The sequence below is a fragment of the Fusibacter sp. 3D3 genome (assembly GCF_001748365.1).
Classification (GTDB): Bacteria; Bacillota; Clostridia; order Peptostreptococcales; family Acidaminobacteraceae; genus Fusibacter_A.
Map to the genome: position 1 here is coordinate 173,014 of NZ_BDHH01000007.1, position 50,612 is coordinate 223,625.

At 37.1% G+C, this 50,612-nt stretch carries 43 protein-coding genes (1 of these 43 running past the window's edge); 38 read left to right on the forward strand and 5 right to left on the reverse strand.

Going from position 1 to position 50,612, the window contains the following annotated elements:
• The 5 genes from F3D3_RS24995 to F3D3_RS10295 all read left to right on the forward strand — a co-directional run.
• A protein-coding gene (locus F3D3_RS24995; protein WP_069873619.1) for an ATP-binding protein crosses the window boundary here: on the forward strand, positions 1–120 show its 3' end. Its footprint begins 2,793 nt before the window's first position; the window shows 120 of its 2,913 coding nt (coding positions 2,794–2,913); its start codon lies beyond the left edge, outside the window; it ends in the stop codon at positions 118–120.
• The gene (locus tag F3D3_RS10280) at positions 108–482 is read left to right on the forward strand and encodes a response regulator (protein ID WP_069873621.1); all 375 of its coding nucleotides are present in this window, start codon (positions 108–110) and stop codon (positions 480–482) included. Before F3D3_RS24995 ends, F3D3_RS10280 begins: the two co-directional genes overlap by 13 nt.
• A 20-nt stretch (positions 483–502) precedes the next feature.
• Positions 503–2,020, forward strand: coding sequence for an HD-GYP domain-containing protein (locus tag F3D3_RS24095; protein ID WP_069873623.1), 1,518 nt, complete (start codon positions 503–505; stop codon positions 2,018–2,020).
• Between the two features lie 168 nt (positions 2,021–2,188).
• Entirely contained in the window at positions 2,189–3,079 is an 891-nt protein-coding gene (locus F3D3_RS10290; protein WP_069873625.1) for a DUF2156 domain-containing protein, read from the forward strand.
• Positions 3,080–3,094: 15 nt separating this feature from the next.
• Positions 3,095–6,112: an MFS transporter gene (locus F3D3_RS10295; RefSeq protein ID WP_069873627.1), complete on the forward strand. Its 3,018-nt coding sequence runs from the start codon at positions 3,095–3,097 to the stop codon at positions 6,110–6,112.
• A gap of 62 nt (positions 6,113–6,174) precedes the next feature.
• On the opposite strand, the gene F3D3_RS10300 is transcribed toward F3D3_RS10295, so the two are convergent.
• Complete coding sequence (locus F3D3_RS10300) at positions 6,175–7,287, reverse strand: hypothetical protein (protein ID WP_069873629.1); 1,113 nt, start codon at positions 7,285–7,287, stop codon at positions 6,175–6,177.
• 95 nt (positions 7,288–7,382) lie between these two features.
• Here F3D3_RS10300 and F3D3_RS10305 point away from each other — a divergent pair, with 95 nt between their 5' ends.
• The 7 genes from F3D3_RS10305 to F3D3_RS10335 are packed head-to-tail and all read left to right on the forward strand — an operon-like array spanning position 7,383 to position 18,012.
• A complete protein-coding gene (locus F3D3_RS10305; protein WP_069873631.1) occupies positions 7,383–10,130 on the forward strand; it encodes a HAMP domain-containing protein in 2,748 nt (915 codons plus the stop codon).
• Positions 10,131–10,148: 18 nt separating this feature from the next.
• The gene (locus F3D3_RS10310) at positions 10,149–11,681 is read left to right on the forward strand and encodes an MORN repeat-containing protein (protein WP_069873633.1); all 1,533 of its coding nucleotides are present in this window, start codon (positions 10,149–10,151) and stop codon (positions 11,679–11,681) included.
• Between the two features lies 1 nt (position 11,682).
• The gene (locus F3D3_RS10315; RefSeq protein WP_069873635.1) at positions 11,683–13,701 is read left to right on the forward strand and encodes a TolC family protein; all 2,019 of its coding nucleotides are present in this window, start codon (positions 11,683–11,685) and stop codon (positions 13,699–13,701) included.
• Between the two features lie 11 nt (positions 13,702–13,712).
• Positions 13,713–16,271: a stalk domain-containing protein gene (locus tag F3D3_RS10320; RefSeq protein WP_069873636.1), complete on the forward strand. Its 2,559-nt coding sequence runs from the start codon at positions 13,713–13,715 to the stop codon at positions 16,269–16,271.
• Positions 16,272–16,285: 14 nt separating this feature from the next.
• Entirely contained in the window at positions 16,286–16,882 is a 597-nt protein-coding gene (locus F3D3_RS10325) for a DUF4255 domain-containing protein (protein WP_069873637.1), read from the forward strand.
• Entirely contained in the window at positions 16,860–17,615 is a 756-nt protein-coding gene (locus F3D3_RS10330; protein ID WP_069873638.1) for a hypothetical protein, read from the forward strand. The genes F3D3_RS10325 and F3D3_RS10330 overlap by 23 nt, the downstream gene beginning before the upstream one ends.
• Before the next feature lie 10 nt (positions 17,616–17,625).
• Positions 17,626–18,012: a DUF4280 domain-containing protein gene (locus F3D3_RS10335; RefSeq protein WP_069873639.1), complete on the forward strand. Its 387-nt coding sequence runs from the start codon at positions 17,626–17,628 to the stop codon at positions 18,010–18,012.
• Here the strand turns inward: F3D3_RS10335 and F3D3_RS24635 are convergent.
• A complete protein-coding gene (locus F3D3_RS24635) occupies positions 18,009–20,129 on the reverse strand; it encodes an ATP-binding protein (RefSeq protein WP_069873640.1) in 2,121 nt (706 codons plus the stop codon). The two genes, F3D3_RS10335 and F3D3_RS24635, sit on opposite strands and share 4 nt — an antisense overlap.
• 88 nt (positions 20,130–20,217) lie before the next feature.
• On the opposite strand from F3D3_RS24635, the gene F3D3_RS10345 reads away from it, so the two are divergent.
• The 19 genes from F3D3_RS10345 (at position 20,218) to F3D3_RS10440 (ending at position 44,875) form a co-directional block, all read left to right on the forward strand.
• Positions 20,218–21,099 (forward strand): hypothetical protein, encoded by an 882-nt coding sequence (locus tag F3D3_RS10345; protein WP_069873641.1) that lies wholly within the window; start codon positions 20,218–20,220, stop codon positions 21,097–21,099.
• Between the two features lie 34 nt (positions 21,100–21,133).
• Complete coding sequence (locus F3D3_RS10350) at positions 21,134–21,643, forward strand: hypothetical protein (protein ID WP_069873642.1); 510 nt, start codon at positions 21,134–21,136, stop codon at positions 21,641–21,643.
• Between the two features lie 53 nt (positions 21,644–21,696).
• Positions 21,697–23,412, forward strand: coding sequence for a phage tail sheath family protein (locus F3D3_RS10355; protein WP_069873643.1), 1,716 nt, complete (start codon positions 21,697–21,699; stop codon positions 23,410–23,412).
• Between the two features lie 68 nt (positions 23,413–23,480).
• A complete protein-coding gene (locus tag F3D3_RS10360; protein ID WP_069873645.1) occupies positions 23,481–23,912 on the forward strand; it encodes a phage tail protein in 432 nt (143 codons plus the stop codon).
• A 33-nt stretch (positions 23,913–23,945) separates the two neighbouring features.
• Positions 23,946–24,317: a hypothetical protein gene (locus F3D3_RS10365; RefSeq protein ID WP_069873646.1), complete on the forward strand. Its 372-nt coding sequence runs from the start codon at positions 23,946–23,948 to the stop codon at positions 24,315–24,317.
• Positions 24,314–24,496, forward strand: coding sequence for a DUF6760 family protein (locus F3D3_RS25030; protein WP_069873649.1), 183 nt, complete (start codon positions 24,314–24,316; stop codon positions 24,494–24,496). Before F3D3_RS10365 ends, F3D3_RS25030 begins: the two co-directional genes overlap by 4 nt.
• 16 nt (positions 24,497–24,512) lie before the next feature.
• A complete protein-coding gene (locus tag F3D3_RS10375; RefSeq protein ID WP_069873651.1) occupies positions 24,513–24,941 on the forward strand; it encodes a phage tail protein in 429 nt (142 codons plus the stop codon).
• A 270-nt stretch (positions 24,942–25,211) separates the two neighbouring features.
• Positions 25,212–30,158 carry a hypothetical protein gene (locus F3D3_RS10385; protein ID WP_069873655.1) on the forward strand — a complete coding sequence of 1,649 codons (4,947 nt, stop codon included), beginning with the start codon at positions 25,212–25,214 and terminating at the stop codon, positions 30,156–30,158.
• 10 nt (positions 30,159–30,168) lie between these two features.
• Complete coding sequence (locus F3D3_RS10390; RefSeq protein WP_069873657.1) at positions 30,169–30,813, forward strand: hypothetical protein; 645 nt, start codon at positions 30,169–30,171, stop codon at positions 30,811–30,813.
• 18 nt (positions 30,814–30,831) lie between these two features.
• A complete protein-coding gene (locus F3D3_RS10395) occupies positions 30,832–31,926 on the forward strand; it encodes a phage late control D family protein (RefSeq protein ID WP_069873659.1) in 1,095 nt (364 codons plus the stop codon).
• Positions 31,923–32,672, forward strand: a complete 750-nt coding sequence (locus tag F3D3_RS10400; RefSeq protein ID WP_069873667.1) for a phage baseplate assembly protein V — start codon at positions 31,923–31,925, stop codon at positions 32,670–32,672. Before F3D3_RS10395 ends, F3D3_RS10400 begins: the two co-directional genes overlap by 4 nt.
• A 37-nt stretch (positions 32,673–32,709) precedes the next feature.
• Positions 32,710–33,120: a GPW/gp25 family protein gene (locus F3D3_RS10405; RefSeq protein ID WP_069873669.1), complete on the forward strand. Its 411-nt coding sequence runs from the start codon at positions 32,710–32,712 to the stop codon at positions 33,118–33,120.
• A 35-nt stretch (positions 33,121–33,155) separates the two neighbouring features.
• A complete protein-coding gene (locus F3D3_RS10410) occupies positions 33,156–36,092 on the forward strand; it encodes a hypothetical protein (RefSeq protein ID WP_069873671.1) in 2,937 nt (978 codons plus the stop codon).
• Positions 36,093–36,109: 17 nt separating this feature from the next.
• Positions 36,110–37,945 carry a hypothetical protein gene (locus tag F3D3_RS10415; RefSeq protein WP_069873672.1) on the forward strand — a complete coding sequence of 612 codons (1,836 nt, stop codon included), beginning with the start codon at positions 36,110–36,112 and terminating at the stop codon, positions 37,943–37,945.
• 21 nt (positions 37,946–37,966) lie between these two features.
• Positions 37,967–39,061 (forward strand): phage tail protein, encoded by a 1,095-nt coding sequence (locus F3D3_RS10420; RefSeq protein WP_069873673.1) that lies wholly within the window; start codon positions 37,967–37,969, stop codon positions 39,059–39,061.
• Between the two features lie 19 nt (positions 39,062–39,080).
• Positions 39,081–40,829: a hypothetical protein gene (locus F3D3_RS10425; RefSeq protein ID WP_139132063.1), complete on the forward strand. Its 1,749-nt coding sequence runs from the start codon at positions 39,081–39,083 to the stop codon at positions 40,827–40,829.
• 40 nt (positions 40,830–40,869) lie between these two features.
• Positions 40,870–43,743 (forward strand): DUF4157 domain-containing protein, encoded by a 2,874-nt coding sequence (locus F3D3_RS10430; RefSeq protein WP_069873675.1) that lies wholly within the window; start codon positions 40,870–40,872, stop codon positions 43,741–43,743.
• 339 nt (positions 43,744–44,082) lie between these two features.
• Positions 44,083–44,463, forward strand: a complete 381-nt coding sequence (locus F3D3_RS10435; RefSeq protein WP_069873676.1) for a nucleotidyltransferase domain-containing protein — start codon at positions 44,083–44,085, stop codon at positions 44,461–44,463.
• A 52-nt stretch (positions 44,464–44,515) separates the two neighbouring features.
• Entirely contained in the window at positions 44,516–44,875 is a 360-nt protein-coding gene (locus tag F3D3_RS10440; protein ID WP_242877119.1) for a HEPN domain-containing protein, read from the forward strand.
• 134 nt (positions 44,876–45,009) lie between these two features.
• Here F3D3_RS10440 and tnpA read toward each other — a convergent pair whose 3' ends face one another.
• Positions 45,010–45,486 (reverse strand): IS200/IS605 family transposase, encoded by a 477-nt coding sequence (tnpA, locus tag F3D3_RS10445; protein ID WP_069873678.1) that lies wholly within the window; start codon positions 45,484–45,486, stop codon positions 45,010–45,012.
• A gap of 246 nt (positions 45,487–45,732) precedes the next feature.
• Between tnpA and F3D3_RS10450 the strand changes: the two genes are divergently transcribed.
• From F3D3_RS10450 to F3D3_RS10480, 7 genes are all read left to right on the forward strand, one after another.
• Positions 45,733–45,975 (forward strand): hypothetical protein, encoded by a 243-nt coding sequence (locus F3D3_RS10450; protein WP_069873680.1) that lies wholly within the window; start codon positions 45,733–45,735, stop codon positions 45,973–45,975.
• Positions 45,976–46,234: 259 nt separating this feature from the next.
• The gene (locus F3D3_RS10455) at positions 46,235–46,450 is read left to right on the forward strand and encodes a hypothetical protein (RefSeq protein ID WP_069873682.1); all 216 of its coding nucleotides are present in this window, start codon (positions 46,235–46,237) and stop codon (positions 46,448–46,450) included.
• Between the two features lie 807 nt (positions 46,451–47,257).
• On the forward strand, positions 47,258–47,770 hold the full coding sequence (locus F3D3_RS10460; RefSeq protein WP_069873683.1) for a hypothetical protein: 513 nt from the start codon (positions 47,258–47,260) through the stop codon (positions 47,768–47,770).
• Positions 47,754–48,008: a type II toxin-antitoxin system HicA family toxin gene (locus tag F3D3_RS10465; protein ID WP_069873685.1), complete on the forward strand. Its 255-nt coding sequence runs from the start codon at positions 47,754–47,756 to the stop codon at positions 48,006–48,008. Before F3D3_RS10460 ends, F3D3_RS10465 begins: the two co-directional genes overlap by 17 nt.
• A gap of 179 nt (positions 48,009–48,187) precedes the next feature.
• Entirely contained in the window at positions 48,188–48,490 is a 303-nt protein-coding gene (locus tag F3D3_RS24100; protein ID WP_069873687.1) for a hypothetical protein, read from the forward strand.
• Positions 48,491–48,516: 26 nt separating this feature from the next.
• On the forward strand, positions 48,517–48,909 hold the full coding sequence (locus F3D3_RS10475) for a hypothetical protein (RefSeq protein ID WP_069873689.1): 393 nt from the start codon (positions 48,517–48,519) through the stop codon (positions 48,907–48,909).
• A complete protein-coding gene (locus F3D3_RS10480) occupies positions 48,873–49,361 on the forward strand; it encodes a GNAT family N-acetyltransferase (RefSeq protein ID WP_069873691.1) in 489 nt (162 codons plus the stop codon). Before F3D3_RS10475 ends, F3D3_RS10480 begins: the two co-directional genes overlap by 37 nt.
• Before the next feature lie 202 nt (positions 49,362–49,563).
• Here the strand turns inward: F3D3_RS10480 and F3D3_RS10485 are convergent, their stop codons facing one another.
• Together F3D3_RS10485 and F3D3_RS10490 are read right to left on the reverse strand one after the other, a co-directional pair.
• Positions 49,564–49,884 carry a DUF6618 family protein gene (locus F3D3_RS10485; RefSeq protein ID WP_069873694.1) on the reverse strand — a complete coding sequence of 107 codons (321 nt, stop codon included), beginning with the start codon at positions 49,882–49,884 and terminating at the stop codon, positions 49,564–49,566.
• Positions 49,885–49,894: 10 nt separating this feature from the next.
• A partial coding sequence (locus F3D3_RS10490) for an ExeA family protein (RefSeq protein ID WP_084388948.1) occupies positions 49,895–50,612 on the reverse strand: 718 nt, incomplete at its 5' end.

Below are 50,612 nucleotides of genomic sequence, written 5' to 3' on the forward strand. Positions count from 1 at the left end.
AAATATACAAACGCTGAAATATTGACTTTTAATCTTCAATACGAAAAATATGAATGGAGTGTGCATATGATTCAAATCGAAAGTAATTATATAGAGGAGGAATCTCTATGGCAAGAATAATGATTGTAGACGATTCAACCGTTATGAGAATGAATTTAAAAAAAATACTCACGGATGTTGGACATACTATTGTTGCAGAAGCACAAAATGGAAAAGAAGCGTGTGCACAATACGAAAAGTATAGGCCAGATTTAGTGACTATGGATATTTCAATGCCTGTAATGACAGGTGTGGAAGCTACAAAAGCCATCGTAAGTAAATTTCCAGATGCTGTAATTGTAATGATCAGCGCACTTAATCAAAAGAAGATGGTGTACGATGCCTTGAAAAATGGGGCTAAACATTATATTATTAAACCGATTGATCAAGAAAAAGTCATCAGTGTTCTAAATGAAGTTTTGCGAACTGATGTGTCGACTTAAAAAGAGGAGAATTGCTTGAAATGATAAATAATGTGCTTTTGATCTCCAAAAATCAACTGTTATTAGAACAGCTTCAATCAAACATTGACCCCAATGAGTATGCGTTAACGCAAACCAGTGGTAGCGATATCATGCAAAAGTGTTTTTTGTTATCACCGTGTTATATCTTTGTTGATCTTAATGATCTCAGTGAACAAATGATTCAAGTCATTAAGACCATCAACGATCTTGATTATATCCCCATTCTTTATATAGGTGAAGTTTCTTCTGCAAAAAGGATGGAAATTGCACTTGAAGATGAATTGCTACTGCCTTTGGATGCCTTTATTTTACAGTCGAGTTGCCTTTTGAAACAAGGCATTCAATTTAAAAGGCAATATAATAAAGTTTCACAGGCGTATGACACAATGGATGCGTTGACCACAGATACTAAAAGCATTATGGCAAATTACTTAGAACACAATACTCTAGATCCTGTAAAACTCTATAATGACATCATCAATAGTATTTTCATGGACAATCCCCTTTTGAATAATAAACCTCAGTATGTCTGGATCTTGATAAAGGTTGGCGATAATTACAAAGCCAATTTATATCTTCGTGAAAAGCCTGATGATAACTATGTAAATATAAGTATTTCTAAAGTCCCCATGGATCATTCTTTTGGATTTGATGTTTTTGCAGAAAACGGCTTTAAGATTAATTTGTTTGAATCTCACTTATCGGATATAGACTCTACATCTAAAATGTTTCCGGACGAAATGCTGAATGACATGGCCGCTGTTGAAAATTTTGCGGGTTATGGTCTGGATCAAATGGTCGTTATTGGATGTAATTACGAACACTCGGTCAGCAGCTATGAAGCCTCTATTTTAAAATCTGCTACAGTTACACTGGATTTACTGGAAAACATTCAGATGAAGTTATCTGACGTCGAAGGCGCTTTTAATTACACGTTAGATGCGCTTGCAAGAGCGGCAGAGGCCAGCGACGATTCAACAGGCCAGCATATTAAACGCGTTAATGAATATGCAAAGTTCATTGCCATGGCATTAGGTCTTGAGAATTCATTTGTAAAAGAAATTGCGAAAAGCGCCCAAATGCACGATGTGGGTAAAATTTACGTGGACAATAGTATCCTTCAAAAAAAAGGGCCTCTTGATGAAAGGGAATTTTATGAAATGCAACAACACACGCTTTATGGTGAACGGATCGTTGGCGCCTCTGATTATTTAAAAATGGCATCGGAGATTGCACTGAACCATCACGAAAAATTTGATGGCAGTGGTTACCCCAATCAAAAAAAAGGTGAGGCAATACCACTTTCAGCTCGAATCGTTTCACTTGCAGATGTCTATGATGCGCTTAGAAGTTCAAGATCATATAAACCGGGATTTACGCATGAAAAAGCTTGTGATATAATCCTAAACGGAGATGGCAGAGTTATGCCAGAGCATTTTGATCCTCAAGTTTTAGCGGTCTTTAAAAAAGAACATTTAAGCTTCAACTCTATATTTGAAGCGCATAATTATAATTAAATTTTTAATAACGCATGTCCATAAACAATCTATAGAGGGTCGCTCAAATTTTGACTTTTGACACTCTAATTATAATTGTTTTATGGACTTTTTTTATGAATTGAATGGCACTTGTCGGGTATAAAACACTTATGGGGCAATTATGAATAAAAAGGGGGAAGTGATTATGTGGATTGGAAATCAATATCGTTTGAAGACAAAAACATTTTTGAAGAAATGATAAAATTAAAGCCTTATCCGCTGAGCGATTATAATTTTACACATCTGAATATCTGGAAAACGGCTTACAAGCTCTCTTATACAATATTGAATGGGAACCTTGTGGTGAGAGGGAAAGATCCATTTTCAAATGAAGAATATGTCTACATGCCTATGGGGATCGGCAATTTACACGCTTCAATTGAAGCTTTAAAAAATGAGTTTAAGGGGATCCATAAGCCTTTGATCATCAAGGCTTTAACACCCAAAATGATGGCTGAAATCAAATCGGCAAATCCACGCCAATTCAATTTTACAATCAATCGCAATGAATTTGAATATATTTATAAAATTAAGCAAATCGCGTCGTACGACGATAAAAAGTTAAGACGCAAGAGAGAACTTTGCAAGCATTTCGAAACCCATTATCCGGCCGAGTTTATCCAATATGAAACGGTTCACTATCCGCTCGTTTTGGATCTGATCGAGAAATGGCATCATGACCGAGAAGAAGATGATCTGATCGTGCAATCTGAAAAGGAGGGCATTCTCAACATCTTAGATCACTTAGAACACTTAAAATGCGAAGGTTTTATGCTCATGGTATCGGGTGAGGTCATAGGGGTTATCATTGCCGAACCGCTGACTGAAGATATAGTGCTCGTTCACTATGAAAAAGGGATAAGATCATATAAAGGGGTATATGATATCTTAAAACGCAATGTATCACGCTATTATCAAAATGAGTTTAAATATATCAGTTTAGAGGAAGATATGGGTATTGAAGGTCTGCGAATTGCAAAGGAACTCTACAGACCAAATCATTTAATTATTAAGGGGACAATAACATTTATAGACTAGGGGGCAGTTGATTATATGAGACAACACTATTCCAAAAAGACGATTATTGTACTGCTCATGATCTTTTTTATAGCTACAATTGGGATAAGCTTCACTTATACCCATTTTAAAGTTAATCCTTTTGAGAACATTCACCTGACCAATACTTCTGGCGTTGCCTTGGGGGAAGATCATAGCATTTACATTGTAAGCGATTCCAATAGAGCCATTCGTAAAATAGCCAATAATGATCAGCTCATATACACGATTGAAGGTGGCAAAAGAACAGCTGACAGTTTTTACACAGCCAATGAAATCGATACGGATGAAAATGGAAATTTATATGTGATGCACAGTCGATGGGACGATACGGGCTCGTATCTAGAAACAGAAACGATTAGTGTCTTTGATAACACAGGGAAATTTATCAAGCAAGTCTTTAAACTTCCAGATGAATCTCAGTCAAAATTAACCCCTGCTATGAAAGGATTAAAGTACTTTGAGGGACATTTATATTGGTTTGTACTGGTAAACGAAGGGATTAACCTTTATTCTGACAAATCGGAAGAACCCATGGGCTTTTTTGCTTTTGAAATGGCAGATCAAATGATACAAGATGTTGATATGAGGGATGAAACGCATTGGTTTTATGCTTCTAAACAAGGCTTTATCCAATCTGTGGATACAAATAAAATGAAGGTTCAAACGCTCTTTGATGCCCGATTACTCAGTCAAGAAAATCCCTCTAGTATATGGGGCATTCAATATGATGCCCAGTCTAAAACCTTATTTTTTAACGATCTTGGACAATTTGGCCTCTTTAAAATCAATGGAAGTCAAGTTGAAAAAGTCTTTTCAAGTAGTGAATACAGCACGGTAAACGATGAAGTTTATTATAATTTCGATGTATTAAGTGCATCCTATATCGCCGTCAATGATGAGAGCATTACACTTAAATCTGAGGCGGGCGCTTATAAGAGTATCTCAGAGCTAAAACCTTCGTCCTCTATTTTGATCCTTCGAATCATTGCATGGGTTTCAATCTTCTTAATGATTTTAAGTGCCTATTTGTTAATAAATTGGCTCTTGAAAGATGTCTTGAAAAATGGCATACCAAGAGGTTTCAAAAAAACGGCCGCTATTATTTTAGTGGTTTTAATTGCAACGATTCTAACGTCATCACTTGCGATTAATTTCTACAATGAGATTTTGGTGGAACAAGCTACGAATAACTTGAAATTACTCGTTCAAGGTTCTAAATTTGTCATACATGGCGATGCCGTGGATGCCATCAAACAGCCCTCTGATTTTTATACCGAAGAGTATCAAGTGGTTTATGATGATCTCCAACGCATGGTCAACTATAATCAAGAAGTTTGGGACGAAAACCTATATACGGCGCTCTATACGATTACAGATGACCGTTACTATGCACTTATGTACAATGATAATAGTGTGACCCCTTATTATACCTTCAACGCTTGGACTGACGATCCCGATTTTAATTACTTTTACGACGCCTTTCAAGGTAAAATCACACATGGGACGGAAACGGATGCCGATGGTGAATGGCTTTTCGCTATGGGCCCTGTTTACAATTCAAAAGATGAAGTTGTTGCAATCATTGAAGTGGGCATGAACAAGTACATTTTTGATGAATGGAATAAAAATATCGTCAATAAAATCATTACCGACATCATATCCATTACCATCATCATAATCTTATTGATTTCTGAAGTGACATTTTTATCCAATTGGTTGGAGCAAAGAAAAGCACATCGATTGCAGAGTGCATCGTCAAAAGCACATGAAATCAATCCAGAATTTAATGAACTCAATGCCTTAAGAACGCTTGCTTTGCTCACTTATATTGTCATCTTCATGTGTACGGCGTTCATTCCTCTAATGGCAAAATCTATTTACAGTCCTATTGGCAATCTATCCATGTCGATGGCGATTGGACTCCCTATATTTACAGAAGTGTTGTTTGCGGCTATAACCATTGTCATTGCTGGGTTTATTGCAGAAAAGAAAGGTTGGAAACTCATATTTTATATGGGAATCATCATTTTAATTGGAGCTGCCATTGCCACAGCTTTGACGAGATCACTATTGGTTTTTATCATTATCAGAGGGATTGCAGGCATTGGCAATGGGTTTATACAGATGACGATGCACGCTTTTGTGAACACGGGGAAGACGGTGGCACAGAGAAACGAAACCTTCGCAAATATGATGTCCGGTGCCATTGCTGGGGTCAATCTCGGCGTCGTCTTTGGTGCGAATCTTGTGGATAAGATGGGCTATTTTAATGTTTTCTTTATTATGGCTGGAATAGGTGTCATCGCCATATTATTTGAACGCCTATTTTTAAGACAATACGACACCATGGCGTTTCATATTGAAGAGGCAGAACCGCCTATAACGGAGGATACCCTTGATAAAAACAATCAGAAAATGTCATGGCTTTATTATTTTTCAAGAAAGAGTATTGCCGCGTTTCTCACGCTTATACTCGTGCCTGCACTTTTGTGTTACATGTATTTAGAATATTTTTTCCCATTGTTTGCTGAGGCAAAAGGATTGACGACTTCAATGATCGGAATTGTTTTCTCACTTTATGGCCTGTTTATCGTTTATTTTGGTCCATCCATGAGCACTTTTACAGAAAAAACTTTTGGGGTGAAAAATGCTTCTGCCATTGCAAGTATATTAACAGGCATTTCATTGCTTGTGTATGCTGTTACTGGAACACTTTTAGGCGCTGTACTGGCCGTATTGATCTTGGCAATTTCGGATAGCTTTGGCGACAGCGTTTACACCACTTATTTCTTAGCGATTAAAGAATCACAAAAAATCGGCAAATCCATTGCAGCGGGTTATTTAGAATTTTTCTCTCAGATTGGGAAGATGCTTGGCGCGCTTGCCTTTGGTATTGCCATTGGGTTTGGAGATCAACTTGGAATTGGTATAATAGGGGTGATCACTGTTGGATTTGGAGTGTTATTCATTCCAATTGGAACTCAAGTAGTTGTTTCGGATACGGATGAATAAGAGAAGCCCCATCGACAGTTTCGACCCATTAAAGAGATGGACCATGTCGATGGGGCTATTTTTTAGGGTTTGCCAATGAGGTTGTAAAGCATTTCAATTTGCTCAGGTAATGGCAGTTTAAGAGGATAGTTGACCGGCAGATAATTGGGGTCTTCTAAACCATTGAAAACAGAAAGTGTATAGGCATATTTTTCATCGCCGTAAGTTTCAAGTGAAATTTTATACAAGTAATCTCCAGGAGGCACTATAAAGAGTGTATAATCATGACTCATTTTTTCTTGTGGCTCAACGGTACTTGGAGGTGCATTCATTTTGGGGACGTATACAGATACGGTTTCAGTCTCCTCAGCCGTTTCACTATAGGGATCATCATAGCGTACTACGCCGATTAAATCCTTGACATAAGGCTTATTGCTCTCAGCCGTAGAGTTAGAAAACAGGGTCGTGACATAAACGATGACCATGAGCAAGATTGAAAGATAGACCAACGTTCTAAAGTGATTTTTAATCCAAAGGACTACTGCTAAAAGTTTTTCATAAAACCAAGGTTCTTGATGTTCATTTATTGTCCCTAAAAAATACTTATAATCAGCAAGCATACTGATATAATCTTTATAGATTCCAGCCTCGCAATTCATAATAAAAACGTTCAGCTCATCGTGCTCTTCAGTTAAAGCTTCAATTTGGGTGGCTACTTTTTTCTGAACCGATTTGAAATGGTCAAAGGAATCTGGGTTTAGTAAATCCAAAGTAACATTAAAATGCAAAATTTTATTTGAATCAACTCTTAAATTATCAGATTTTATGAGCGTATATTTAATGAAATTGGGTAAAGTACTATCAAGCGAAAGTTTTGCCAGAAGCTTCAGTATAAAATCTTTTTTAGAGGCATCATTGAACTGGCTGTGATGGATTGCAGGTTCATCTGAATAATCCTTAAAAATTAAGTAGAGATCGCCAAAAGCAACAAATGATTCTACAAACGGTAACGTCTGACTAAATCGATCTAAAAATTTTAAATAATACTTGATAAGGGCTCGATCTTTAATTTGATGAATTCTGTAGTGTGTCTCTTGTTTTTTGTGCGGCTCTAAGCATCTATAAATGGTCATACTTGCATTCGTAGAAACCACATCCACAACTACGTATTTATCTGAAATAAGTGCACCTTGCATCAAATCACCTCCAAACTATATGTTACTTATATCACTTTATCAGAAAAATAAACGGTTAAGTTCAAATATCTATTTTTAGAAGGGGAGCGCACAATATGAGAAAAATTTTGGTTTTAGTACTGTTGACTGTATTGTTGAGTGGCATTTTTACATACTGGATTGAAAATCTCGATCTAGAGCATGTTATTGACGTTTTAGCCGCTCCAGATGACGAGATGGTCATCCTTCAAAAAGAAACTTCTGAAAGTATGATAGAATCTTTTATCAACTATCTTAGACCCACCTATAATCTCATACGCATTTCTAAAAAAGGTGAAATTCTAAAATCGTATCCATTGCCTAAGGATGCTAAATCCACTTTTTCTGATTATGATAATCTCAGTATGGATTCAGAGGGCAATCTGTATCTTCACAGATCTTTAAAAAATGCGGATAATTACTATGTCCAATCTGAAGAAATTATTAAAATTTACCCTGATACTTTACAAATTAAAACCCTTTATAAGGTTGATTATCACTCAACAGGTGCTGTGGAGTATGCCTTGATCAACAAAGCTTATCTTGTTGATCATCATCTTTTTGTGATTCAAAAAACGGCTGCAGATCCATCAAATGTAATCATATCTCAAATTAATATTTACAATGAAGAAGTTCAGGTGATCAAAGATTTAAAATTTGACCCCACCTTATACGTCAAGGATATCTTGTATTTAAACAGCGGGAACGTTATATTTTCAACAGTTAAAGGGTTGCTTTATCAATATTACGATGGCAATTTTGAAGTGATCCAATATGAAGCGATGCCAGAACGTATGCAAGTTTCAAAACTCAACTCATACGATCATTCCACATTTGCATTTATGAATGAACTGACAAGTGATGTCGTCACGATTGATACAGATCAAAAGCGCTATGAAGTGATTAGAAGTGGCATGGATGACGTCAGTAAAATCGAGAAACTCAAATATAAAGATGCCAATTTAGTGACCCTGAGAAACTCAAAGAGTATCACTGGAAATGTGCGTTTTAACGCTCAAGGGAATCGGTTTGTATTTATAGATAGAGATGAATCTATAATTGCCATGAGTGACATAGAGTACAGTGGCACTCATCATATGCGGACTTTCTTTAAGCACTTTCTGATCATCGGACTATTGGCTTTAATTGTCGGATTTGTGATGTACGCTTACGAAAAGAGTAGAGGTTCTCTCATTATAAAATTTGGAACTATTTTACTGCCTTTAGTGCTCTTGATTCCAATGATTTCGCTTTCAGTAAGCTTTGGCTATTTTACGAATTTAGCGAAGAATGATTTGCTCGCAGAATTGTTTAGTTTTTCAAAAGAACGTGCTTCTAAAATTACGGTGGCTCATCTAAAAGAAATTGATGGTCTTGAAGATTATGCCAATCCAGGCTATATGGCCTTAACCCAAGAAAGAAAAGTTAACGGTCAGGAATTTAATGATCTTGCGTTAAAGACTTATGATCGTTGGTACTATTCTGTAATTTACAAATATGAGGGCGATAAAATACATGTCGTAACAGGAGATGAAATTGAATTTTGGGCAACAACCCAATACCTTTATGGCGAACGTTCACATCAATCTTATATAAAAGCAGCTACTGAAAATAGAACCGTTTTAGCGGATAATTCAGATATAACAGGCGAATGGGTTTTTGCAGTAACCCCCATCAGAGATGCGCAGAATCAAGTCATCGGTTTGCTTGAGATCGGAACGGGTAAAGAAAGCTACACTTACTATATTCAAGGCTATTATGGTAGTTTGGTCACCTTAAACCTCGTAATCGTCAGTTTTATTTTATTGCTCATGTCAATCGTCATCTACCGTGTTATTTTACCGCTTCGCAATTTGAATGACTCTGTTGACGAAATCAGCAGTGGCAATTGGGGCGTTACGGTCCCCGTTCACACTCATGATGAGATCGGTGAACTCTCGGGCATGTTCAATAAAATGTCGCTGTTTATCAAAGATTATATTACAGAACTTACGAAAATGAATGAAATTTACTATAAATTTATTCCGCTTAAGTTCTTTGAACTGCTCCATAAGAAAAGCATCACAGAAGTGGCGCTTGGCAATTATACAAAGCAGGAAATGACTGTGGTTTATATCAATACTGCCAATTATTTTGATCTCGTAAGGGGCAAAACATCTAAAGAGCAACTGGATATCTTAAATAAACTCTTTGAAGAGTATGCAAGGAGTATACACGCTCAAAATGGACTTGTGGGTGAATTTAGAAACGCTGGCGTGCTAGCTTTATTTACCAAAGAAGAAGAAGCAATGTCTACGGCCTCTATGATCATGCAACATATCAGTGCACTTGACTTACCTGTAAAAACCAATATCAGTATCCATTTAGGAGAGGTCCTATTGGGCATCGTTGGAGATGAAAATAGATTGACAACATCGGTTATAAGCGAGTGTGTCAATGAAGTCACTGAAATGAATAAAATTGCAACTAAGTTTGATACAGGCGTGCTCTTAAGTGATACTTTGAAGGCTAAGATCCATCAGTCAGATGATATGATCCGATATATAGGGCAGTTGGAAGATGAGCAATCCGATAAATCGATAAGTCTTTTTGAGTGGCTAGCAACTTTACAAATTGCAACACAGAAAGATTTTGTGAAATCAAAAGAACGGTTTGAATCCGCATTGCGGTTTTATGAAGCCGCACGTTATGCTGAGGCCAAAAAAGATTTCATAAGCGTTATAAAAGCAAATGGTCGTGACAAAGTTTCTAAAGAATATCTTTTCAAGTGTGAAAAACTCGATCTAGATCCAAATACTTTAGAGAAACCGCTAGGACGATACTAACCTATAGAGGTGAGCTTAATGGGCAATTTGATTAAATATATGTTCAAAACTGCAAAAACTGCATTTTTAAGACCGCTTAAATTGCTCAAAAGAAAATTGCGAAAGAGTATATTTCTTAAAAGCAAAGTTGGGAAAGTCATTAAGACCACGGTAAAAGATACCATTGCGGTTTTAAAGCGTGCGCCAGAACAAAAGTCCGATTATGTACTCATCGGGAATAAATACTATGCTAAAAGATTAGTCATTGTACTATGTGTCTTATTTTTACTGCTCATTGCAATCAGTCAAACCGTGATTGTGCCTTTGGTAAGAGGACGCCTTTACACACCTACATTCATGCTTACGGAACCCTTATTAGAGACGTATACGGGTAAGGTTAAACTCATTAATCGCAGTGGCATTACTGTGTTTGAAGGCAGAATGGTCGAAGGAAAATGCCAAGAAAATGGCATTCAATATGATGATCTCGGACAGTTAGTTTACAGAGGACAGTTTAGAGAAGATGTCTATGCTGGTGAAGGCACGTTATATGCTCAAAATGGAGATGTCATTTATAAAGGCATCTTTGAAAACAACACTTTTAATGGCATTGGTATTTTATATCAAAATAATCGCTCGACTTTGTACGAGGGGACATTTGAAAATGGATTATTTACGGGTTCTGGGAAACTTTATAATGACAAGAATCAGCTCATTTACTCAGGTGCATTTACACAAGGTCTTCAAAACGGTTATGGTGTGTCCTATTTTGACAACGGTATGATTCAGTATACCGGTAGCTTTTTGAATGGCAAGTATCATGGGGAAGGGACTCTGATGACCCTAGAGGGTTTAAAGCTTTATAGTGGTCAATTTTCAAATGGTGTCTTTGAAGGTTCTGGCAAATTATTTTTCGATAATGGTCAATTGGCATATGAAGGCAATTTTGCAAGCGATCAATACAACGGCTTTGGGCAACAGTATTCTGAGGAGGGCAAGTTGATTTATAGAGGTAACTTTGCTTTGGGCTATTACTCGGGCGAAGGCAAACAATACAATGCTTCCACAGATCAGCTCATCTATGATGGCAACTTTGATAAGAGTTTATTCAACGGCATTGGCACTTATTATATTCAAAACGAAAAAGTTTATACAGGGGATTGGCTTGAAGGCGATGCGCTTTTTGAATCTTTACTTGGACTCAGCAGCGGAGATGTTCGGCAGCGCTTTTTAGAATCAGGAGAAGTGATTCAGTCAGAAAATTATTATGTCCTTTCATATTCGAAAGCAAAGTGTGACTTCTACTTTGTGTATCCAACGGATGTGCTTGAGCCCATTCTCTATAAAATCGTGATCAAAGACTTCAATTTAACGCATAAATGGCAAAAGGGCATGAGTCTTGACGAGGTCAAGGCGAAACTCGAAGATTCCACAGCTTCTGCTAAAAGCGTAGAGGGTCATGCGTACTTTGTGCTACAGGTGCCTCAAGCCAGTTCACAAATGAATATGTACTTTGATTTCAATACACTTGAATTGATCTTTTATGAATATGAAACCCCTATAGGAGGCTGATATGCTCATTAAGAAGACATTGCTCCTTTTACTAATCTTAACACTGATTATGCCACAACTCCCCATAGACGATGCCAGTAGAACTATGGATATGAAAGTGGCGATTTCACTTGCACAACAAAATAGCGCTGCGATTAATTTGGTGAAACTTGACCTCATTAAAAAAGGGGTTGAAAGAAGGCAAGCGGTTGAAGGTCTTCAAGATATAAGAGAAAAAGAAACCACAGTGAGATTTGCATTGCTCTTTGACATCTCTTTTCCTGAAAAACACGCCATGCCAAAAGAGATAGAACTCATCATGAAGCTTCCTAAAATTGATAATGATATTCAAAAATTAAAAGAGCAATATAAATTTGAAGTTCATAAATTGGAGTTTGAAGTCAAAAATGCTTTTCTGAGTATTTTAGAAAAAGAAGCCGTCCTAAAATTTGAAACCGATAAAAATAAAGATTTAGCTTCGACTTATGAAAGGTTATATAAAGGGTATTTGGCGGGAGAAACAACTCAAGCAGATTTAGAATTAATCAAAGCTTCATTGGATCAATCAAAAGACACGCTAACCAAAGTGACCCTTGAATTTGAAACATCGAAAGAAAAATTTTCTGAAATTATTGGAATCGATATTACAAGAGGCTATACCTTTAAAAATGAACTCATCGAGGTGAAGTTGACAAGAACGGATTTGGATGCATTAATTCAAATTGGACTTTCAAAGGATTATCAGGTTTATGTGGCGACACAAGACCGAAAACTTTCTGAAAAAGAAGTCACAGAAGTCTATGATATTTACAAAAACTACTATGGTTCAAAAGTGAATATACTCTCTTCAGAGTTAAATAAACCTAAAATTGATTATGCGGCGCTTTTTCAAAATTATGAGCAAATGCTTCAAAATATAGATGCCAAATGGCAAAAAGTGTACGTCATCAATCTCTTATTTTTCAAGATCAAAATACCAATGAGATGGTTTCAAGGCGAATATACGGCACTGAGATATTTTGAAAACGAAAAATACCCTCTGATCGTCGCACTGGGCGAACGGGATAAAAAGAGAGTCGCAGAAGCCGCGATGATCACTTTGACGACTCAAAAGATCAAGGACAGCTATGATGCGGTCAAGCAAATGGATCTCGTGATCAAGCAAAGTATCGAAACGATTGCGCTTGCCACTTCAAGTTACGAACAACTGAAAAAAGATAACCTCGCGGGTATCGTTTCTTTTGCAGAAGTTCAGCAGGCAAAAGAGGTCCTAAAGGAACTCGAACTCGCTCAATTTCTATCGAAAATTTCACTTTCAAAATTCATAGCGGCACTTGATTTTAATACCTCTGGAGGCGTGGCAGCGCTCACAAGCAACGCGGACTTTGCTACGGGGAACTATGACTCTGGTGTGTCTAATGTCAAATCTATGGAGGGGAGTAGTGAACCCTTTTGGTATATTGAAACACCCTATAGCAGCCTCAAGTTCATATTCGGTGTAAATCTTTCTGCTGAACTACAAGTGACACATTACAGATTGTTTGATGCAAATGGGCTCCCCGTTGGGGGGCTGACGCCAATAGCGGAAACACTTGAGCATTTACCGCTTGCCTTTGATAGTTCATCAGAGTTGTCTGTTGTCTTATATACAAAGGATTTACCTAAATATAAGTCTAAAATAGAAGGTGAAGGTTATCAAGGGACTTTAAAATTGGAACCTATAAAAACCAATCCTAAAGATTTAAAATTACCTATTGGCACTTTTAAGTTGGCTCAATCTGATTTATTGAGAAGTAGTCTAGCCATTAGCATAAGTGATCAAATTGGATATGATCACTATAGAATAATCAAGAGCGATGGTTCACCAATAAATGACCTTGTTAAAAAAGGGACTCCCCTTGAAGATTTAACCTTGATTCTTACGGACGTTGAACAATATCAAATAGAACTCTTACTTGGTGAAGATCATGTCATGAAATTAAGTCTTATACCAGAAACTGAACCAGTTCAACAAGGCGTTTTAGTCTCAACAGAAAAATAGAGGGTGATCGAATGAAAAAAAATAGAGCTCTACTGATATTATTAATCTTAATATTGATGTTCCATGTAAGCTTTGCAGAGGCAAGACCTGCTGCGAAAGCTTTTCCGACGCGTTCGATAATTATCGGTTCTTATGTCATCGATTACAAAGCTTTGAATCCTAAAACCATTAGTTTAGCTCAGGATACTGTAGAAAGTTCCGGTCAAAAGAAGATTTATTACAAATCTGATCTGACAAGTCAAAAAATCTGGGTGGACATCACTAATGGTGAGCGCATCAGCGATATCTCCGATAAATCCACAAGTATCATCTCTGATGCCATGATAGATGCACTGCCGCTTACGCACTGGATAAAAGCGGATGCTAGTGTCATCGTTTTTGGAACTGGAGAAGTAAAGTCCATAAATGATATGCATTCACTTTTAGACCCCAAAGCTCATGAACTCCTTCAGAAGCTTTCTATTGACTATGACCTAGCGAAAAATCTTTTCGATGCAGATGATGAAGATGTCGTTTCTGAAATGACACAAAATATTTTAGCACCTGTATTAATGCCTTTAAGCCAAGCGACCATAGAAGGCTATGATCAGCAACTTGCTGCATGGGATGCTTTTTCAGCTTATTTAACCGCAAATGGCGGTTCAGATGCGGCTATTAATCTGGTGTCTGCTGAAAAAGGAACGACTTTTATAAATCGTGAAATCGCTGTTAACACTGCACTTCTAGGACGCCTTAATGATGCGGCAAACAGTGCTGTTAAAAAGGGTTTAAACGCGCTCAATGGAGATATTTGGGAATCTATAGGGAAAGTTGAAGCCCAAATAATAGAGCTTCAAGAGGGTCTTAATATTGATGAGAGTTCATTTTTAGCCCTCTACAGGGCAACACAAGAAAAAAAATTACTGCAAGCAATCGCAAGCAAAGATTACAAAACAGCCGAATCAAGTGTTGAAATAATAACGCATGCAGATCATATTTCAGCGGGATTAATCATTGATAAACCTTCTGAATTAGAGATTCTCACAATTACTTTTGGACAAAGCATCCAAAAAATAAAAGCAATTGCAGCTGAAGGCAATGGGATACCTTATTACACAGCACTCAAAAACGGGGAACCCGCTGCAACACTTAAAGTGCTTATCGAAGCACAAATATCAAACTTAAAAGAAGCCATTTCAGAACTTCAGCGCATCATGGATGATACTATCGCGCGGCTAGATCAATCAGAAGCTCAGCAAGTTTTTTTGGGTCAAGCGGTCGAAGCAATGTCGAAAGCTCTAGATGCGATTCCAAAAGAGAGTGCTGCAATCGCTGGAGCAGAGGGTAATACGGCCTCTAGTGGTACTGATGAGGCCTCCCTCGTGAGTACTCAGTCGCCTGCGGACTTACTTTCTAGCTTAAAAGAAGGGTTTGAAGATCAACTTAATGTGGTAAAGGCATTTAACGATCCTGAAACAATAGAACAACTCGACTATCTGGATGCGCTTAAAGCAAAAAATGATAATCTATACAAAACATTTTTAGGTGCTCTTGAAAATAATGATACGGCACTTGCTGATGAAATAAAAGCCAATATGAGCGTCATTGCAGATAAACAAGATGCACTTTACGATTCATTTGCCAGCTTATATAAACAAGCAAATGACGGTATTGTCGCATTAGAGACAAAAATAGAAAACAATAATAACTTATTGACAGCTCAAGAACCCGCTACGAGTGAACTGAGCTCTGAGAATGATGCTTTAAAAGCGCAAGTCACTAAATTAAAAGAAGATTTGGCTAAGTTTGCATTATTATTGGACCCTACTGATAAACAGCTTCTTGATCTGTATACGGATGCATTAGTGGCAACTCAAGAGCGTATAGCAGAGGGAGATCTAATTGCAATTAACGATGCATTGGAGACCTTATTAACGCTGTTTACGATACTGCCAGATGCACTAAAATCAGAGGGGGATTTTAGTACATTAACCAGCCTTTTGATTGAGGCTTCTAAGGAAGCCTATCTTGCTAATTTAGAAGATCAAGGGGATGCACTCCTAGCCCTTACAGCAAAATTAACGCCTAGCCAGATAGAAGCACTTTTAGCACTTTCGAGTGGTGTTGGCAATAATGCAATCGGCGCTACAGCTGAAACCGCATCTGGCACCGACACAGCAACAGCATTAGGTTCAGGAATGATCTCTGCTGGTGCTACAGTTGAGGATACACCTTCTATGCAGATAATCCAAAGTGATTCTGGACAATATATTTTAGTAAGAGTACCCACAACTAAAATTCAAGGGATCACCTATGTCCCGATCAAGACCTTCTACAATCTCTTTAATATCGAAGTCATTTGGCATCCAGAAAGCGTGAGTGTTGAGGTCAAAGGCATAATGCAAACTGAAATATTTATAGAAGACTCTAAGGTGGTTAAAAAAGAGGATATTCTAACGATTATGGACTATCCAATGAAGATAATAGGGGGTGTCAGCTATGCGCCAATTGCCTATTACACAACCGATAGGTCGAACTTCATCATGCCGAATATTTCTAATTTAACGCTCATTATCATCCCACTAAACTAGAAAGGAGATTAATTATGGCCAAATATACAGTCATTGCTGAAGTTTCTCAGTCCATACTCAACCTACTCCGAAATGAATTGTCGCCAGAGCTCATCAAAAAATATGAGCAGATTAATCTTTGTAATCCTAGTAAGCAAGAGGATGTAAAGGTCGGCATTCATCTTTATGACATCCAAGAAAACAGCGATTTCGTTCAAAGAAATATGATTCAAAAAAGTAATAATGAATTACAATTCCCGCCACAAAGTTTGACGCTTTATTATCTGATTACGGTCTATTCAAATGCGGATCGACAATCTAAAGCAGTGGATGAACAACGTATATTTGGACGTGTTATGCAAGTTCTTGGCGATCATCCTAGGCTAGAAAATGAAGCACTTGTCGGCAGTCTGCAAGAAGCGGGAGAAACCTTTGAAATCATAAGAGAAAATATACCCTATGAAGACAAAATCAAATTATGGCAATTTCCCAATATACCTTACCAACTTTCAATGGTTTATAAAGTCCAACCCGTTCGCCTAGAATCCACTAAGATCAAAACCGTTAAACGGGTTAAAGATGTCACGATTGAATTGAAAGGGGCAGACCATGACCATAAACCATCACATTGATCTCGTTATAAAATTCATAGACAGTTTTACAGACAAACCTTTGATCAGTGCCCATGATATTTTTTTGCTTAATGGTTTCCCCATAAAACCGACTAAAAAAATGGAGCCCTATGTCATCTTTACACATATTATAAACAATCCACACTATGGTAAATCTGGGGATGCAAATCGCGACCATGAAATGGTTTGGAAACATCCCTACTATGAATCTATAGCGCTGGGCATTACAAATGAGGCAGAACAACTCATACGTGCAATTCCCAATCGCAATTATCCCTATCCAAAGGAGATGACTGCCATCAAAGGCATCGCTGTTGAGAGTACACTGGTCGAGCTCATTCACACACATTCAAGAAATCGATTTTTATTAAAATCGAGCGTAATAGCCAATAAATACGTGGATATTGCTCAATCTTATGAGTCGGAACTGTTTGGCAGGAAGTTTCTATTTTCAGAAGAGCACCATGATCAAATTGTCAACCTTAGAGCTGATTCCATTGGCATCTACAGTGAGCCCAATTTAATTTTTCCCTATACAGAAGCCTGTGAAATCTATGAGATCATAGAATCCATCCCGGGACCAGAGGGTCAATTTCTGATGCCCCTTAAAAATTTTAAAAGTACGGATCGAGAAACTTTAGAATTCAAAATGAGGATTCATGTCAATTCAAAGGTCAAATCAACCTTAGTCAAAATAAAAAAAGACGTCATTAATGACGTCGGAAAATTTTAGGAGGTCTCAAATGGGAATTGCAGTATGCGGTGGTGCACTTTTAATGTGTTCGTTTGGAGCAGCGCCAAGTTCTCTTATGGTAACACCCAAAAACAAAGTCATGACCAGTATGCCCCTTGCCAATATTATGGATTATATCCCCAACAGTAATATTATGCCGTTTGGAATGTGCATGTCCATGGCAAATCCACAAGTGGCAGCTGCTACAGCCGCCGCTATGGGTGTTTTAACCCCTCAACCTTGTATCCCAATGACTGCGGCTCCATGGGCACCTGGTGCGCCAACGGTGTTAATTGCCAATATGCCAGCACTAAATAATTCATCTAAACTCATGTGTAATTGGGGGGGCGTCATACAAATTTCATTTCCTGGACAAGCCACTATAATGATGCCTTAAGTTGTCAACAGATAGGCGTATTCTCCAAAATCCGAAGCGAGTACCACTTTGCCAGTTTTAGAAATTTCGCTGGCAACACTGAGCAGTAAGTCTTTCATACTCACAGGTCGATCTTTGGATGCTGCCTTAAACGAGGCATTGAGGGCTATATTTTTAATATTGCCGCCCGAAAATTCAAAGTTATTTGCTAAATAATCCAAATCGATGGTCTCTGAAAGCGGTGTCTCCACTGGAAATATACTTCTCCATATTTGTCTTCTGTATTCTGCTGTTGGAAATGGGAAATGAACTACAAATGAAAATCGTCTAATAAAAGCATCGTCAATATTGCCAAGCAAATTTGTAGTGACGATAGAAATACCCTCATAGGCTTCTATCTTTTGTAGTAAGTAACTGGTTTCGACATTTGCATATTTATCATGTGAATCACTGACATCCGTCCTTTTAGAAAAGAGTGCATCGCCTTCATCGAATAATAAAATAGCGCCAGATTGTGCGGCCTCATCAAAAATCATTTTAAGGTTTTTTTCAGTTTCTCCGATGTACTTGCTGATGATTTGAGACAAGTCTACACGGTATATTTCTAAGTTAAGTTCATTGGCAATGACTTGGGCCGCAAGTGTTTTACCTGTTCCTGGAGGCCCCGTAAAAAGCAATCCAAGTCCAGTGCCATAGGTTATTTTTGCATTGAACCCCCATTTGTTGAAGACAATATGCTGATACCTAACATGATCACATGCCTCTTTCAAGAGATCAAACTGTTCTGTAGGGAGAACGATATCTTGCCAACCATAATGAGAAATAATGAGCTGGGCCTTATCCTTCAAATTATGTGACAGTTGATTATAGCTCGCTTTATGTAGCATTTTGCTATCGATGGCATCTACATGTTTCCAAAGCATCTCGTTGCTTGCATCTTGATACGCCTTTGTAATTTGTTTTGGAGTAAATTTAAATTTATTTGAAAGTTCCGTGAGATCAACTTGCGCGTCTATTTTGAGTGTTTTTCCTTTATCAGCCCAAACGGATAGGCGCTCTAATGCATTTGGAATTTCGAGTTCAATCTCAATAATCGAAAATTGATTGAACTCCACTTGATTGTACCAAGGCACATTCGAAAGCGCAAAACTCATTTTGGCGAATTTGCTGAGCGATTCAAGTAAGGTTTCAAGAAATAGAGACGTTTTTTTATCTGTAGGAGAATCAATAAGAATTTCAAAATTTTCAAAAACCACAGTCGCGCGATGTAAAATGGCTTCTCTTGTAAATTGCTGCACTTCGGCACTGTTTTGATTCAATTTTTTACAGTCAATGCATAAAATCGTCTGATCATATTGATTGCAAAAGTGATAGATCAGTTCATGTTTTCCAATGCCTAAGGGTCCGTGTAAGTAAAACATTACGTTTTTATTGAGTGCCTCGCTAAAATTTATTTTCACGAATTCATGCAAGTTCTGCTCAATCTGATCAAATTGATGTTCTGAATCTTTGGAATTGGGCATAATAATAGACATAAACGCATCTGATATTTGATATTGATTAAAATTGATGATGAAATCCACAATGCTCATATCCAATTTCATAGGAACGCTTACCAGTGGCAAAGCTTCGTGGCTTGAAAGACTGTTGATCAAAAAAAATTTAAAAAGGTTACATTGGCGGTTTAAATGCATTCTTTCTTTTAAAAATTCGGTTGAATTCTTACAATAAATTTTTAAAGCCAGCCCGAGAGTAGGGTAAGCCGAATTCAAAGTTTCGTTGAAAAAGCGTATGTTTTTCTCAAAGGAAGGGTCGAGTTCAACTGCCACAGATAAATAAATACAAAAGGTTTCAAACTTTGTTAACTTAAATGTTTCTAATAGATGTTCAAGAGGTATAAAAAGAGCAGTAGGTAATGTTTCAGCAACACGTTTCTCCATTTGATCTAAATGAGCCTGTGCTTCAACGCTTCTGGCATTGGCAGAAGCCGTATATTGTTTGAGTTGCCACCCCAGTGAAGGTGAAGCGTGGTCTTCAATTGTAGCTTCGTAATACTCAGATAACTTTATATCCACATATTTGAGCAAATCTCTGTAATATTGTTCCAATGATTCATAGGCTTTAAGTGCTGAATACATAATACACCTCCGACATATCGTTTAATGATAATATAACCAAAATTAAAACTTTTAACCGTGATCGTGATAAATAAAGGATGTGAACATCATGAAAATATACGATGAAATTGAAGATCAACAGGTTTCAAATATAATAAAAGAAAAAGAACCAAATTTAGAACCTGAAATTCCAAAATTTATCAGAGGGCCAACTGAGTATAAAAAAGGGCAATTTAGGCATATTAGAGAGGGTCCTAAAAATCCCAGTGAAGTTTTAGATAAAATCTCAATGCAAGCGGAAAATGGGCAAAGAAAACCCGTTGAATATGAAAAGACACTGGAATCTCCAAATGCTAAACTTTTCATTGGAAAAGTATCTGAAGATCAAAAAGTGATTCTATCTACGCGAAAAAATGACAATAATGGCAATAGCAATACATACAAACATGCCAATATTGATATGCAAAGAGCCTCTGCACTTTACCGGAGAAGATATACAACATTCACTGAAAACATGGATGACGCATTTTGTCATTTCGTTTCAGAGACAGATCCTACTGGCAATTTTATGGCGTATTTAGAACGTGCCTCAAGCGCTGCTGAAACAGAAGATATCAAGACAATATTTCCTTTTTTAGGGCATTCAGATGCCGTTCAAAAATTAAATGAGCTCTTCTTGGAACGAGATCAAATAAAAAGTAATTTAGGTGATGCTGCTCTCCCAATTATAAGAGAGGCTACAGTTCAGATTAACACCAAAATTGATCAATTGAGACAGGAAATATACGACAATCAATTTAAGAGAGCACAGTTCATCAAACGGCTAGATCAACTCTTTGAATCCAAATCGGATCAAGCGCATTTAACGGACGATGAAAAAAGTGAATACTGGTTATGGGTATGGCTTAAAAAACTGCTTAACGCTTTGAAAGAAAAAGTAGAAGAAGCAGAAGTAGAAGCAGAAATTTTTCCTGTTCCAAAAGAAAAGTAAAGGCTGATGATCAAGAATAGAAAGGATGCTTATTATGGCAATTGACAATGAAAAACTCGCACTCCAAAAAATACAATATTTACATGAAAAATTCGCAGAAATCGAGGTCAAATCCAAAGTTCTTGAAAGAAGCCCACAATTAGATATGAGCACATTGTTAGTCTCTGCAGGAAAAGATTATACAGGCAGGGAGCAACGGATCAATTTGGCATATCTATTAGAACTCTCAGAGGAAGAAACGAATATCATGTTGCTTCAGTTCTTTACGGAATTACCGACGGAACTCGATGCAGCCCAAATCCCTTTAATTGAGACGATTGTCTCATTTATCAATACAAGAATGCCCATTGGACATTTTGGCATTCAAAACAACAAGATGCATTATCGCTACGTCATGGTTGACACAAAGGATTCTGTCGATCATGCAATGCAAACCATTGAAACTTTCTTTATGTATTTGGATATCTTAGACATTTTTCAAGAGTCCGTAGAAAGTGTCATTTCAGGCAGTATGACGTTAGATACATTAAAAGCAAAATTTTAACAACCAATTTTGAAAGGAGGAACTGGTGAGGTTAACCATCACCAGGACAAATTATGGCAGAATATTTATCTCCCGGTGTTTATGTGGAAGAATTTGAAAGTGGTCCTCGTCCTATGGAGGGTGTCAGTACTTCAACAGCTGGTTTTGTTGGTATGGCTCAAAGAGGTGCTGTCATAGGCGCTCCAGAACTCGTAACAAATATCTCGGATTTCAAAAGAACATATGGTGGTTATTTACCTGAAAGCGTTTATCATGAACACAGATATTTAGCTTACGCTGTAGAACAATTCTTTTTAAATGGGGGTGCAAGAGCTTATATTATGAGGGTTGCACCTGAGGATGCAAAAGCAGCTGAAATTGATCTCAACGAATGGATAAAGATCAAAGCTAAAAATCCTGGTTTATGGGGTAATAACATTAGAGTTAAATTGACACCGGCAAGTAAAGCTAAGACTCAAATCTTAGAAGTTATTGAAGATGAAATGGGCAGTACAAAATACAAAGTTAAAAGCGCTAATGGTTTTAACGCTGGTGATGTCGTTGTTTTCAGCGATGGTGAAACAAAAGTTGAAAACGTTATTGAAACATCTGTTGAAGGGGTTTTAACTTTTAAAGCACCTTTTGCAGGCGATGTGGTCGATACGGGGTTACTTGCAGTTAAAACATTGACTACAAGTGAATTTCACTTAGAAGTCGGATTCCAAGATGTTTTAGAAAGTTATGAGTATGTCTCTTTAAATGTTGCTGGGTTCAACTACATTGGTAAAAAACTTGCGAAATCAGTTCTTGTCAGTGTAGAAGTCTTGAAAGCAGAAAGTGCTGAAGAATCACCTTATAAAACACTTTCTCAAAAAGAAGAGGGCACTTTTGTATTTGGCCTTTACAATGGTTCAGATGGGGACGTAAGTGCAGTGACAGCCGCAGAGTACATGGGAACTGATGATGGTCCTGGTAAGAGAACAGGAATTCAATCGTTCCTCGAAAATGATTCTGTAAGTATCATGGCAGTTCCAGGCAACGTTGATCCTAACGTGCAAATGGCATTAATTGCGCACTGTGAAAATACGAAGAGTCGTTTTGCAGTTTTAGATATCCCTAGAGATGCTGCCAAAGTATCTGACGTACTCACACACAGGGATATGTATGATTCGGATTATGCGGCGATTTATCACCCTTGGCTTGAAGTCTTTGATCCACTTGATAAAAAGAACACTTATTTACCACCGTCTGGTGCCATGATCGGTATCTACGCTAGAACCGACAATACAAGAGGCGTGTTTAAAGCACCGGCAAACGAAACACTTAGCGGTGTTGTTGGACTCAGTACCATTTATGGTAAAGGCGAACAAGATATTCTCAATCCAAAAGGGGTTAACCTCATCAGAATTTTCACAGGTCAAGGCATTAGAGTATGGGGTGCAAGAACCTTATCTTCAAACTCTATGTGGAAATATATCAACGTTAGAAGACTCTTTATTTTCCTTGAAGAATCCATCCGTGTCAACACCAATTGGGTTGTGTTTGAACCAAATGATGAGGCCCTTTGGAGCAGAGTAAAACGTACGATAGATGTTTTCTTGACAGGTGTATGGCGTACTGGTGCACTTGCTGGCACAACTCCTGGCGAAGCCTTTTTCGTGGATATCGGTAGAACAACTATGTCTAAAGATGATATTGATAATGGCAGATTAGTCTGCGTTATCGGTGTAGCACCTGTTAAACCAGCAGAGTTTGTCATCTTTAGAATTACTCAAAAAACAAGCGAATGATCATTATAAAACCGATTGAAAAAATACACTTAGATGAGTTAAATAGCTAATGTAAGGAGGAAAATACAATGGCTGAAAGTAAACATCCTTATCGTAATTTTAGATTCAGATTGGAAATAGATGGGTTAGAAGCGGGTGGCTTCAGTGATGTAACAGGATTTGATGCAACTATGGACGTCATCGAGTACAGAGAAGGCGACGATGTGATCACACCAAGAAAATTACCGGGTTTAATCAAGTATGGTAATGTCACTCTTAAATGGGGTACTTCTGATTCAATGGTGCTTTATGAATGGTTAAATGATATCGCTGAAGGTACAGTAGAGCGTAAAACAGTGACCATTACTTCCATTGATGAAGCAGGTGATGATGCAGCATCATGGCAATTAATCAATGCATGGCCAGTGAAATACACAGCTCCTGACTTCAATGCAAGTGGATCGGAAGTTGCTTTTGAATCCATGGAACTTGCACATGAAGGTTTGACAAGAACAGCATAAACCCTATAAAAACTGAGTGAGGAGGTAAATCATATGGCATTCCAAACGGAATTTAACTTCGTACTCCCTAAGGGTTTTATTGACCAAGATGGCAACCTACACCGTGAAGGCGTCATGAGACTGGCTACAGCAGCTGATGAAATCTTACCGATGAAAGATGCACGTGTTCAACAAAATCCAGGCTATTTAACCATCATTTTATTATCAAGAGTGATCGTTAAATTAGGGGATCTTAGAGCAATTGATACAAAAACAATCGAAAAACTTTTCACGGCAGATTTAGCCTATCTTCAGGATTTATATTCACGTGTAAATCAAATGGAGATTCCAAGCTATGATGCAGTGTGTCCAAGCTGTGGTAATAAATTTGGAGTTCATGTTGATTTTTTTCATCAGGAAGGATAGCCCCTTATCCCGTTAAGAGACTATACGAAGAAGTGGCTTTTATTGCATACTATTTCCACTGGAACCATGATGAGGTTATGCATATGGATCATAGAGAACGTCGGAAATGGTGTGATGAAATATCTGTTATTCATAAAAAAGTGAACGATGCACCAGAAAATGTATTCGATATTAGGTAAGTGATTGGTGAGGCTTATGGCAAACAATATTTATGATTATGGTATGAACTGGTTCTTTAAAGTGGAAATTGGCGACATGAAAATGAGTTTTAGCAAAGTCTCCGGACTTGATGTAGAGCTCGAATTTGAACCCTATAAAGAGGGCGGCGTCAATGACTATGTGCTGGAATTTCCAAAAAATAAAAAGAGTGGTCATTTAGTTCTAGAGAGAGGTACTGGAGAAATCTCTAAATTGATCAAATGGTTTCAAGACATTCAAATTGGTAAATTCGTTCGTAAAAATGGCACGATTGAGTTGTGGAATGAAACGGGTGAGACCATTCGTACTTGGCAAATCGAAAATGCTTTGCCAGTAAAATGGTCTGGACCGAGCCTTGATGCAAGTGGTAGAGAAATCGCAGTGGAAAAAATAGAACTCAAGCATCAAGGGCTAAAAGAAAAGTAAGGTATTATCATTATCATTGTCATCCAAAACATAGTTTTGTTTGACACGTCCTCGTCTAACCGCAAAGCGCAGGTTGAACATTCCTGCTCTTTGCTGGACGAAGACTAATGTATCATTGTCATCCAAAACATAGTTTTGTCTGACACGTCCTCGTCTAACCGCAAAGCGCAGGTTGAACATTCCTGCTCTTTGCTGGACGAAGACTAATGATATAATTAACAGGTGTGGGGGGTGAATTTATGCCCCTTATCTTAAAAAAAGGTGAGCGATATGGTAAATCAAATAATAAAACCCATCATTAAACCCTTCCCACTACTTATAAAAAGCCAATTTGCCATAGAAATATTATCCCATAACAAAGGGCCATCTATGATCACATGGCCGTTGATGGACCTAGTCTACTTATTATTGCAAGAAGAGCTTAATGAGGCGCAGGGGGTTACCGTTCAAACGATCATAGAAAATAACCCTATGATTTATAATGCAATTCATCAAGTAAACGAACATTATGAAAACACCAAGATTACAAATTATAGCAGACCTATAAATGTGATCCATCAGCAGCTCTTATTGATCCATACGCTTTTAAAAACCAGTCAAATCAATCCCGTAATAAATCACCAAGAAATACAAAAGTTAATGGATCTGAATAGAGTGTCTTATCAATCCGATATGCTCAGCAGCACCATGTGGCACGATGAAATTAAAAATGAGTACGCCGTACGATATACACGGAAGTATTTATATGAACATTCTGGAGATCAAAATATCAAGTTACTCACTCAATATAATGAAAAGGCATACCCTATTATAATGCGTCAAGAGAGAACATCGTTAAATACTTATGCCAAATTGTATGCACGAAATGAATCTAGACCATCTACAGAAATGCACTCCAAACAAAACGATTATTATGAAACTTCAACAAAGGTGTCAGAACATCATTTTTTATCGAAACTCGTCAATCGAATTTTAGGTCGTAATCAAAAATCGATTGCGTTAGAATCGGAAAAGACGATAGATAACTACAACTATACTTCTAACAATACGAACACCAATATCAATAGCAATACGAACACCAATGTTAATTGTGATAATACAAGTGATTTGATCGGCAATATGAACTCAAATAAAAATACTGAAGCTGTTGCGTCCTTCTCTCAATGGTCAGCAGTGCAATTGCTTACTGCCATGGAGGTTTCAACGCCACTTGCTCATTATATAAATCAGTCCTCAAATCGCTTTATTTATAGAAGCTATGCAGATCACAAGCTAAATCTTTTTTATGATGAAGTGAAAAAGAACATTCATGGGATTAATAGTTACAGCGAAAATAAAATTAGACGCGTTGACAATGTGCTGATAACAAGAAACACCATTAAACAAGATAACCCTTTAATCCAAAACATGACGTTTTCAAAAAAACAATTAAACGCTCATGAGTATAGATTGAATGCGATGCTTCAATATGTCGTCGCGCATAAGTACACCTTCACGAATGAAACACAAAATCAAGAAATAAATCAGGAATTGAATCAGAAATTGAATCAGGAATTGAATCAAGAATTGAATCTAAACGTGAGTCGCAACTTAATTCAAAGATTAGATAACACACAAAAGAAAAACAGCTGCTTTATGGAAAGTATCGTACAAACTGTTAAAACCAATAACAACTTAAGTGACATAAATGGTAACACTATAAATATAAGTAGAAACATCGTTGACACAAATAGCAATATTGCTAACTTGAATAAGTTCACTTACATGAGTAATTCCATTGACGCGAATAATGCTACCAACGTCACGAACATGAATAATCATGTTAACACGAACATCAATTCAAATGATGAGCGCATTAATATTTTCTTTGAAAATAATCATGCTTTGATTGCAACGCATTTAATAAGAACAAATATGAGTTTAATCCTAAACAATACCAGCAACTTATATAGAAAAAATCAAAATCAAATAAATGATCTATCTGAAGAAAATACGCTTTACAGAAGTCTGAATCTAATCAATAGACAAATAACTCAAATAGAACAGAATGTTCCATATATAGCTTCAAGTGATTCTAATCTAGACCTAAATCACGATATATCGACAACTGTAAATCTGAATAGCGCGTATAAGCATATGGTCAATAAAGCGTTGTTCAATTCAAACTTTATCTCAAATATTAAACTTTTAAATGAGTTTGGAAGCCTCTATAAAATCAATAGTAAAAACAATAGTAAAAGCAATACAATAAATTCATATAAAGCTTCAAGTGATTCTAATCTAGACCTAAATCACGATATATCGACAACTGTAAATCTGAATAGTGCGTATATAACGATGACAGCGCATCCATCGAATGGTTTTGATATCCTCTATGAAACGGATAGACCTTTAATGGTATATCATATGAATTACAAGAATTTGCACAATGATTATCAAAGCGCATTAAAACATATCCTATTAACAAATATGGCGTCTTTATACCGTTTAGACAACATGACGCATGTTCCAATGGAATCCATAATGGAACTGCCTATAAAAAAGCTTATTTCTAAGCCTCTGAATAACCTTATAGGTGTAAAGGCCATCAATGCCACTTATTTAAAAAATATTACTGAAAAATACAATGCTCTAAAAACAATGAACACTTTTACACAAGACATGCTAAATCACTTTTTCAGTGCAGGTGATGCAAAATTTTTAAAGCAAATAAGTCATAGTCTTGAACAAATTAATACTCAATCTTTAGGGTTATATCAAAGCGTGATCATAAATGACTTAATACACAATACTGCATTTTCAGGAGATCAGTTTTTAACGCATAGATTCAACAGTCTAAGTTCTATGATAAAAGAGGGTCACTTTGACAGTAAGACGCTCCGTTTTGAGTTAAGTGATCGTCATCAAAGTGTTCATTATTCAAATGATCCTGTTACCGTTTTAATAAAGCATGCCCTTAACGAACCACAAAGCTTGATTCGTCTTGCCGCGTCACTTGTGAATCAGTCAAATCGATTTTTAGAACATAATCATTATTTGCAGACTACAACAAGAAAAAAAGAGCCATTAAGTACCCGTTGGATCAAGTCCATCTTGAATCACAAATCAGATTATGCGTTAAATCAGAATTTTTCGGACCAAAGTTTTTGGAATCAAAGTGCTTTAGATCAAATGTCTTTAGACCAAATATCTTTAGATCAATCGTCTTTCAATCCGATTTTTTTCAGTCAAAAATCTTTTGACAATAGTTTTAAGCATACATTTGAAATGCTTTATCGATTAGAACATTTGTCTATCCAAAAGAATGCTCTTTTATCTAAAGTGGATCATTTTATAAACCAGAGCATTTTAAAAAAAGCATTCTTTGATCCAAGTTCAGAAACCAACTTATATTCAAATTTAAATTCAAATTCAAAATTAGAATTTAAATTAAACACCCAAATAGAATCCCTATTTAACTCTAAATTGGAAACCCCATTAACATCTGAATTCAAATTAAAATCCAAATCTGAAACTGAAACTGAATGGGGAACTCAAGTAGAGGCTAAATTCAATCAAATTTTAAAATCGCATCATTTAAAAAATATTACTGAAAACAAGACATTCTTAGTCAATTTAGAGCATAGACAACTTCAATTCTCGTTTAAAAATAAAAGTGTAAATCAGACAGCAAAAGCAAATTTGAATATAAATCAGTATATAGATTTGTATTCAAGTCGTGATGAGCGCATCGAAAAAGGTGTCGGGCATCATATTAAAGCTTTTAGGAAGACTTATCCAATTAGGACATTCCTCATTAAGGCACATAAACGCGTTACTAATAACTTAAACGAAGAGGTTATCTTGTTATCTAGTAAAATAAATCCCCAAAAGGTGACTATTAAATCTTTATTGAGCACCTCGAGTCATCGCTTTAAAAACCATTTTTCAAATTTAAACAAACTTTCCCAGATGACATTGGATGCGCCATTTTTCTTGACTGAAAATATAAATTCATCCAATGAAATCCATCCTTTAAGCAAAATCGATAACAATATCAGCAATATGAACAATAGGAGTAACATCAATAACATTAGCAATATGAACAACATGAACAACATCAATAACATCAGCAGTACGAACAATAGGCGCAACATCAACAATATCAGCAGTACGAACAATAGGCGCAACATCAACAATATCAGCAGTATGAACAATATCAATCACATAATGAAGGTAAATCCAAAAATGATAACATTAAAAATGAACACGCATACCCTTAATCAAAGCAATTCATTGAATCAAAATCAAAACCAAAATCAATATCACGGTCAAACCAATCATTTTGCAACTAAATGGCAAAATACTGTGATTTTGAAAAATGACGATGAAAGTATCAAACTCACATTTAACGCCTCCTATATGCGTCAAATGGTCGTCCCAACGCATAAAATAAACCTCTCAAGTGTAGAATCTATAGATGCTGTAGATTATACTAAAGAAATTTCACGGCTTATGGCAGAACTCACTGATACAGAGAAGTTGTCACAAAAAGTTAAAGGTCGAAAGCAAAAAAAAGCAGCAAAAAAAAATGATGCAAAGCTAAAATGGATTGAAAAAGAGATAGAACACTTAAAATTTCAAAGTGAACAACAGCATGATGCTGAGCGTATTCAATTTAAAGAGACCTATATTTATCAAGGGATTAAAGCTTCACAAAAGAAACTTGATGGCGAAACTATAATCCAAAGCCAATTGCATTATAAAAATCAATTTCTAAAACCTAAGAAGAGCACCCCTATTAATCTCTCAGAAAAAACGGTTAAAACGATTTCATATTATACGAACACCATACAAAAAAATATGAAACAGATGCGCACCATGCAGGATATCAAAACACCTTCTGTGACCCATAGTATGATTCAAATGAGCACATTTTTACTTCAAAAGCAAACACCGATTGCCCTGGAACATCATACAGAAAAGCTTATGTCTTATTCGGATGTGGAATCATCGCAACTTTCGCATAAGACAGTGGAAAGGGAGATTATACGTGAGATCATGGCTTCACCAGAGATGGCATCCGTTTTACCAAGAGAACGTGAAGAAGCCCCTGACCCTGTTGAAAAAGCTGTGGCAGCTTCATCAGAGATAATCAACATCGATAAAATTTCAGATCAAGTTTATAAACGCGTCACAGAACGTGTTGAACGTGAACGCCGAAGACGCGGTTTATAGGAGGTAGCACATGGCACTCAAAAAAGCAAAAATAGCCATAATGGGTGAAAAAATTAAAGAGGAATTTGATTGCCTGTTCAACCCCAGTGAATATAAAATTACAAATGAAAAGACCTACTCATGGGCAAGTCCAATAGGTGTGGATCAACCTGTCAAACAATACAAAGGGAGCAGTGTGCCCACGCTTGATATCGAACTCTTCTTCGATACCTACATGACACCCGATGCTGAAGACAAAAAAGAAGATGTCCGCAAGTACACCGATAAGCTTTTAAAAGCCATGTCCGTAGATGCAGGTCTTCATGAACCCCCTGAAGTACGAATCGTGTGGGGATCACTGGATTTTAAAGGCGTTATCAGTAGAGCGGTGACCACTTTTACCATGTTTTTAGAATCGGGGAAACCCGTAAGAGCAAAGGTTTCATTGACACTTAAAGCGACTGAAACCATGGAAGAACAGCTTAAAAAAACACCTTTAGAATCACCGGATCGGACTAAGCATCGACGCCTAAATCAGAACGAGGCCTTATGGATGCTGGCAAGCCAAGAATACAAAGACCCTAGAATGTGGAAAATCATCGCTCAAGAAAATAAAATTGCAAATCCAAGACTTTTAAAAAGTGGTCAAATTATGAGAATTCCTTCGATTGACTAATGAGACGTGGGAGGTAATATGGGGACTTTAAAATACGATGATCTCTCAAAAAAGTATCGAGAATTCGATGTGCCCACATACAAGATTAAAGTGGGTGGGAAGGAAATTCCTCAAGCTGATGTCACCATCAGTAACATAGAAGTCAATATCAGCACTGGATTTGAAGCCAGTATGTGCTCATTTGAAGTCTTTGAACTCTATGATATAGATGAGCGTGCCTTTGATGCCAAGCTTATGAAGGCTTATTTTGCGCTTGGTAAAGAAGTTGAAGTTTCACTGGGGTACATTGAAACGACGTTAGTATTCAAAGGCTATATCGAAACCGTCAGTGCTATTTTTTCAGAAACTCAATTTCCTTATATCAGTGTGGAATGTTTAGATGTGAAAGGCTTAATGATGCATGGCAACAAATCAACCGCTATGAACCTAGGCAGTTATACCGATGCCGTCAACAGTATCTTAGGCAATTACGGTTCATTGGCGGGGACCAAGACAGTAGATGCCAGTACAAAACTGGAACGTGAAATACAGCAAAATAAAGAGACCGATTATGCCTTTTTATGCAGAGTTGCGAGGAGTATCCATTATGAATTCTTCGTATTGCAAGGGAAAGTCTATTTTCGAAAACCTGCGTATGCGGACCAAACCCCGCAATTGCTGTATGAATGGGGGCAAATGCTGGTTTCATTTAATCAAACGCGCACCTTGTCCAAATACGTCAATAAAGTCACCGTGAAAGGCTACAATGACACCGAGCATAAAATGATAGAGAGCACAGCAAGTGCACCCATTAAAATCGGTTCGGGTTCACAAAAGCCAGATCAATTTGCTTCACAACTAAAATCCGCCACCACAGTGATCGTGGATATGGCCATTAACACAGTGGAAGAAGCCAAAGAAAGGGCAGAAGCAGAACTCAACCAAAGAAGCATTAATTTCATTACGGGCTATGGGAAGTCCGTGGGCATTCCAGAACTTGTCCCAGGTAAATATATTGAAATTAAGAGCTTTGATGGTGATGTTGATAACAAATACTACGTGACCAAAGTCGTCCATAGACTTAATGATGGCGAATACAACACAGAATTTGAAGCAGGAGTGAATATGCTATGAGTATGTATGACTTATTCTTTGATACAAACGAACGGGATGATAACCGCATGTATGGCTTAACCCTAGGTATTGTAACCAATACCCAAGACCCTGATAACCTTGGTCGAATAAAAGTAAAACTCCCGCTTAGAGATGAGGCTGAAAATGAATCTGCATGGGCGAGGATGATTGTGCCCTTTGCAGGAAATGAAATGGGGGTTTACTTCATACCAGATGTTGGGGATGAAGTGATCGTTGCTTTTTTAGGCGGACAGCTTGAAAAGCCGGTGATCGTCGGAGGCGTTTGGAGCAAATCTGTAAAACCGCCCATGGCAAACGAAGAAGGCAAAAATTTAACCAAAATGATTAAAACCAAAAGTGGGCATGAATTAACTTTCTTTGATGAAGAGGACAAAGGTAAAATCACATTAAAATCTTCTAAGGGCTATACGATTGAGATGGACGATGAAAATGAAAAACTCACGCTAAAAGATCCAAAAGGTAAAAATAAAGTGGAAATGTCCTCGAAAGACGGCAAGATTACAGTAGAAGCTGAAAAGAAAATTGAGCTTAAATCAGGTGGCTCAAGTATTATTATAGATGGCACTGGCAACAAAATCACGATAAAATCAAACACGGTGGAAATTAAGGGTCTACAAGTTAATGTCAAAGGCGATACCACTGTCAAACTTGAATCTGGTGCAACCATGGAAATCAAAGCAGGCGCAATATCTCAAATAAAAGGCAATCCTGTTGCAATCAATTAATGATCCTTAAGTAAGGTCTATGAAAGGAGGAGCACACATGAGCGATCGTTTTGAGTCGTTTTTAGGTCGTGGGTGGAAGTTTCCTATACAAGTTGATGCCCAAACGGGTAAAGTGTTGACCTCTGAATATGAGGCTGATATTGTTGAAGCCATAAAAATCATCATTATGACACGCAAAGGAGAACGCGTCATGCGACCTGATTTTGGATGCGATATATTGGATCACCTCTTTGATGTGGTGGACTATACATTGCTCAAACAAATGGAAAACACGGTTAAGAATGCCCTAATTAGTTGGGAACCCAGAATTACAGAGGTTGAGGTCGAAGCCATCGTCGATGCAAAGACAGCTGAAAAAATCGATCTTCACATTGCCTATGTGGTCAGAACCACGAATAATCCCTTTAATTTAGTTTATCCCTTTTACATCAATGAAGGTAATATCTGATACTTTTATTTTAGCAGTCGTGAGAGAGGTTAATCATGAACTATTTTGATCTTAAAAATATAACCAGAGCTCAATTGATTGAAACGTTACAAACACTCAGTAAATCTTATACACCTGAGTGGCATTTTGATGTGGAAAATCCAGACCTTGGCACTTCACTTGCACTGATTTTCGCAGATATGATGACGGATACCATAAAAAAGGCTGATCTCATGCCAGATAAGCATTATATAGATTTTTTAAATTTGCTTGACCCTGTACAGAAACCTTCAAAAGGTGCGAAGGGTTATGTGACCTTTTCCTTGAGCGAAGGCACAAAAGAGGGGGTAAGTGTGCCACTTGGTAAGCAACTCATAGGTGAAAGTGATGCTGAAGATACCTTGATTTTTGAAACAACAGAAGATCTCATGATCATCCCCTCAAAGCTCGAAAATATCATTGTCGTCAATTCAGAAACTGATGAAATCACACATCACTTTGATCTCCAAAAAAGTGATGCAATGACGCCGCTTTATCTGCTAGATTCACCTGTCCTCCATAATTTACAGACGCATGAACTCATTATTAGGCAAGAAAATGCGCTGATATTAAACCACGCGCTTGGCATAGAAATACACATAAGCGACGCTCAAAATAAGCTCAGAAAAGAACAGACGCTCAATCAACTTTCCGATCCCAATCAAGTGGAATGGCTTTATTTAAAAGGGGAATCATGGGTTCCATTTGATCACTTTACACAAGTAGAAAGTGGCATTGTTTTAAAAAATAAAACACTCATAGAACTCGAAACGCCAGAGATCAAACTTAAAATCAAAAATGCAACGGAGATGATCTGTGATGAAATTCGAATCCACCCTATTTCAGACATTCTAAAACCAGATGCGCTTTACTGTAACGAAATTGAACTGCCAGAAAAAGATTTTATGATGTTCGGCACACAATTCTTTGCATATGATGCACTCTATATTGCGAGTACAGAATTATTGACGAAAAAGGGCAGCCATATTACCCTTTCGTTTGAATACATTCTTGAACTTTACAAAACCCCTTTTGATATGCCTTCTCAGAATATCAAGTGGAAAAATATTCTCAAGAAATCGGATTTAAAAGAACCTGTTGTCAAAAAAATCATTATATCAGACATGGTTTTGGAATATTGGAATGGTATAGGTTGGTCCAAATTGGATACTGAAATTTTTAATCGAAAAATGTTTGTGACAGATGACAGTGAACCCATAAAACAAAAGATCGTCTTTAAGTGTCCAGACGACCTCGTCAGTACCACTGTTGGCGCCTACGAAAATTACTGGATAAGACTTAGAATAATAAAAGTTGAAAATGCTTACACCACCCTTGGAGACTACATTGCACCCAAACTCAGATGGCTTAAAATGCACTATGTTTACAAGGATAACGGCGTTCTCCCGAGTTCATTTACAAGACATGAATTTATGACTTATAGTGAAATTGATCCTCAATCCAAACCCCTAAAGCTTTTCAGTGACTATGGTGCACTAGATGCAAAAGCGCTTTATTTGCAGTTTTCTGCCCCGTTGATTGGCGCACCTATCAAAATACTATTTGATATCGGTACGGTTTCCGATCTAAAGCCTAATCGGTTCAAATGGCAAATACTTAAGCGTGTTGCCAATAAAGACAAATGGGGTGATATCGATATCGTCGATGACACCAAATCACTTCATGAAACCGGTGTGGTCACCTTGATCGGCGATGAAAATCACGTGGCATCAACACTATTTAACCATAAGGGTTACTGGATTAGAATTGTTCAAACAGAATCAGGTACTTTACCAGTATTATTGAATGCCATCTACCTCAACAGTGTAAATGTCACGCAAAAGGAAACGAAACAAAGTCAATATTTCTCTTTGAGGCATCATGAATACTATAAAGAAATGACACTGAATCATGAAAATCTTGAATTTTTAGAGGTTTGGGTAAACGAACTCAATGTGGCCATAGAAGACATTAAAAAAACCAAATATGTTTATAGACAAGTTTTTTCGATTGATGGAACACCAGAAGCTCTATGGATCAAATGGGATGCCTACGACAGTATTTCAGAAATGGATTCAACCACACGGGGGTATGTTCCCAATGCCTTTGCGGGGCGTATCCAGTTTGGTGATTCTATACAGGGTTTTTTACCAGATGGCACAAATGAAAACAATGTTCGTGTGGATTACAAAGTCAATCTCGGTGAATATGGCAACGTGAATGCCTATGAGGTGAAACGGTTAGCGCAAACGATTTCCAATGTGAATACCGTCTTTAATCCGACGCCATTTCAAGGCGGGCATGCGCCTGAATCCAGAAAAAGAGCACTCAATCGGGTTTCAGAAGCCATTCATCATAGAGGCAGAGCACGCTCCACAAGAGATTTTGATGCTTTGATTCTATCAGCAGATTACGATATTAAAGAGGTCCTAACCTTGTCGAATACAGATACGTTTGGGAGAACCGCACTTGGCAAAGTGACCAGTGTCATACTCCCAAAATCAGAAACTTATATGCAAGACTACTTTAGAACATTAAAGTCTAAAATCAAGCATCATTTGAGTGACAAGCTTCCTTGTACCCTTAAATACGATTACAATTACTTCATCATAGAACCCCTATATATCATTATTGATGTTCAATTTAAAGGGCGAATACAAGATGTCAGTGATTACTTAGCCACTTACAATGCCATCGAAAAGACCATCAATCTCTACTTAGATACTTATATGGGCAATAAAAACGGCGAGGGCTGGCATATAGGCGATTTACCGGATGAAAATTATTTGTTAAGTCAAATCCAACTTATTGATACATTAAAAGAGATAAACCTCTTAGTGTTGAATGCCAAGGTACAAGATGGGTATCAGTTAAAGGAAATCGCCATTAAAGCATTGAAACAGTTTCCGCATATTGTTATTAAAAACGGCAATCATGCTATTTCACTTAAATAGTCACAAGGAGGTCCATCATGATTAAAAATCTTAATCTTGATGATCAAAATTTTGATATCATCGTTGAAAATGCCAGAAAAGCCATACGGAAGTACGCGCCATATTGGACAGATGAAAATACGCATGATCCTGGTATAACCTTGATCGAACTCTTTGCGTGGCTAAAAGAAATGCTTCAATACTACATGAATCAAACCACAGAGCCTCTTGAATACCAATTTCTTAATCTCTTTGGTATTCAAAGGGACTTTGGAAAGCCAGCAGAAGTCATCACCAAAGTAATGCACATCCAAGATTTTGAATCACTCCCTTATAAAACACAATTTTCAAAGGGCAGATTTACATTTGAAACCCAACGTGCATATGTACTTGATCCCGCCAATATCAGTGATCTTTTATTGGATTATGAAGGGCATATGAAATCCGTTTATAAAGTGATTGATAACGGCTTGACGGTTTATCCTTTTGGTCCAGAACCGGTCGTCGGTAGTAGCTTCTATATTCAATTCGATACCTCTCACGTGACGGATCAAATTTATGAACTCTATTTTCAAGTCTATGATGATTATGGTATAGATAGAAATCCAATCGATCATGCTCAAATGAAGGATTTTAGTCCTCTTGGAACGATTCGCTCTACCTATAAAAATGAAATTGGGGACTGGGAACCCATTGAAATTATAGCAGATGATACCTTTGGACTCATCAAAAGTGGGCTCGTGACTTATAAGATTCCGAGTTCAGGCAAGCCCGCTGCAGAGGCTTTTCAAATCAGAGCAGAACTCATTTCAGCGGATTACGATGTCCCGCCGCGTATTATAGATGTCTTTAATCGAATCGTTAAACTCAAACAGACCGAAACGGAACCCACATTATACTTTGACGCCACAGGTTTTCCACATCAGGTCATTGAGTTACCCTATGAAGAAATCTACTATCCAAGCATTGATTTGGAGGTATACGATTTGGAGCATGAGACATGGCAAAAATGGTTTGCTATAGATTCACTTTATGAAGCGGATAAAGAAGCGCTGTGTTACACCTTTGAGCCTGAAATTCACAGTATAAAATTTGGAGATCAAAAAAAGGGTAGAATCCCTCCAAAAGGACTCAATGCCATCCGAATCCATCATTTAGAAAAATCACATCTAAACCATGGCAATATCGCAGTCGATACGCTTACGTCTGAGACCAGTTCTGTGGTGTTAAAAAGTTTAACCTATGCTGTAGGCGGACGTGGTATTAAAACCTTAGAGCAAATGAAATCTGAACTCTATGATCAAATGAATCATACCAAAGTGGCTGTAACTGAAATCGATTTCGAGCGAATTCTCAAAAACACCCCTGGATTGATGATAGAAAAGACCAAGTGCTTGCCCCTTTATCGCCCTGGACTTCAGGATTATCCGAACAAGCTTGTGGATAATGAAGTGTCCGTGTTAGTGGTACCCTATGGTCTTAGTATGCAGAATAGACTCAATAAGACCTATATTAAAAATTTGAGAAGAGAAATAGAAAAATATCGCATGATCACCACCGAAATACACATTCTAAATCCTGTTTATTATGATATTGAGGTCTATTTAGAACTAAAATCTACTCATGATCACAAAGTGATGGCCAAACAGGTGGAACAAACTTTAAAGGCACACTATAAAAACGATTTTGGACAGGATATATCGAAAAGCCAATTTTACAAACTTTTAACCGAAGTTGAAGGCATCGAAACGATCAAGAACATCCGATTATCCAGTTTGCAACCTCTTTCAAGAACAAAATTGGGGGATCTTGAAATTCCACCTTATGGGATCGGATTTTTAAAACATATTGAAATTGTTTGGCTTGAAGACTAAAAACAGGAGGGGGGCATCATTTTGAATGCATTTCTGAAAGTGGATACTGAGAGATCATGGCAAAAGGGCTATTATGAGGATTTGACCATCGATCCAAATGGTGTCTCTTTAAACCACGGAAGGGGCTGCTATATAGGGCCAATCATCGATACTGAGGAATATGAACATATGTGGTCAAGACTACATGTGAAAAGAATTTCCAGAGTTGAAACCAAGCTGATATTCTACACTGTGGCTGTTGAGCAATTGATTATTCAAGACGGCAAGGACTTGCTTGATCTAAACGATGTCATTCAAAACCAATCCATTAAGCCTTTTGATTTGATTGAAAAGCTTAAAACACTCAATCCCAAAAGACATGAGAATTTAAATGATATTTTACTCAATACGCATAAAGGTCGATATCTCATCTATTGGTTTGAACTGATTTCAGAAGGGGAATCCGACTATATAGAAGGTCTTGAAATCCATTATGAACCCTATTCTTGGATTAACTATCTCCCCCAAATCTATGCAGAAAACAAAGATTTTTTGGAACGCTATTTGGCTATATTTCAAACTGTATTTGATGATCTGGAAGGCATTGTGGACAGCATGCCAGAGGTGTATATTCCAAGGAAAACAAAAGAATCCTTTTTGAACACATTAAACGAGTGGCTTCCAATTGATAGTTTTCAGTATTTTACAGAAGCACAAAAACGCGATTTACTAAGTAACTACCACGAACTCAATCAAAAAAGAGGGACCAAAGAAGGCCTTATCCAGCTGATTACAATTTTTACAGGGACGATTCCCTTTGTGGTTGAGTTTAAAGATTATAAGCATTTGAGCACTCACAAATCACTTTATGAACGGCTGTACATGAATCATCCGTTTGGTTTTACACTTCTTATACCATCGGAACTCATTACGAATAAAGCAAAATTTAATGCACTCAATCAAATTATCAGGAACTACATCCCCGCACAAGTCACCTACAAAATTGCACCAATTAATACGTATATGATTTTAGACGACTATGCCTATTTGGGGATCAATTCTTATATTTATCACCAAACAGATATTAAACTGGATGATAACGCCATGCTCTCAATGGGTGTCATCGGCCACGAATAAGTGAGAAAGGATGATCGACGTGAATAATCATAAAATAATACCATTTGAACGCAATCGCTATTTTTACGGTAAATTATTAACCGTTCGAGATTTTGAAATTGAACAAAAGTACTTTAACGACAAGCGCCGTCTCATGAACAGAATTCTCATGGGCCCAGGGATTTTAGCAGGTTTAAACGTACTGACTGTGGACGACAAGACACTTTTGATTGAGCCCGGTGTTGCAGTGGATTACCTCGGAAGGGAAATCGTCAGCGATGCGCCGTTTACCAGTAGGCTCTCTGTCATTGAAGGCTTTGACCAATTACCAGATTATAGTGATGCTTATTTAAATATTGCCTATTTTGAAGAATCTAAGGAAGCGGTACATAACATTTCACAAAGTGAAAATGAGTACAATCGTGTATTAGAGGCCTATAAACTTACACTCTCCACAGAGGCGCCTAGTGTCGAACATTCACTCCTTGATATGATTGGGCTGAAGCAGTTTACATTACTAGACAACGAGACTTTTGCCCTTTATTTAAAACTGGACCATGTGGCCAATGTAGAAGAGGGGTTCAATGCGTATCTTAAAATTCATAAAAAACAAGAAACAGATACTGTGAAAATCAATATCACTTTATCGTCACAGTATATCAACTACGGTCAGCCTATGGTCCTCACATTTGATGAAACACTTGTTAAGAGTACAGATGCTTATGAAATGGCATGGCATTTTGACGTGAGTCAAGTCAAACCTCAAGATGATCTCATTCAGCTCAGCGGTTTTTCACTTACTTCTGAGAGCGTTCAAATCAATCATCTAGATATTTCACTCAAGCATGCGGTTCAGCTCAGCGCGCTTTCGAAGCTCGAACAAATCGAGCATAAATACAGAACTTTATCGCTTGATGACCTCATGATGGCCTCTGCTGGCGATGAAATTTGCCTTGCCAAGCTTAAGGTGCTTAAAACAGAACGCACCTATGTCATCGAATCCATTACCAACGATCCATTGGACCAATTGCTGGGCAATTTTCAACTCTCTAAAATTAGAAAGTTAGAGACTTTCCAGAAAGTCAGCGCTTTAGAAAACAGACCACTGCCATCAAATGTCGTCAATCCACATTCAGAAGAAAAAACGACAATGCCTGAGGTCAGCTCGACTACAGGTAGCATTACCTTCATGTTTAACGATAAGCTTGACGTCAAAGCAAAATTTTTCTCTGAGGAAATTGAGCACGGCCTTGGAACTGGAGATGTGTTTATACAAATTGCCATAGACTCAGAAACCAGCGAAGGCGATGCTGCATTTGGCTATCAAAACCAAATGGTATTCGGCGATTACGAACTCTTTGAAAAGAGTAATTATGAACCCGTCGTGCCCGTGGTAAAGTCTGCCGCAATCACTTACAAGAATAAAGGCACTTTCATCGTGGGAATTCAGTTCCTCGAGAGCTATTCAAGAAGTGAGCTCCGAGTCAAGTGGACAGCGACTAAAATTAACAGACGTTATGAGCCCATGTTTGCCCTTAAAAATCAATTGGTGATTAAACCTGCCATGTCCAAAGTGAAAATCAGAAGTAAAATCAGCTATAATGTTTTCAAAGATGGAGAACCCGTGCCTTGTACTTGGCACATCAAAGAAGAAAATGGCGGTGAAATCGATGCAAATGGCGTCTACATGAGCCCAAGCGTGGAAGGTGTCTATGAAATCATAGCGGATGTGACGGATTATCACGAAAAACTCTCTGCCTTTGTTGTGGTGGAAAATGAAGATGAATGACATGGAAACATCGGCATGTAGGTGAAAGGAGTACGACCCTATGGTGGCAGAACAACTTCAAAATGTTAACACTCCAAAAACTAACGAAACCGGAATCCCTGATAATTTAAAGCAAAAAGTAGAAGATGCCTCAGGCTTATCACTTGATGACGTTCGGGTCCATTATCATTCAGATGAACCTAAAAAAATAAAAGCACGTGCCTATACTCAGGGCAGTGAAATCTATATTGCCCCTGGACAGGAAAAATGCCTTGAACACGAACTTCAGCATGTGGTGCAACAAAAAGAAGGTAGAGTCAAGCCCACCACCACCGAAAATGGAAAAGTGATCAACGATAGTCCTGCCCTTGAAGACGAAGCCAGCCGCCCTATACAAGGCACTGGGGATTCTTCTGCTCCAAAAGAAAATGTTGCACTTTCAGGTGAGCAGCCTATTCAGATGATGAAGGCAGAAAAAGACAGTATATTTGAGATCCAGACCATAAAAGAACAAATCAAAACATTGATTGAAGAAATTAACCTAGATAAAACTCAAAAGGGTTGGCCAACTCAAGTCCCTGATGATAACACATTAACCCAATATGCCATTCGTGTCCAAGAACTGCTTGAAGATATAAGACAAGTAGATCTTCAATTCTTAGCAGCCACAGCCCTTTCCTATGAGGACGATACACGGGAACCGGCTAAGACGACAAAGAATGCTCTAACAAAAGAAGATGAAGACTTGTTTACGATTCCTGTAGGAAAGCCTGAAACAGAAGATGATAAAGAAAAAAGAGAAAAAAAGCAAGAAAAGTTGAGGGAAGAGCAAGAAAAAAATAAGGGGATTTTGTTAGAAAAACTGGCGTATTTGAAAGGCATAAAAGAGAAAGTTCAAAGTCAATTTGAAACAAATAAATCTAAATATGACTTAGCAAAGTCAAATCTTACCCGTGCCCGTAAAGAAAAGTTAATCAATAGCTTAACAAAAACGATGAATAAATCTGAACAAAAATATAAATCTGCAGAAAAATATCTTTCAGATGTTAATGAACAAATTAGCCTGTTAGAAACGACTTTAAAGAATTCAGATCAAAAAGGTTATGTATTCAATCAAAGCACGCTGCTCACAAAAATAGATGGTAAAATCAAGCTCTATATGGCAATTGTTGCCCCGAGCAAAGAGCGAAAAGATATTAAAGAAACAGATGATCCCCTTAGCACAAGCGGCAAAACACTTGGCACAAGTGGCGCAATGCATCAATGGGGTGTCTCTACACCTGTGCGGGCTTTTTCATGGTTGACAAAATACCTGATGGATAAAACAGCTGTATCTAACACTGCACCAGTCATTCGGACATTATCAGCAAAACCTGATGCCATTAAAGTACTACAACAAAATGCCGTTAGTGAATCCTTTAAGGGTACAAAATCTACAGGTCCTCAGAACGAAGATTTTAAAGTTCCGGATCAGTATGGTATGGCGCCTGGTTCAGAGGCTTTTAATAAATTAATCGCATCAAAACCTGAGTTACAGTCTGTCGCAGAAGAAGATATAATGCCTGATGATTTACTAGAAGGAGCAGGGCATATACAAAGTTATGATGATTTCAAGATGAATATCGGTTTTTCTCGGATGAAGGACGATAAAACGCAAGCTACTGACGTGCACTTTTTTGACAAAGAACATACCGCTTTTCATGAGGTTAAGACTGATGATACACCAAGTCTTTATTCACCTAAAGCTGCCAAAGAGAACTATGAAACATACAACAAAAAAATGGACGGTTTTATTCATCTTTTAGGTAAACAAACATATGTTAAAAATGCAGAAGAGAAAAACTTAATAGGTCAGAAGCCTTCTGATGCTGTAGCCGTGAGAGCTGAACTTAAAGTGCTTCTTGAAGCAAATCATTGCATCCCATCGGGAGCTGAAAATGACTTATATGGCAACAGCATCTCTGCTCAGAAAAGTGAGCAGGACTTTGCACTGAAACACATCAGCGGTGCAGATAAGACCCTTTTAAGTTTAATCAACCTCACTGAATTGAGATATCAAAAAATATTTAACACGTTATCTGATTCCACTTATTCAAAGCAAGACTTTAAAAAGGTAAAAAAACAGAGAGAGAGTAAAGAGAAAAGTTTGGTAGACTCTATCGGCCTTAAACTCGAAATAGAATTACTAGCAGACTCTCTTAAAGAAGTTTCAGTTAAGGACCTCTTTAAAGACCCCAAAAGTGTTGGAGACTACTTTAACGGGTTGAGAGCACTTGATAAAACAGATCCTGAAATCAAATTAAGAGTAACCGCTTTTTGTTTTAAACTATTAAGAACTATTATGGATGCGATTCCAAGTAATTCAACAAATATTCATCCAGATGAGGAACACGATCAAACGGAAGGCAACTTGTTTAGCAAAAGAGAATCTGGCGATTATTTTGACGTGCTTAATCGCAAAGAACATAAAATAATCCCTGCTAACGCAAACGATCCTACGTCAAAAGAAATGCTCGTGCCCTATGATAAGCTCACCAGTAAAGGCCGTTTTAAGCCCGCTGGTGACGCGACGAAAAAGGAACAAATTCCTTTTGTTGGTGGTGCGTCTGGAACCACAAGAGATATGACACGCGATCTTATGGAACAGGGCATTAAGGATACGAATACGAAAAATAAGTGGCTAAAAACCGAAAAAGATTACTGGGATTTCCAACTTATGAATGCTGCGTTTATGATCACTTATGATTACCATAGCTTTGTTGAAGTGCTTTTTAGAGCTGCCACCACAAGACTTGAATATAATCCTAATGAAAATGTTTCTCAAAAAATATATGACTACTTGAAGCTTATCGCAGACGATACCATTAAAGATGTTACAAACAAAACCATTATTGGAGCCATAAAGAAAATTATTGAAAGAGGTATAAAAAAATAAGTTTGGTTAGATTTTTGTTACGTTGTGTACCACGTACACAACGTAACAAAAAAGTTGGAGTAGAACTCTCTTGAGTGTTAACAAGTGATCTCTCATGGTCTATTTAGTAGATTATGGGGGATTTTTTTGAAGAGATATGGCGTAGTTAAAGGTGAATTCAATACACAGTTGAGTCATTACATTTTGAGTAATCTTTTTTTATTCTAACCAATCAACCAATTTAAACATACGGATTTGTCAAATAAGGATACCTACTGTATTGGGTATCGTGTATAATTGAGGAAACGGCAATATTTTGTATCCGATGACATATGGAAGACGTGTACAAGGAGGTAGGTTGTGATCTATAACTCATTATCAGGCATACCAGATGATTATAAAAATACGATCGCAAGTATAATAGAATGTTTAAGAGATTTGGATTTTATAACAGAGATATATTTGTTTGGAAGTGTCGCTAGACTTAGTATACATGTAGGAAGTGACGTCGATATTCTGGTAGTATTTGAAGATAATGTTGACCACAAAACAGCGAGGAGAGCAGTTTTGCACAAATTAGCTGACTTAGATACTGTTATAGAGTATGATCTGTTAACAAGGAAGACATCTGAAATTAATCTTAAGGACAAGTTTATGAGCAAAGTTTGGGAAGAAAAGATTTGTTTATTAGAGAGAGGTGAGTTTACAAATGGTTGCGAACAGCTATTACGGATTTGCTAAAAATGAGTTAAAGTACTTACAATCAAAACCTGTAGATAATTTTTATCATCCGATGTGTGGGCAGTGTCAACAAATATGCGAAAAATTTCTAAAGCATCTAATTTATCTATTCTGTTCGGATAATAAAGATGCTGAGAGTGCATTAAGATCTCACAGTTTGATTAAATTAAATTCTGTCTTAAAAGACTCTGGTATTGATTTAGAATTAGATAGAAAATCATTAAGCATCGTAAAAGATTATTATTTTACAGCAAGGTATCCAGGAGATGAGTTCATCGAATTAACAAGATCCGACTATATTGAGGCGAAGTTGCTGACAGATGAGATCTATGAAAAAGTAACACATTATTTGCAGCAAAAAGGTTATTGTTTAGAATGCGGATTCCCTAAATCAGATTGCTTATGCAGATAGAGGTGAATCAAAACTACCCGCTTAGCGGGTAGTTTGCTCAGCCCTATAAGGGCATGTTACTCGCGTGAGCCTTAAGGCTCATTGAATCGGTTCGCCAACTGCTTACGTTTACTGGCTGCTGCTAAAGCAGTTTTTTATTTCTTTTTGCCCTCTTCGACTTGCTTACCCGTAAACGGGTCAATATATTCTTGAATATTTATTTGATCATTTGCGATATCTTCTTGTAATTGATTTTTTACATATTCTCTTATCGCTTTTTCATTTCGTCCAACAGTATCTACATAGTAGCCTCGACACCAAAAGTGGCGATTTCCATACTTATATTTCAAGTTTGCATGACGATCAAATATCATCAAAGAACTTTTTCCTTTTAAATATCCCATCACACTTGAAATGCTATACTTCGGTGGAATTGCTAGCACCATATGAACATGATCTGGACACGCTGTTGCTCCCAATATTTCTACACCTTTTTGGTCACATAACTTTCTTAAAATTTTCCCTATATCACCTTTGATGTTTCCATAGATTACTTGTCTTCTATACTTTGGTGCAAACACCACGTGATATTTACAATTCCATTGAGTATGTGCTAAACTGTTCTTATCCATTTCGGATCCTCCTTCTGAGCTAATATGGTTGGCGAACCATTATTATTTTATCAGAAGGAGGTGCTTTTTTGACTCAAAGCTAAAGCTCTTTAGAACCACCGGTAGAACCGGTGGTTTTCTTTTTACAAGAATGCTACGTTGTGTACGTGGTACACAACGTAACACCATAAGGGTTATACACATATTAAACGATCGGAGATGTCATGAAAGGCAAAAAATTATTTAAGGTTATTATGATCATGTTGATTGCAAATTGCAAAAGAAAAAACGGCTGCTGATGCTATAGATTTGTATTCAGTAACTCTAGCTCAAATATTGAGCACAGAAACTAACGTCGAATTATTGCGCTGGCAGATCGCTGATTTAGTGCACGAACATAGCAAACCTTTTCTGATGAGAGATTATTCTAGAAAAGAGATTGATGCGCATAACGCAAAAATTCAAAGCGCATTTGAGGATGTTGTTTCAGAACTCAAAAAGTTGGAGTAGAACTCTCTTGAGTGTTAAAAAGTGATCTTTCATGGTCTATTTAGTAGATATGGGGGATTTTTTTTGAAGAGATAGGGCGTAGTTAAAGATGAATTCAATACACAGTTGAGTCATTACATTTTGAGAGTTCTTTTTTATTCAAACCGACCATCCAATTTAAACATACAGATTTGTCAAATAAGGATACCCATTATATTGGGTATCGTGTATAATTGAGGAAGCGGCAATTTGTCCAAATAAAATAGAATGAGGATCAAAAATGAAAAATAAAAATATTGACACTATTCTCTTCGATGCAGGTGGCATTTTGATTTATATTAAGGCATTCAGAAATTCAATTATCAGTCGCATTTTATTGTCTATGGGTTATGACGCCGAACACGTTGATCAAGCAATAGTACTTGTAAATCATTTTGACCGCCAATATTTAAGCGAAAATTCAGCTATAGTGTGTTACTATGTTTCTATTCTTTAGACGCAGAAATGAGCCTAATAAAATTTCAAGTATCGTTTTATTTTCTTTAGCCAGTAATAATCCTTTGCCTTCTTGGAGTAAAGTGTTTTCAGACAAAGATCGTGATATTGTCAGAGGATCATAAAATAAAGCTTGAGAATAAAATTTTGCTTTGTTTTTCATGATCCTCTTTTATTTCATCTTTTTTATGTTTTTAAGTGAATCCATTTATCTTGCAGCTTAGAGTATCCTTTGAAATTGACGTTACATTTTCTAATAAATTATATCCAAACATCATATGTGTACACATTGTACAACATGTACACATATGATATAATTAAATTGGAAACTCTTAGTTTCATTTTAAAACAAAGTAAGATGTTTTCTATAGAATTTGGGAAGACTTTAACCAAGGGTTCATAAAACCCATTTTGAAAAGCAGATATTGAGAAGAGTTAGTTATCGTTGCATTTAACCAATAAGGAAGTATCATAGTTTTGAGCTTCAAGATAAGTAAAAACTTTTGATTTTTGTGGTCATCAAGTCCACTGCAGATGAGGTAAACAAGCCACCTTATAAGTATCACCACCTAAAAAAAATAGGAATAGCAACATTGACTGTCATCCTGTGACTAAATAAACATGGTTTTTTACCAATGATAAGAGTCTGGGCTCAATTTCCCACTTGTTTGTGCTTGTAAGGATGACGGCACATATAAATATATGGGGTCAAAACTTAGTGCGCCACTTCTCCTCCCGCGCTCTGTATTGCTATTCCATACAAAAATTATATACCACTCAGAGGCATTTTTCAAAACTTGTTTGTGCCTTGATCGAAGCGAAAGGAATGATAAAAAATATGAATGATTTTATAAAAGTGAAATATAATAAAGCACCGGTTGAAAATACTATTGTAATGTCAGTGGCAAACGCAAGACAAAATTTTACTAATGCACTTGATAATGCTTGGTCGGGCAAAGAGGTTATAATTGAAAATAGACGAATTAATCAAAAAGCAGTTTTGGTTGATATGGCTACTTTAAATGGCTTTTTTAATCTTATGAAGTTTAGTATTCATTTTGAACAGGATGAAAAATTGAATGTGTATACTGTAAGCGTTAGTGAGCTTGATGACTATTATGCAGAAGGTGAAACTAAGGACTCTGCTCTTGACACTCTCGTTGATCTAATTATTGAGGAATGTAATGGTTATATTAAACATTACGATGAAGCAAAATTATTTTTCAGCGCTGAAGCACAGTTGTATATTAAAAAGCTCATTCACGGTGGACTTGATAAAAATCAAGTGAAGGAGACTCTAAAAAATGGCGGTAATTTTTAGTTTTTATGAAATTGAAAAAGTATTAAAAAAATTAGGGTTTAATAAGGTAAAAGGTCACAAAAAATATATAGGTTACATTAATGGTGAACGGGTTATGATCCCGATTCATTTTCATACTGGTGAGGAACAAATCGCCAAAGGTACACTTAATGTTATATCTAAAAAGTTGGGTTTTGAAAGTGTAGAGAAAATGAAAGAGTTTTATGATAAAAATTGCTTAAACTATAGGGCAAAGTAGTTTCAATCACATCAGAGATTCATAAAATAAAACTTGAGAACGCTATCTAATTTATTTTATGGATCTTTTTTTTAATTTCTCTTTCGCCTATTGACTCCGAACTCGGGAGAGTCGTTATTCCAATCGATCGGTATAATTAATATTTAGAAGGTGACTGAAATTTTACGATTTTAATTTACATGTTATCTGATCGTTTATCAAAGCTAATCATTAGCAAGGATTCTGATTTCGTATTACCAGAACATTTTAATATGCAAAGTCTTGCACAGGTCGGTGTGTTTTTAATAGGAATAAATACGCTAATACAAGCATTTTCAAGCACTTTTAGCAGTTCATTATTTACAATAGTGACGCCTATGATTTTTACAACACATGATTATAAATCAATCCTATTAACGTTTGCTTTACCATTGTTTAAAATGTTACTTGGCCTGATTCTTATTTTCAAAGCTAAAGCGATTAGTACGTTGATGAAAGCATAAATTCCAAATACTACAGGAGCAATAGGGTGCTCATATTTTTAGAGGTGGACATAAAAGCAACTGATAATAAGGCCGTTGGCAATCATGAACTCAATAGACATATAGTCTATCAATTTTCTGAAGCGAATGTATCTCAAGTGATTAATGTATACTATGTACCGTATAGGCAAGTCAGAGAACTTCAAGCATACGGATTATTGCAATCTACTGGGATTCCAATAGCAAAAATATTGAAGCAGGGCACTCTACTAGATAATAGTCACTACATCATTATGGATATGTATCGAAAAGTATTTTTAAATGCCCAGATATTGAACGAGCGTTTTTCAAGAGCTACACAAGAAGCTTTGAGATGGATTTCAATACAAGGAGGTTTTATAGCATGGATTATTCAAGACTTACAAATCTCAATAACATAGAACATAAAGACATCACAGGAACTTATCTTGAACAAATTGCCACTTGGCACAATCAGACACCAAAAATCTGGGTGCCAAATTTTCAAGCTAGTCGAGAGGATATTGAAAAAGACATTCAAAGAATCCAACAGACAAATCCAAAAGATTTATTTTTGGGAATTGCAGTAGATACGACTCATACTCTACAAGGCTTTATTTGGGCTTATAAACAAGAAAAACCTGAAGACAGTGTTATGATCTTATCTTTATACACTTCTAAAACTCATAGAAAAAAGGGGCATGCAACACAGCTTAAACTGCTACTGGAAGCATGGTGCAAAGATGAAGGAATAAAAACAATTGAAACAACAGTTCATTATACGAATTCTAAAATGTTGGAACTCAATAAAAAACTAGGCTACACGGCGGGTATGGTCAGCATGAGGAAGACACTAGAATGGGCAATACAATGAAATGGAAAGGTCTCTATATTGTTATCCGTCAAATTAAAAGCACCACCATCAGTCGCATTGTTTAATCCTAAATCGTGCCTAGTCTAGGGATCAGAAGCAAATTATTAGCGGCCTAATGAGCACATTAAATAAACTGCCTCATATTTAGTGCATATTAAATGATCCAAAGAAAAAAAGCGAGTGACCTCGCTTATGATTTGAGTTAAATATCTATATATGAACTAATCGCCTTCAAGGCATAAATAATGCTGATGGCATCTGTTTTTGAAAAATTCGGATGATAATTCGTAAGGCGTTCTAAGTTCCAGAAGGTATCGGTTAGTGCCGCAAGTTCAGTTGCCACGCCATGGGTAGGAATACATAAGAAGTTACCATGGGCGTAGTGACCACAAATGATGTGAAAACAACTTCCACGAGCGGTTATTTTTATCTCATAGGGATGAACGGTAGTGAGCAACTGGACTTGACCTTCCCAAGAGCCAGACTTAGATTTACTTTTAGAACAACGATAATCAAAAATCATAAAAAACCTCCTAGAGTTCAGTATCGTTAATGGCTTGCATGACCATGTCAGTATTAATAGATGACGCTTTGTGACTTTCGCCGATGAGTAAGCTCGCGTTGCAAAACTTATTGATAATTCGGGGTGTGCCATCGGCGGCATTGAGTATGGCTTCGATAGCATTATCATCGAAAATGGATTGAGTGCATCCAGCACCTTTAAGCTTATCATTTATATAGCATCGACCTTCTTCTTTTGTTAAGCCCCCCATGTCATAGTTCATCACGATGCGCTGACGAAAGGGCTCATGGATGCCCAAACGAAGTGTTGAATTGAGAGAAGGCAGTCCAGCAAGGAGTATGGCAGCGCGATCTCTAGAATCCATTTCAAAGTTAAAGAGAATCTTAAGGTCATTGAGAATGGCGGTATTGATATAGTTGGCTTCATCAATGATAATAACGGGTGTTTTTCGTTTTTCAATGGCAAGTCGTGAAATTTCATCTTGAATAGTTCTGAAATTATCAGGCTTACGAAAAGCGGGTTGCGCGCCAAGTTCTACAGCAAGATTGCGGTAAAAATCATTAGCTGTGAGCGTAGAAAAACTAGAGTAAATCACCTTATATAAAGAGGGATTGAGGTTATTCGCCCAGTGCCTGATAGCAGTGGTTTTTCCGCGACCAGGAGTGCCCGTAAGAAGACCAAATCCCTTTGTTTTGACTAAATAATCAAGACGGAAAAGGGTTTCACGA

What these genes read in the sequence shown, in the direction of transcription:
- F3D3_RS10280 (WP_069873621.1), top strand. Translation starts at nt 108, where the DNA reads ATGGCAAGAATAATGATTGTAGACGATTCAACCGTTATGAGAATGAAT.
- F3D3_RS24095 (WP_069873623.1), top strand. Translation starts at nt 503, where the DNA reads ATGATAAATAATGTGCTTTTGATCTCCAAAAATCAACTGTTATTAGAA.
- F3D3_RS10295 (WP_069873627.1), top strand. Translation starts at nt 3,095, where the DNA reads ATGAGACAACACTATTCCAAAAAGACGATTATTGTACTGCTCATGATC.
- F3D3_RS10300 (WP_069873629.1), bottom strand. Translation starts at nt 7,287, where the DNA reads ATGCAAGGTGCACTTATTTCAGATAAATACGTAGTTGTGGATGTGGTT.
- F3D3_RS10305 (WP_069873631.1), top strand. Translation starts at nt 7,383, where the DNA reads ATGAGAAAAATTTTGGTTTTAGTACTGTTGACTGTATTGTTGAGTGGC.
- F3D3_RS10310 (WP_069873633.1), top strand. Translation starts at nt 10,149, where the DNA reads ATGGGCAATTTGATTAAATATATGTTCAAAACTGCAAAAACTGCATTT.
- F3D3_RS10315 (WP_069873635.1), top strand. Translation starts at nt 11,683, where the DNA reads ATGCTCATTAAGAAGACATTGCTCCTTTTACTAATCTTAACACTGATT.
- F3D3_RS10320 (WP_069873636.1), top strand. Translation starts at nt 13,713, where the DNA reads ATGAAAAAAAATAGAGCTCTACTGATATTATTAATCTTAATATTGATG.
- F3D3_RS10325 (WP_069873637.1), top strand. Translation starts at nt 16,286, where the DNA reads ATGGCCAAATATACAGTCATTGCTGAAGTTTCTCAGTCCATACTCAAC.
- F3D3_RS10330 (WP_069873638.1), top strand. Translation starts at nt 16,860, where the DNA reads ATGACCATAAACCATCACATTGATCTCGTTATAAAATTCATAGACAGT.
- F3D3_RS10335 (WP_069873639.1), top strand. Translation starts at nt 17,626, where the DNA reads ATGGGAATTGCAGTATGCGGTGGTGCACTTTTAATGTGTTCGTTTGGA.
- F3D3_RS24635 (WP_069873640.1), bottom strand. Translation starts at nt 20,129, where the DNA reads ATGTATTCAGCACTTAAAGCCTATGAATCATTGGAACAATATTACAGA.
- F3D3_RS10345 (WP_069873641.1), top strand. Translation starts at nt 20,218, where the DNA reads ATGAAAATATACGATGAAATTGAAGATCAACAGGTTTCAAATATAATA.
- F3D3_RS10350 (WP_069873642.1), top strand. Translation starts at nt 21,134, where the DNA reads ATGGCAATTGACAATGAAAAACTCGCACTCCAAAAAATACAATATTTA.
- F3D3_RS10355 (WP_069873643.1), top strand. Translation starts at nt 21,697, where the DNA reads ATGGCAGAATATTTATCTCCCGGTGTTTATGTGGAAGAATTTGAAAGT.
- F3D3_RS10360 (WP_069873645.1), top strand. Translation starts at nt 23,481, where the DNA reads ATGGCTGAAAGTAAACATCCTTATCGTAATTTTAGATTCAGATTGGAA.
- F3D3_RS10365 (WP_069873646.1), top strand. Translation starts at nt 23,946, where the DNA reads ATGGCATTCCAAACGGAATTTAACTTCGTACTCCCTAAGGGTTTTATT.
- F3D3_RS10375 (WP_069873651.1), top strand. Translation starts at nt 24,513, where the DNA reads ATGGCAAACAATATTTATGATTATGGTATGAACTGGTTCTTTAAAGTG.
- F3D3_RS10385 (WP_069873655.1), top strand. Translation starts at nt 25,212, where the DNA reads ATGGTAAATCAAATAATAAAACCCATCATTAAACCCTTCCCACTACTT.
- F3D3_RS10390 (WP_069873657.1), top strand. Translation starts at nt 30,169, where the DNA reads ATGGCACTCAAAAAAGCAAAAATAGCCATAATGGGTGAAAAAATTAAA.
- F3D3_RS10395 (WP_069873659.1), top strand. Translation starts at nt 30,832, where the DNA reads ATGGGGACTTTAAAATACGATGATCTCTCAAAAAAGTATCGAGAATTC.
- F3D3_RS10400 (WP_069873667.1), top strand. Translation starts at nt 31,923, where the DNA reads ATGAGTATGTATGACTTATTCTTTGATACAAACGAACGGGATGATAAC.
- F3D3_RS10405 (WP_069873669.1), top strand. Translation starts at nt 32,710, where the DNA reads ATGAGCGATCGTTTTGAGTCGTTTTTAGGTCGTGGGTGGAAGTTTCCT.
- F3D3_RS10410 (WP_069873671.1), top strand. Translation starts at nt 33,156, where the DNA reads ATGAACTATTTTGATCTTAAAAATATAACCAGAGCTCAATTGATTGAA.
- F3D3_RS10415 (WP_069873672.1), top strand. Translation starts at nt 36,110, where the DNA reads ATGATTAAAAATCTTAATCTTGATGATCAAAATTTTGATATCATCGTT.
- F3D3_RS10430 (WP_069873675.1), top strand. Translation starts at nt 40,870, where the DNA reads ATGGTGGCAGAACAACTTCAAAATGTTAACACTCCAAAAACTAACGAA.
- F3D3_RS10440 (WP_242877119.1), top strand. Translation starts at nt 44,516, where the DNA reads ATGTGTGGGCAGTGTCAACAAATATGCGAAAAATTTCTAAAGCATCTA.
- tnpA (WP_069873678.1), bottom strand. Translation starts at nt 45,486, where the DNA reads ATGGATAAGAACAGTTTAGCACATACTCAATGGAATTGTAAATATCAC.
- F3D3_RS10455 (WP_069873682.1), top strand. Translation starts at nt 46,235, where the DNA reads ATGAAAAATAAAAATATTGACACTATTCTCTTCGATGCAGGTGGCATT.
- F3D3_RS10465 (WP_069873685.1), top strand. Translation starts at nt 47,754, where the DNA reads ATGGCGGTAATTTTTAGTTTTTATGAAATTGAAAAAGTATTAAAAAAA.
- F3D3_RS24100 (WP_069873687.1), top strand. Translation starts at nt 48,188, where the DNA reads ATGTTATCTGATCGTTTATCAAAGCTAATCATTAGCAAGGATTCTGAT.
- F3D3_RS10480 (WP_069873691.1), top strand. Translation starts at nt 48,873, where the DNA reads ATGGATTATTCAAGACTTACAAATCTCAATAACATAGAACATAAAGAC.
- F3D3_RS10485 (WP_069873694.1), bottom strand. Translation starts at nt 49,884, where the DNA reads ATGATTTTTGATTATCGTTGTTCTAAAAGTAAATCTAAGTCTGGCTCT.